The sequence below is a fragment of the Paucibacter sp. JuS9 genome (genome assembly GCF_044043925.2).
Lineage (GTDB): Bacteria > Pseudomonadota > Gammaproteobacteria > Burkholderiales > Burkholderiaceae_C > JAUASW01.
Genome location: NZ_CP194172.1, coordinates 1,980,678 through 2,036,479 on the forward strand (window position 1 = coordinate 1,980,678; position 55,802 = coordinate 2,036,479).

52 protein-coding genes and 2 tRNA genes (2 of these 54 cut by a window edge) are annotated in these 55,802 nt (G+C 65.2%); 27 read left to right on the plus strand and 27 right to left on the minus strand.

The genetic code is table 11. From position 1 onward, the window contains the following. Positions 1-1,710 carry the 5' portion of an arginine/lysine/ornithine decarboxylase gene (locus tag ABT392_RS08790; protein WP_334276544.1) on the minus strand. The gene continues 552 nt to the left of window position 1, outside the view, so the window shows 1,710 of its 2,262 coding nt (coding positions 1-1,710); the start codon lies at positions 1,708-1,710; its stop codon lies off the left edge, out of view. A 159-nt stretch (positions 1,711-1,869) separates the two neighbouring features. Between ABT392_RS08790 and ABT392_RS08795 the strand changes: the two genes are divergently transcribed. The 3 genes from ABT392_RS08795 (at position 1,870) to ABT392_RS08805 (ending at position 3,387) form a co-directional block, all read left to right on the plus strand. Beyond that, a complete protein-coding gene (locus ABT392_RS08795) occupies positions 1,870-2,292 on the plus strand; it encodes an NfeD family protein (protein ID WP_334276543.1) in 423 nt (140 codons plus the stop codon). 42 nt (positions 2,293-2,334) lie between these two features. After that, positions 2,335-3,252, plus strand: a complete 918-nt coding sequence (locus ABT392_RS08800) for an SPFH domain-containing protein (RefSeq protein ID WP_395385995.1) — start codon at positions 2,335-2,337, stop codon at positions 3,250-3,252. Positions 3,253-3,296: 44 nt separating this feature from the next. Continuing rightward, positions 3,297-3,387: transfer RNA gene (locus ABT392_RS08805), tRNA-Ser, on the plus strand. A 60-nt stretch (positions 3,388-3,447) separates the two neighbouring features. Here ABT392_RS08805 and ABT392_RS08810 read toward each other — a convergent pair. From ABT392_RS08810 to cysM, 3 genes are read right to left on the minus strand one after another with little or no spacing between them, the layout of a single operon-like run. After that, a complete protein-coding gene (locus ABT392_RS08810; RefSeq protein WP_334276539.1) occupies positions 3,448-3,675 on the minus strand; it encodes a sulfurtransferase TusA family protein in 228 nt (75 codons plus the stop codon). 31 nt (positions 3,676-3,706) lie between these two features. Further along, positions 3,707-4,252, minus strand: a complete 546-nt coding sequence (locus ABT392_RS08815; RefSeq protein WP_395385993.1) for an NUDIX domain-containing protein — start codon at positions 4,250-4,252, stop codon at positions 3,707-3,709. Then, on the minus strand, positions 4,249-5,169 hold the full coding sequence (gene cysM, locus ABT392_RS08820; RefSeq protein WP_395385991.1) for a cysteine synthase CysM: 921 nt from the start codon (positions 5,167-5,169) through the stop codon (positions 4,249-4,251). Before cysM ends, ABT392_RS08815 begins: the two co-directional genes overlap by 4 nt. A 74-nt stretch (positions 5,170-5,243) precedes the next feature. On the opposite strand from cysM, the gene ABT392_RS08825 reads away from it, so the two are divergent. Together ABT392_RS08825 and ABT392_RS08830 are read left to right on the plus strand one after the other, a co-directional pair. Then, positions 5,244-5,328, plus strand: a tRNA-Leu gene (locus ABT392_RS08825). 125 nt (positions 5,329-5,453) lie between these two features. Continuing rightward, positions 5,454-6,050, plus strand: coding sequence for a rhomboid family intramembrane serine protease (locus tag ABT392_RS08830; RefSeq protein ID WP_334276534.1), 597 nt, complete (start codon positions 5,454-5,456; stop codon positions 6,048-6,050). Positions 6,051-6,054: 4 nt separating this feature from the next. Here the strand turns inward: ABT392_RS08830 and ABT392_RS08835 are convergent, their stop codons facing one another. Next, a complete protein-coding gene (locus ABT392_RS08835; protein ID WP_334276533.1) occupies positions 6,055-6,945 on the minus strand; it encodes an SDR family oxidoreductase in 891 nt (296 codons plus the stop codon). Between the two features lie 93 nt (positions 6,946-7,038). Here ABT392_RS08835 and ABT392_RS08840 point away from each other — a divergent pair, with 93 nt between their 5' ends. From ABT392_RS08840 to ABT392_RS08850, 3 genes are all read left to right on the plus strand, one after another. Then, positions 7,039-8,079: a CDP-6-deoxy-delta-3,4-glucoseen reductase gene (locus tag ABT392_RS08840; RefSeq protein ID WP_395385990.1), complete on the plus strand. Its 1,041-nt coding sequence runs from the start codon at positions 7,039-7,041 to the stop codon at positions 8,077-8,079. Further along, positions 8,076-8,804, plus strand: a complete 729-nt coding sequence (locus tag ABT392_RS08845) for a 2OG-Fe dioxygenase family protein (RefSeq protein ID WP_464970954.1) — start codon at positions 8,076-8,078, stop codon at positions 8,802-8,804. Before ABT392_RS08840 ends, ABT392_RS08845 begins: the two co-directional genes overlap by 4 nt. Positions 8,805-8,970: 166 nt before the next feature. Next, positions 8,971-10,077, plus strand: coding sequence for a Leu/Phe/Val dehydrogenase (locus ABT392_RS08850; protein ID WP_334276530.1), 1,107 nt, complete (start codon positions 8,971-8,973; stop codon positions 10,075-10,077). Between the two features lie 63 nt (positions 10,078-10,140). Here ABT392_RS08850 and ABT392_RS08855 read toward each other — a convergent pair whose 3' ends face one another. The 9 genes from ABT392_RS08855 to ABT392_RS08895 form a co-directional block, all read right to left on the minus strand. Continuing rightward, the gene (locus tag ABT392_RS08855; RefSeq protein ID WP_334276529.1) at positions 10,141-10,872 is read right to left on the minus strand and encodes an ABC transporter ATP-binding protein; all 732 of its coding nucleotides are present in this window, start codon (positions 10,870-10,872) and stop codon (positions 10,141-10,143) included. 16 nt (positions 10,873-10,888) lie between these two features. Further along, positions 10,889-11,671 (minus strand): ABC transporter ATP-binding protein, encoded by a 783-nt coding sequence (locus ABT392_RS08860; protein ID WP_334276528.1) that lies wholly within the window; start codon positions 11,669-11,671, stop codon positions 10,889-10,891. Between the two features lie 9 nt (positions 11,672-11,680). Continuing rightward, on the minus strand, positions 11,681-12,763 hold the full coding sequence (locus ABT392_RS08865; protein WP_334276526.1) for a branched-chain amino acid ABC transporter permease: 1,083 nt from the start codon (positions 12,761-12,763) through the stop codon (positions 11,681-11,683). Positions 12,764-12,776: 13 nt separating this feature from the next. Beyond that, positions 12,777-13,706 carry a branched-chain amino acid ABC transporter permease gene (locus ABT392_RS08870; RefSeq protein WP_334276525.1) on the minus strand — a complete coding sequence of 310 codons (930 nt, stop codon included), beginning with the start codon at positions 13,704-13,706 and terminating at the stop codon, positions 12,777-12,779. A 234-nt stretch (positions 13,707-13,940) separates the two neighbouring features. Beyond that, positions 13,941-15,248: a replication-associated recombination protein A gene (locus ABT392_RS08875; protein ID WP_334276524.1), complete on the minus strand. Its 1,308-nt coding sequence runs from the start codon at positions 15,246-15,248 to the stop codon at positions 13,941-13,943. Between the two features lie 27 nt (positions 15,249-15,275). Continuing rightward, positions 15,276-16,958 carry a cation:proton antiporter domain-containing protein gene (locus ABT392_RS08880; RefSeq protein ID WP_334276523.1) on the minus strand — a complete coding sequence of 561 codons (1,683 nt, stop codon included), beginning with the start codon at positions 16,956-16,958 and terminating at the stop codon, positions 15,276-15,278. Positions 16,959-16,988: 30 nt separating this feature from the next. Then, a complete protein-coding gene (lolA, locus tag ABT392_RS08885) occupies positions 16,989-17,609 on the minus strand; it encodes an outer membrane lipoprotein periplasmic chaperone LolA (protein ID WP_334276522.1) in 621 nt (206 codons plus the stop codon). Then, positions 17,609-19,984, minus strand: a complete 2,376-nt coding sequence (locus tag ABT392_RS08890) for a DNA translocase FtsK (protein WP_395385989.1) — start codon at positions 19,982-19,984, stop codon at positions 17,609-17,611. The genes lolA and ABT392_RS08890 overlap by 1 nt, the downstream gene beginning before the upstream one ends. 60 nt (positions 19,985-20,044) lie before the next feature. Further along, on the minus strand, positions 20,045-20,713 hold the full coding sequence (locus tag ABT392_RS08895; RefSeq protein WP_282823098.1) for a Crp/Fnr family transcriptional regulator: 669 nt from the start codon (positions 20,711-20,713) through the stop codon (positions 20,045-20,047). A gap of 178 nt (positions 20,714-20,891) precedes the next feature. Here ABT392_RS08895 and trxB point away from each other — a divergent pair, with 178 nt between their 5' ends. The 3 genes from trxB (at position 20,892) to rpmG (ending at position 22,493) form a co-directional block, all read left to right on the plus strand. Beyond that, positions 20,892-21,851, plus strand: coding sequence for a thioredoxin-disulfide reductase (trxB, locus tag ABT392_RS08900; protein WP_334276521.1), 960 nt, complete (start codon positions 20,892-20,894; stop codon positions 21,849-21,851). Between the two features lie 208 nt (positions 21,852-22,059). Beyond that, positions 22,060-22,293 carry a 50S ribosomal protein L28 gene (gene rpmB, locus ABT392_RS08905; protein WP_268153841.1) on the plus strand — a complete coding sequence of 78 codons (234 nt, stop codon included), beginning with the start codon at positions 22,060-22,062 and terminating at the stop codon, positions 22,291-22,293. A 29-nt stretch (positions 22,294-22,322) separates the two neighbouring features. Next, positions 22,323-22,493, plus strand: coding sequence for a 50S ribosomal protein L33 (rpmG, locus tag ABT392_RS08910; RefSeq protein WP_282823100.1), 171 nt, complete (start codon positions 22,323-22,325; stop codon positions 22,491-22,493). Positions 22,494-22,569: 76 nt separating this feature from the next. On the opposite strand, the gene ABT392_RS08915 is transcribed toward rpmG, so the two are convergent. From ABT392_RS08915 to ABT392_RS08925, 3 genes are all read right to left on the minus strand, one after another. Then, positions 22,570-23,067, minus strand: a complete 498-nt coding sequence (locus tag ABT392_RS08915; protein WP_395385988.1) for a DUF3016 domain-containing protein — start codon at positions 23,065-23,067, stop codon at positions 22,570-22,572. A 104-nt stretch (positions 23,068-23,171) separates the two neighbouring features. Continuing rightward, entirely contained in the window at positions 23,172-24,392 is a 1,221-nt protein-coding gene (locus ABT392_RS08920; protein WP_334276519.1) for a DesA family fatty acid desaturase, read from the minus strand. 153 nt (positions 24,393-24,545) lie between these two features. Beyond that, the gene (locus tag ABT392_RS08925) at positions 24,546-25,805 is read right to left on the minus strand and encodes an RsmB/NOP family class I SAM-dependent RNA methyltransferase (RefSeq protein ID WP_395385987.1); all 1,260 of its coding nucleotides are present in this window, start codon (positions 25,803-25,805) and stop codon (positions 24,546-24,548) included. Positions 25,806-25,851: 46 nt separating this feature from the next. On the opposite strand from ABT392_RS08925, the gene ABT392_RS08930 reads away from it, so the two are divergent. Then, on the plus strand, positions 25,852-26,091 hold the full coding sequence (locus ABT392_RS08930; protein WP_395385986.1) for a DUF1653 domain-containing protein: 240 nt from the start codon (positions 25,852-25,854) through the stop codon (positions 26,089-26,091). Further along, a complete protein-coding gene (locus ABT392_RS08935) occupies positions 26,088-26,738 on the plus strand; it encodes a DUF1345 domain-containing protein (protein WP_395385985.1) in 651 nt (216 codons plus the stop codon). The genes ABT392_RS08930 and ABT392_RS08935 overlap by 4 nt, the downstream gene beginning before the upstream one ends. Positions 26,739-26,741: 3 nt before the next feature. On the opposite strand, the gene purN is transcribed toward ABT392_RS08935, so the two are convergent. Then, on the minus strand, positions 26,742-27,380 hold the full coding sequence (purN, locus tag ABT392_RS08940; RefSeq protein WP_395385984.1) for a phosphoribosylglycinamide formyltransferase: 639 nt from the start codon (positions 27,378-27,380) through the stop codon (positions 26,742-26,744). Positions 27,381-27,430: 50 nt separating this feature from the next. Between purN and trpS the strand changes: the two genes are divergently transcribed. Genes trpS through ABT392_RS08955 form a run of 3 tightly spaced genes read left to right on the plus strand, consistent with a single transcriptional unit; the run spans position 27,431 to position 30,252 of the window. Continuing rightward, positions 27,431-28,450 (plus strand): tryptophan--tRNA ligase, encoded by a 1,020-nt coding sequence (trpS, locus tag ABT392_RS08945; RefSeq protein ID WP_334276513.1) that lies wholly within the window; start codon positions 27,431-27,433, stop codon positions 28,448-28,450. Positions 28,451-28,465: 15 nt separating this feature from the next. Next, complete coding sequence (locus ABT392_RS08950) at positions 28,466-28,900, plus strand: DUF3717 domain-containing protein (protein WP_334276511.1); 435 nt, start codon at positions 28,466-28,468, stop codon at positions 28,898-28,900. After that, positions 28,897-30,252, plus strand: coding sequence for an MATE family efflux transporter (locus ABT392_RS08955; protein WP_334276510.1), 1,356 nt, complete (start codon positions 28,897-28,899; stop codon positions 30,250-30,252). Before ABT392_RS08950 ends, ABT392_RS08955 begins: the two co-directional genes overlap by 4 nt. A gap of 73 nt (positions 30,253-30,325) precedes the next feature. Here the strand turns inward: ABT392_RS08955 and ABT392_RS08960 are convergent, their stop codons facing one another. The 5 genes from ABT392_RS08960 to ettA form a co-directional block, all read right to left on the minus strand. Next, a complete protein-coding gene (locus ABT392_RS08960; protein WP_395385983.1) occupies positions 30,326-31,381 on the minus strand; it encodes an NF038122 family metalloprotease in 1,056 nt (351 codons plus the stop codon). 153 nt (positions 31,382-31,534) lie between these two features. Then, complete coding sequence (locus tag ABT392_RS08965) at positions 31,535-32,902, minus strand: ATP-binding protein (protein ID WP_334276507.1); 1,368 nt, start codon at positions 32,900-32,902, stop codon at positions 31,535-31,537. Positions 32,903-33,028: 126 nt separating this feature from the next. Beyond that, a complete protein-coding gene (locus tag ABT392_RS08970) occupies positions 33,029-33,736 on the minus strand; it encodes a response regulator transcription factor (RefSeq protein ID WP_334276506.1) in 708 nt (235 codons plus the stop codon). Positions 33,737-33,837: 101 nt separating this feature from the next. After that, positions 33,838-34,344, minus strand: coding sequence for a Spy/CpxP family protein refolding chaperone (locus ABT392_RS08975; RefSeq protein WP_334276505.1), 507 nt, complete (start codon positions 34,342-34,344; stop codon positions 33,838-33,840). A gap of 164 nt (positions 34,345-34,508) precedes the next feature. After that, the gene (ettA, locus tag ABT392_RS08980) at positions 34,509-36,173 is read right to left on the minus strand and encodes an energy-dependent translational throttle protein EttA (RefSeq protein ID WP_334276504.1); all 1,665 of its coding nucleotides are present in this window, start codon (positions 36,171-36,173) and stop codon (positions 34,509-34,511) included. A 175-nt stretch (positions 36,174-36,348) separates the two neighbouring features. Between ettA and ABT392_RS08985 the strand changes: the two genes are divergently transcribed. The 7 genes from ABT392_RS08985 to ABT392_RS09015 all read left to right on the plus strand — a co-directional run bounded on the left by ABT392_RS08985 (position 36,349) and on the right by ABT392_RS09015 (position 46,496). Next, positions 36,349-37,938 carry an ABC transporter substrate-binding protein gene (locus ABT392_RS08985; RefSeq protein ID WP_334276503.1) on the plus strand — a complete coding sequence of 530 codons (1,590 nt, stop codon included), beginning with the start codon at positions 36,349-36,351 and terminating at the stop codon, positions 37,936-37,938. Positions 37,939-38,097: 159 nt separating this feature from the next. Then, entirely contained in the window at positions 38,098-39,600 is a 1,503-nt protein-coding gene (locus ABT392_RS08990) for a DEAD/DEAH box helicase (protein WP_334276502.1), read from the plus strand. A 250-nt stretch (positions 39,601-39,850) separates the two neighbouring features. Further along, complete coding sequence (locus tag ABT392_RS08995) at positions 39,851-40,528, plus strand: NAD(P)H-binding protein (protein WP_464970955.1); 678 nt, start codon at positions 39,851-39,853, stop codon at positions 40,526-40,528. Further along, positions 40,525-41,886: an MBL fold metallo-hydrolase gene (locus ABT392_RS09000; protein ID WP_334276500.1), complete on the plus strand. Its 1,362-nt coding sequence runs from the start codon at positions 40,525-40,527 to the stop codon at positions 41,884-41,886. Before ABT392_RS08995 ends, ABT392_RS09000 begins: the two co-directional genes overlap by 4 nt. Next, on the plus strand, positions 41,883-42,716 hold the full coding sequence (locus tag ABT392_RS09005; protein ID WP_334276499.1) for a DUF4010 domain-containing protein: 834 nt from the start codon (positions 41,883-41,885) through the stop codon (positions 42,714-42,716). Before ABT392_RS09000 ends, ABT392_RS09005 begins: the two co-directional genes overlap by 4 nt. Continuing rightward, complete coding sequence (mnmC, locus tag ABT392_RS09010) at positions 42,713-44,611, plus strand: bifunctional tRNA (5-methylaminomethyl-2-thiouridine)(34)-methyltransferase MnmC2/FAD-dependent 5-carboxymethylaminomethyl-2-thiouridine(34) oxidoreductase MnmC1 (protein WP_395385981.1); 1,899 nt, start codon at positions 42,713-42,715, stop codon at positions 44,609-44,611. The genes ABT392_RS09005 and mnmC overlap by 4 nt, the downstream gene beginning before the upstream one ends. Positions 44,612-44,933: 322 nt before the next feature. Continuing rightward, entirely contained in the window at positions 44,934-46,496 is a 1,563-nt protein-coding gene (locus ABT392_RS09015) for a M4 family metallopeptidase (protein WP_464970956.1), read from the plus strand. 313 nt (positions 46,497-46,809) lie between these two features. Here ABT392_RS09015 and ABT392_RS09020 read toward each other — a convergent pair whose 3' ends face one another. From ABT392_RS09020 to ABT392_RS09035, 4 genes are all read right to left on the minus strand, one after another. Further along, positions 46,810-47,790: an IS110 family RNA-guided transposase gene (locus ABT392_RS09020; protein ID WP_395384223.1), complete on the minus strand. Its 981-nt coding sequence runs from the start codon at positions 47,788-47,790 to the stop codon at positions 46,810-46,812. Between the two features lie 435 nt (positions 47,791-48,225). Next, positions 48,226-48,753, minus strand: a complete 528-nt coding sequence (locus ABT392_RS09025) for a BRO-N domain-containing protein (RefSeq protein ID WP_395385978.1) — start codon at positions 48,751-48,753, stop codon at positions 48,226-48,228. A 3-nt stretch (positions 48,754-48,756) separates the two neighbouring features. Continuing rightward, positions 48,757-49,416: a ribose-5-phosphate isomerase RpiA gene (gene rpiA / locus ABT392_RS09030; RefSeq protein ID WP_334275525.1), complete on the minus strand. Its 660-nt coding sequence runs from the start codon at positions 49,414-49,416 to the stop codon at positions 48,757-48,759. A gap of 21 nt (positions 49,417-49,437) precedes the next feature. Next, positions 49,438-50,550, minus strand: a complete 1,113-nt coding sequence (locus ABT392_RS09035) for a 3-deoxy-7-phosphoheptulonate synthase (RefSeq protein WP_395385977.1) — start codon at positions 50,548-50,550, stop codon at positions 49,438-49,440. 65 nt (positions 50,551-50,615) lie between these two features. Between ABT392_RS09035 and ABT392_RS09040 the strand changes: the two genes are divergently transcribed. The 4 genes from ABT392_RS09040 to ABT392_RS09055 form a co-directional block, all read left to right on the plus strand. Then, positions 50,616-51,656, plus strand: a complete 1,041-nt coding sequence (locus ABT392_RS09040) for a quinone-dependent dihydroorotate dehydrogenase (RefSeq protein ID WP_395385976.1) — start codon at positions 50,616-50,618, stop codon at positions 51,654-51,656. Positions 51,657-51,764: 108 nt separating this feature from the next. Then, positions 51,765-54,647, plus strand: a complete 2,883-nt coding sequence (locus tag ABT392_RS09045) for a PKD domain-containing protein (protein ID WP_395385975.1) — start codon at positions 51,765-51,767, stop codon at positions 54,645-54,647. Between the two features lie 140 nt (positions 54,648-54,787). After that, entirely contained in the window at positions 54,788-55,471 is a 684-nt protein-coding gene (locus tag ABT392_RS09050) for a hypothetical protein (protein WP_334275529.1), read from the plus strand. Beyond that, positions 55,468-55,802 carry the beginning of a hypothetical protein gene (locus ABT392_RS09055; RefSeq protein ID WP_395385974.1) on the plus strand. The gene runs 2,182 nt beyond the window's last position, so 335 of the gene's 2,517 nt are visible here — the first part of the coding sequence; its start codon is at positions 55,468-55,470; the stop codon falls past the right edge of the window. Before ABT392_RS09050 ends, ABT392_RS09055 begins: the two co-directional genes overlap by 4 nt.

A 55,802-nucleotide genomic window follows, 5' to 3' on the forward strand; every position in this document is an offset into this window, starting at 1 on the left:
GCCCGTCTTCTCCACCACCACGCCATGCTCGGCCAGGAACTTGGTGACGATGCTGGCCGGGATGCCGGTCTTGGCGAACTTGCCGCTCATGTCCAGGCCGGGCGTGATGATGGTGGACTTGATCGGGTCCAACATATTGAAGCCCGAAGCCAGGTTGCCGAAGCCGTGCCACTTCTGGTTGGCCTTGAGCATCCAGTCTGCCGGCTTGCCGATGCCTTCGTCGGCCAGCTTGTCCGGACCCCAGACCTTGAACCACCAGTCCTTGTCGTAGTCGGCCTCGACCTTGCGCATGGCGCGGCGGAAGTCCAGCGCCTCGGAAATGCTCTCTTCCACCAGGGCCGGGCCGCCAGGCGCGTCCATCATCGCGGCAGCCACATCGCAGCTCGCAATGATCGAGTACTGCGGGCTGGTCGAGGTGTGCATCAGGTAAGCCTCGTTGAACAAATGCTTGTCCAGCTTGACGTTCTGTGCGTCCTGCACGAGCACCTGCGAAGCCTGGCTGATGCCGGCCAGCAGCTTGTGCGTGGATTGCGTGGCATACACCATCGCCTCTTTCGGGCGCGGGCGGTTCTTGCCCATCGAATGGTAGGAGCCGTAGAAGCCATGGAAGGCCGCATGCGGCAGCCAGGCCTCGTCGAAATGCAGCGTGTCGATCCAGCCGTCGAGCTTTGCCTTGATCGTCTCGGTGTTGTAGAGCACGCCGTCATAGGTGCTCTGCGTCAGCGTCATGATGCGCGGCTTGACCTTCTTGGCGTCCACACCCTTGAGCAGCGGGTTCTTGGCAATTTTCTTGCGGATCACCTCGGGCGAGAACTCGCTTTCGGGGATCGGGCCGATGATGCCGTAGTGGTTGCGCGTCGGTGTCATGAACACGGGCACGGCGCCGGTCATGATGATCGAGTGCAGGATGGACTTGTGGCAGTTGCGGTCCACCACCACCACATCGCCCGGTGCCACTGTGTGGTGCCAGACCATCTTGTTGGACGTCGACGTGCCGTTGGTGACGAAGAAGCAGTGGTCGGCGTTGAAGATGCGCGCTGCATTCTTCTCTGAAGCAGCAACCGGGCCGGTGTGGTCGAGCAGCTGGCCCAGCTCTTCAACCGCATTGCAGACGTCGGCGCGCAGCATGTTCTCGCCGAAGAACTGGTGGAACATCTGACCCACCGGGCTCTTCAGGAAGGCAACACCACCCGAGTGGCCCGGGCAGTGCCAGCTGTAGGAGCCGTCCTGCGCGTAATCCATCAGCGCCTTGAAGAACGGCGGCGCGAGGCCGTCGAGGTAGCTCTTGGCCTCCCGGATGATGTGGCGGGCCACAAACTCCGGCGTGTCCTCGAACATGTGGATGAAGCCATGCAGCTCGCGCAGCACATCGTTGGGCAAGTGCTGCGAGGTGCGTGTTTCGCCATAGACGTAGATCGGGATGTCCGCATTCTTGAAGCGGATTTCCTCGATGAACTTGCGCAGATTCAAGACGGCCGGATCAAGCTCGGGGCCGGGCGTGAACTCCTCGTCGTCGATCGAGAGGATGAAGGCGCCCGCGCGGCTCTGCTGCTGGGCAAATTGCGAAAGGTCGCCGTAGCTGGTGACGCCCAGCACCTCGAAGCCCTCTTTCTGAATGGCGTCAGCCAGGGCGCGGATGCCCAGACCCGAGGTGTTCTCGGAGCGGTAGTCCTCGTCGATGATGACGATGGGAAAACGAAAACGCAGCATGGCTTGGCCTCCAGAGGGCGCTGAGCAGAAAAACGAAAGGCGCGAAGTGTAGGGCCAAGCGCCCGCGACGCAAGACGCCACCCCTGTTTGTCGCACAAACAGAACGGGCTGGGCACTCCGGGGCCGGCGCTACACTCATTTGCAACAAATGGGGGAGCCATGAATCAAGCCATCGCCTGGTGGATCGTCGCCGGCCTGCTGGTCGCAGCCGAACTGGCAACGGGCACCTTCTATCTGCTGATGCTGGCCGTCGGCGCTGCTGCTGCCGCACTCGCAGCACACCTCGGGCTGAGCTTGCCGATCCAGATGGTGACTGGCGCCGTCATCGGCGGTGCCGCAGTCGCACTCTGGCACATGCGCCGCAGCAAGCAGGTTCGCTTGCCCGCCCATGCAGATCGCGACGTCAACCTGGACATTGGTCAAACCGTGCAGGTCCAGCACTGGGCCAAGGACGGCCGCACCACCGTCAAGTACCGTGGCGCCGATTGGCAGGCACGCTTCCAGGGTGAAGGTCAGCCACACAGCGGCCGCTTTGTCATCAGGGCTGTCGACGGCAACTGCCTGCTGCTCGACGCGGCCTGAATCCGCTCAAGATCCAAATCAACATCAAGCAAGGGGAGATGCATGGAAATCGTTGCGCTGGTGCTGCTGATCGTCGCAGCCGTCTTTGTCATCCAGTCGGTCAAGGTCGTGCCGCAGCAGCATGCCTGGGTGGTTGAACGCCTGGGCCGCTATCACGGCACACTCACGCCGGGATTGAACTTCCTGGTGCCCTTTGTCGATCGCCTGGCCTACAAGCACTCCCTGAAGGAAATCCCGCTCGACGTGCCGAGCCAGGTCTGCATCACCAAGGACAATACCCAGCTGACGGTGGATGGCATCCTCTACTTCCAGGTGACCGATGCGATGCGCGCCAGCTATGGCTCCAGCAACTACATCACTGCCATCACCCAGCTCGCCCAGACAACCCTGCGCTCGGTGATCGGCCGCATGGAACTCGACCGCACCTTCGAGGAGCGCGCCGTCATCAACACCTCCGTGGTGGAGGCCCTGGACGAGGCGGCATTGAACTGGGGCGTGAAGGTGCTGCGCTACGAGATCAAGGACCTGACCCCGCCGCCCGCCATCCTGCACTCCATGCAGGCACAAATCACCGCCGAGCGCGAAAAGCGCGCCCTGATCGCCGCCTCAGAAGGTCGCCGCCAGGAGCAAATCAACATCGCCACCGGCGAGCGCGAGGCGGCCATCGCCCGCTCCGAAGGCCAGAAGCAGGCCGAGATCAACAAGGCCCTGGGTGAAGCCGCGGCAATCACGGCTGTCGCAGATGCCACGGCGGACGCCATCCGCAAGATCGCCGCCTCCATCCAGCAGCCCGGCGGCGACCAGGCCGTGCAGCTGAAGGTGGCCGAGAAAGCGGTTGACGCCTACGCCCAGTTGGCCCAGAAGAACAACACGATGATCGTGCCCGGCAATATGAGTGAGGTCTCAGGCCTGATCGGCACTGCCATGGCCTTGATGAAAGCTCCCACTCTCAAGTCCTGAACTGCTCAGAACGCCCAAAAATCTAGGCTAGAATGGCGGGCTTCGGAGCGGTGGATGAGTGGTTTAAGTCGCACGCCTGGAAAGCGTGTGTGGGTTAATAGCCCACCGCGGGTTCGAATCCCGCCTGCTCCGCCAGAAATTGGGAAGGGCCCGTCAGTGATGACGGGCCCTTGTTCTTTTCCGGGTCGAGCAGATTCAGCGGCGCTTCAGCACATGAATGAACTCATCGGCTTGGTTGGCCTGCTCGACCAGCTCATTGCCGGTCTGGCGCGCAAACGCCTGGAAATCACGCATAGAGCCGGGGTCGGTGGCCACCACCTTCAGCAGCTGGCCACTCTCCATCTCTGCCAAGGCCTTCTTGGCCTTGAGGATGGGCAGCGGGCAGTTGAGGCCGCGGGTGTCGATTTCCTTGTGGATGTTCATGGACATATGCCTCAGTCGTTTGGCGTCGATTCTAGGGCTTGGGAAGTTCAAGCCATTGGGGCTCGATGCCGCGGGAGCGCAGCCACTGCGCCATCGCCTGTCCGGTACCGGCCGGCCAGCAGCGCACCTCGGCGGGCGGCAGCAGCTTGTACTCGGCCAGCTCGGGGGAGAGGCAGATCTCACCGCGCGCCGGCACATGGTAGGCAATGATGACCTGGTTCATGCGCTGGAAATCGTAGACGCCGATCAGCGCTGGCACTGATACGGCCTCAAGCCCGGTTTCTTCCAGCAGCTCGCGGCAGATGCCGGCTTCAGGCGTCTCGCCAGCCTCCATGAAGCCGGTGATCAAGCCAAAGAAGCGGCCCGGCCAGGCCGCATTGCGGGCCAGCAAGACCTGACCCTCACGGTCCAGGCATTCCACCACCGCGGCGAGCACAGGCGTCGGGTTGTTCCAGTGCGTATAGGCGCAGGCGGCACAGCGCAGCCGCTCCTTCGGGCCACTGTCCTCATCCTGAACCAGCCAGGCCAGCGGACCCGCGCACTGCGGGCAGAAGCGGTAGTTGCCGCCACCTGTCATGCGGGAAAGACGCCGGTGGAGAGGTAGCGATCGCCGCGGTCGCAGACGACGAAGACGATGGTGGCATCGCTCACCGTGCGTGCCAGCTGCAGCGCGGCCCAACAGGCACCAGCGGCCGAGATGCCCGCAAACAGGCCCTCTTCCCGCGCCAGGCGGCGCGCCATGTCTTCGGCATCGGCCTGGCTGACCAGGATCAGCTCGTCCACCGCGCTGGGGTCGTAGATCTTGGGCAGATAGGCCTCGGGCCACTTGCGGATGCCCGGAATGCGCGAGCCTTCCGATGGCTGGGCGCCAATGATGCGTACGGCTGCGTTCTGTTCCTTCAGGAATCGCGAGGTGCCAGTGATGGTGCCGGTGGTGCCCATGGCGCTGACAAAGTGGGTGATACGCCCGCCGGTATCGCGCCAGATCTCGGGGCCCGTGGTTTCGTAGTGGACACGCGGGTTGTCTACGTTGGCGAACTGGTCGAGCACTCGGCCCTTGCCATCGCGCTGCATCTGCTCGGCCAGGTCGCGGGCGTATTCCATGCCACCTGAGCGCGGCGTCAAGATCAGTTCGGCCCCGAAGGCCTTCATCGTCTGGGCCCGCTCGATCGACAGGTCCTCCGGCATTATCAAAACCATGCGATAGCCACGCACGGCCGCAGCCATGGCCAGCGCGATGCCGGTATTGCCGGAAGTGGCTTCAATCAGCGTGTCGCCCGGCTTGATTTCGCCACGTTCTTCGGCGCGCCGGATCATGCTGATGGCGGGCCGGTCCTTCACGGAGCCGGCCGGGTTGTTGCCCTCCAGCTTGGCCAGGATCACATTGCCGCGCGCGGCCTGATCGGCGCCGACAAGGCGCTGCAATCGGATCAGCGGCGTGTTGCCGATCACGTCTTCGAGGGTCTGGTAATGGGCTTGCTGCGGTCTTTCCATGGCGAGCATTGTGGCAGCCCCGGAGAAGCCCTGTGCACATGGCATAATCCATAGCTCAGCAGGTTTTGCCCCTGGCCCGGGTGGCGAAATCGGTAGACGCAGGGGACTCAAAATCCCCCGCCGCAAGGTGTGCCGGTTCGAGTCCGGCCCCGGGCACCAGGTCAAAATCAGCTGACGAAGTCTTGGCAGATCGCCCCGCATGTCGGGGCTTTTTTGCGTCCGTCCCATGGGCGCCTGCCGCATACACTGGGGCCTTCCGCCCACGTCGACACGCCAACAAGACCATGCCCCAACTGCCACCGCTGACCAAAGCCCTGATCCTGGCCTGCGTGGGCGTGTACTTTCTGTTCGAGCTTGTTCCGGGTGCCGGCTGGTTCGCGCTTTGGCCACTGCAGTCCGGCAACTTCATGCCCTGGCAGCCATTGAGCTACGCCTTCCTGCATGGCGGCTTCACCCATCTGCTGTTCAACATGCTGGGCCTGTGGATGTTTGGCTCGGAGCTGGAGCGCGTCTGGGGCCGCCGCCGCTATGCGCAGCTGCTGATCGCCGGCGCGTTGACGGCCGCGCTGGCACAGCTGGTGTTCTCGGCGCTGATGCATTCCAACGCGCCCACGGTCGGCGCGTCTGGCGCTCTGTTCGCGCTGCTGCTGTCCTTCGGCATGCTGTTCCCGAATCGCATCATCACGCCGCTGATCCCGCCGATTCCGATGAAGGCCAAGTACTTCGTCGCCATCTTCGGCACGCTGGAGTTGCTGCTGGGCACGCGCCTGCTGGACTTCGGCCCGACCAACGTTGCCCACTTCGCCCACCTGGGCGGCATGCTGGGCGCCTACCTGCTGATCCGGTATTGGCGTACGCGCGGCCCTCGCCGCCTGCGCTGAATCGCTAGACCAGGCCTTCGCGCACCGTCGGATAGCGCAGCTTCAGGCGCAGCTCGCGCTTCAGACGGACATTGGCGAGCCGTCGCGATTCACTCATGAACGAGAGGCGCACCGGGCTCATCTGTGCCGCAGCCTCGGCCCGGCTCAAGCGCGGCGGCCGCGCCAGGCCGCAGAGTTCGGCTGCCAGGTCGAAATAGTCGCCCATCAGGAGTTCGGTGTCATCGCAGACATGCACCGCCCGCTGAGGCAGCGCGTGAAAGAGTGCCGCCACGCAAGCTCGCGCCAGATCGTCGGCATGGATGTGATTGGTGTAGACATCATCTTCGCGCCGCAGCACCGGCGCACCACTGAGCAGGCGCTCGCGCGGATGGCCGCCTGGGCGATCAGGCGCATAGATGCCTGGCACACGCAGCAAGCTCACGCGCGTGCCGAAGCGACGCGCAAACAGACGGAGCTGCTGCTCGGCATCGACCCGACGCTGGCCCCGCTCGGTGGCCGGCGCCGTGGCTCGCGTCTCATCAAAGCGCGCGCCGCCGCAATCGCCGTAGACGCCCGTCGTGCTGACATAGATGAGGCTTCGCGGGGCCTTGCGCAGTGCAAGTGCCTGCAAGAGGTGACGGCTTCGTTCGTCGGTGGCGCCCACGGAGGCCGGTGGCGCCATGTGCAGCACATGTTCAGCCAGCCCCGCCAGCCGCGACAGAGTGGCTGGCTCGTCGAGATTGCCGAGCAATGGCAATGCACCTGCATCACGCAACGCCGCGAAGCGCTCTGCACTCGAGGTCAGGGCAAAAACCTGCCAGCGCGAAGCAAGGAGCTTCAACACCCGCATGCCGACGTCGCCACAGCCAACAATCAGCAAACGCGGCCGGCGCAGGGGTGACGAAGGCAGGGACATTGGCGGCTCAGGCAAAATGGCGCCCGAGTGTACGGCCCGCGGCTTCTTGCGCGGGCCGCGGTTTTTTTGTCCACGTTCGCACCCTTCCCGCCCATGAATCTGCAGGTCACCGTCCAGCCCAGCGGCCGCGTCTTTGAAGTCGACAGCGATGAAACCATGCTGGCCGCGGCCATCCGTGCCGGCGTGGGCTTGCCTTACGGCTGCCGCGACGGCGCCTGCGGCTCCTGCAAGAGCAAGCTGCTGGAAGGCAAGGTCGTGCATCGCGAGCATCAGCACAAGGCCTTGAGCGTCGAGGAAGAAGCCGCCGGCTTCGTTCTGACCTGCTGCGCCAAGCCGCAGACCGACTGCGTGCTGGAAGCGCGCACCGTGCCCGGTGCCGGCGAGTTCGCGGTGCTGAAGCTGCCCAGCCGCGTGATGAGCATCGAGAAGCCGGCCAGCGATGTTGCCGTGATCAAGCTGCAACTGCCGGCCACGCAGAACTTCCAGTTCCATGCCGGCCAGTACGTGGAGTTCATCCTGCGCGACGGCGCGCGCCGCAGCTACAGCATGGCCAATGCACCGCACAACCTGGGCACGCCAGCCGCCATCGAACTGCACATCCGCCACATGGCCGGCGGCAAGTTCACCGACCATGTGTTCGGCGCAATGAAGGAAAAAGACATCCTGCGCATGGAAGGCCCCTTCGGCAGCTTCTTCCTGCGCGAGGACAGCGACAAGGCCATCGTGCTGCTGGCCAGCGGCACCGGCTTCGCGCCGATCAAGGCCATCATCGAGCGCATCCAGCATCTGGGCCTGACGCGGCCGCTCAAGCTCTACTGGGGCTGCCGCAGCAAGGCCGATCTGTACCTGCACGACTGGGCGTTGAACGCTGCGGCCACGATGGGCACACTGGAATACATCCCCGTTCTGTCGGAGCCCAAGCCCGAAGACGCCTGGACCGGCCGCACCGGCTTCGTCCACCAGCAGGTGGTGGCCGACCTGCCCGACCTCTCGGGCCACCAGGTCTATGCCTGCGGCGCGCCCATCGTCGTGGAATCGGCGCACCGCGATTTCGTCGCGCAATGCTCGCTGCCGGATGATGAGTTCTACGCGGACTCGTTCACGTCCGAAGCCGACAAGCAAGGGGCTGAATGATGTTCCAGCCGCCCTATGTCAACGCAGAGAAGTTCCAGACTCAACTGCATGACCTCGGGCATGCAGTCATCGCGCCAGATCTCGTTCAGTCTTTCTTCGGTGTTCAGCCTGAGCAGCTCGCAAGGCTCAGCGGCTACTGGGACAAGCTCCCCCCCGACAACTTCCTGAAAGACGGCGGCCGCTACCGCTTCCGCCGCCACAGCTGCTTCGTCGTCGATGGCGATGAAGTCATTCAAAGCCCGCACCGCGCGCACTGGCAGCCGCTGGACTACAACGCCCTGCACGGCGGCATCGAGCGCCTGTTCGAGCCGATGGAGCAGGCGGCCACCGCCCTGCCCGCCTGGCAGCAATTGCTGCGCGGCCTGGCCTCCATTGCTTCAGGGCTCAAGGGCGAGAAACCCTGGTTCGTCGAAGCGCATCAGTTCCGCATCGACACCACCGACGGCATCGGCCGCCCGACGCCTGAAGGCGCGCATCGCGATGGCGTCGACCTCGTCGCCGTGTTCCTGATCAACCGCCATCATATCAAGGGCGGCGAGTCACGCGTCTTTGAAGCCGCCGGCCCGCAAGGCCAGCGTTTCACCATGACCCAGCCGTGGACGCTGCTCCTGCTGGACGATGAGCGTGTGATCCACGAAACCACGCCGATCCAGCCGGACGGAGGCCATGGCCACCGCGACACCCTGGTGGTGACGCTGCGAGCCGGTGGCTTTCAGGACCCCTGAAAGGCGGCACTCCGTGAAGGCATGCCAGCTTGGCATGGCTTGATGCACAGCTGGCGAAGGCTGTTGCTGCCCTGCGCACCTAAAATTCGTGGCGCTGCCACAAGCGGCATACCGCCCGGCCTCCCCGGCTGGCTCCACGAACGCATCACGAATGCCAAGCACGACCATGAACGCCGTCTCCGACCTCGCCCGCGCGCTCCAAACTGCGCCCACCGCCTCCCTGCCCTCTTCGCTGTTCGGCCTGCCCGACCAGGCTCCGCATGAGCGCGTGCTGCTGGCCGCCGATGAAGAGACCGGCCTCAAGGCCATCCTGGCCGTGCACAGCACCGCCCGTGGCCCGGCCTTCGGTGGCTGCCGCGTCTGGAGCTACGACAACGAACTGGCCGCGCTGAACGACGCGCTGCGCCTCTCGCAAGGCATGAGCCTGAAGAACGCGCTGGCCAATCTGCCCTTCGGCGGCGGCAAGGCCGTAATCCTGAAGCCCGCCGTCATCAAGGACCGTGCCGCGCTGTTCGCCGCTTTCGGCCGCGCCGTGCAGTCGCTGGAAGGCGCCTACATCACCGCTGAAGACGTGGGCACCACGACCGCCGACATGCTGGGCATGCAGGCCACCACCCAATTCGTCTCGGGCATTCCGCGCGCTGGCGCCTTCGGTGGTGACCCGAGCCCCAAGACCGCCTATGGCGTGTTCGTCTCCATCGAGCGAGGCGCGCGGCTGGTGCTGGGCCGTGAGTCGCTGGAAGGCGTGCGCGTCGCCCTGCAAGGCCTGGGTGCCGTGGGCTGGCATCTGGCCGAGTACCTGCACAAGGCCGGCGCCAAGCTCGTGGTGGCCGACGTGGACGCTGCCAAGGTGCAGCGCGCTCAAGAGCAACTAGGCGCGCAAGCCGTGGGCATCAATGAAATCCTGTCGGCCGACGTAGACGTGCTGGCGCCTTGCGCCCTGGGCGCCTCGCTGAACATCCAGTCAATTCCGACGCTGAAGGCCAAGCTGATCGCTGGCGCTGCCAACAACCAGCTGGCCACCGCCGCTGACGGCGATGCGCTGCAAGCCCGCGGCATCACCTACCTGCCCGACTACCTCGTGAATGCCGGCGGCATCATCAGCGTGGCCCGCGAGTACCGCGGCGAAGGCGAAGAGAACGCCGTGATGGCCGAAGTCGCCCTGATCGCCAACCGCGTGGCCGAGCTGCTGGAACGCGTGAAGAGCGAAGGTTCGACGCCGGGCCGCGTGGCGGACGCCTGGGCCCGCTCACTGCTGGTCAAGCCCGCCTGAAGCTATTCAGTCGGCGACAAAAAGGCGGCCTGCGGGCCGCCTTTCTTTTTGTGCCGAGGCGACTTATTCGCCCAGATATGCAGCCCGCACCTTGGGGTCGTTGAGCAGCTCTTCGCCAGCACCGCTCATCGTCACCTCGCCCGACTCCATCACATAGCCGCGGTTGGCCAGCTGCAGCGCACGGCTCGCGTTCTGTTCGACGAGCAGCACGGTCACGCCCTGCTGGTGAATGTCGTTCACCACCTCGAAGATCTTGTCGACCATGATGGGCGAGAGGCCCATCGAGGGTTCGTCCAGCAGCAGGAGCTTGGGGCGTGCCATCAGAGCGCGGCCCATGGCCAGCATCTGCTGCTCGCCGCCCGACATGGTGCCGGCCAGTTGCTTGCGGCGCTCCTTCAGGCGCGGGAACAAGGCGAACACCTTCTCGATGTCGGCCTCGATTTCTTTCTTGTCATTGCGGATGTAGGCGCCCATCTGCAGGTTCTCGGTGATGGTCATGCGCGTGAAGGTGCCACGACCCTCGGGCACCATCACCAGCCCCTGCTTGACCAGGTCCCAGGCGCCTTGGCCCTTGATCACGCGCCCCATGTAGCGAACTTCGCCTGCGTTGCTGGGCTGCAGGCCGGTGATCGCCTTCAAGGTGGTGGACTTGCCGGCGCCGTTGGCACCGATCAGGCTGACCAGCTCGCCCTGCCGCACCTCGAAATCCACGCCCTTGACAGCCTGGATGCCGCCATAGGCCACCTTGAGCCCACTCACCGCGAGCAGGATGTTGCCTTCGTCAATTGCTGCCATCTTGTTCTTCTTCTCGTCAGTGGGCCGCATGGGCACCCAGATAGGCCTCGATGACCTTCTCGTTGCGCTGCACTTCGGCGGGCGTACCTTCGGCGATCTGCTTGCCATAGTCCAGCACCGTGACGCGATCGCACAGCCCCATCACCAGCTTCACGTCGTGCTCGATCAGGAGGATGGTGCGGCCGTCGTTGCGGATGCGGTCGATCAGCTCGCGCAGCACGACCTTCTCGGTGGCGTTCATGCCAGCAGCCGGTTCGTCGAGCGCAATCAGTTGCGGATCAGTGGCCAGCGCGCGGGCGATTTCCAGGCGGCGCTGATCGCCATAACTCAGCGTACGGGCCTTGAATTCGGCCATGTGGCCGATGCCCACATAGTCCAGCAGTTCCTGTGCGCGCTTGGCAATCGCCGCTTCCTCGGCCTTGAAGCCAGATGTGCGGAAGATGGCGCCGAAGATGCCCGATTGGCTTCGCACGTGGCGGCCCACCATCACGTTCTCGAGTGCCGACATCTCGGCAAAGAGGCGGATGTTCTGGAAGGTGCGGGCAATGCCGGCCTTGGCCACCTGATGCACGGCCTGCGGCTTGTAGGCCTGGCCGCCCAGCTCGAACGAGCCGGCGTCCGGCGTGTACAGGCCGGTCAGCACATTGAAGAACGTCGTCTTGCCGGCGCCGTTCGGGCCGATCAGGCCATAGACCTGGCCGCGGCCGATCTTCAGCGCCACGCCGGACAAGGCCTGCAGGCCGCCGAAGCGCTTGGAGACGCCGCTCACGTTCAGAACGAAATCAGTAGTCGTTGTCATTTCAGCGCCTCAATTCGCAGCCTTGGGCGCGGCCTTGCCGTGCTCGGGCGCAGGCCACAGGCCTCGCGGACGCAGCAGCATCACGCCGATCATGGCCAGTGCAATCAGGAGCTGGCGCAGGATGGCGGCATCAAGCCGGCCATCGCTCATCTCCTGCAAGGGGCCGGCCACATAGCGCAGCACTTCCGGCAGGGCCGCCAGCAGCAGCGCACCCAGCACCACGCCCGGGATGTGACCGATGCCGCCCAGCACGACCATGGCGACGATCATCACCGACTCCTGCAGGCTGAAGGACTCGGGCGAGACAAAGCCCTGGAAGGCCGCGAACATCGAGCCGGCCACGCCGCCGAAAGTCGCCCCCATGCCGAAGGCCAGCAGCTTCATGTTGCGGGTGTTGATGCCCATGGCCTTGGCCGCGATTTCGTCTTCGCGGATCGCCATCCAGGCGCGGCCGATGCGCGAGGTCTCGAGCCGGTAGCAGATCAGGATGCTGGCCAGCACCAGGGCCAGGAACAGGTAGTAGTACTGCGTGATCGGCGGCACCGTGAAGCCCATCAGCTCCAGCGGCTTGCTGAGGTCGTAGCCCCAGAAATGGATGCCGTCGATCTCACCGATGCCGCGCGGGCCGTTGGTGACGTTGTCCAGGTTGTTCATGAACACCCGGATGATTTCGCCGAAGCCCAGGGTCACGATGGCGAGGTAGTCGCCGCGCAACTTCAGCGTCGGGGCGCCGAGCAGCACGCCGGCCAGCGCCGCCAGCGCCGCGCCCGCCGGTATCAGCAGCCACAGCGGCATGTGCACGCCATTGGGGAAGGCGGCGGCAAAGGCTTCAAAGTTCTGGCTCAACTGCGGGCTCGCCAGCAGGCCGAACATATAGGCACCGAGCGCATAGAAGGCCACGTAGCCAAGGTCCAGCAGGCCCGCATAGCCGACCACGATATTGAGGCCCAGGGCCAGCATCACGTACAGCAGGGCGAGGTCGATGATGCGCATCGGGCCGTTGCCCAGGCCCAGCGAGGCGCAGATGCCCGGCATCAGCAGCAGGGCCACGGCCACCACCGCATAGAGCACAAACTTGTTCTTGGTTTGCATGATCGTCAGCTCCTCAGGCCCGGTCCGCCACGCGCTCGCCCAGCAAGCCCGAAGGTCGCAGCGTCAGCACGAGGATCAGCGCCATGAAGGCAAAGATGTCGACATAGTTGCTGCCCAGCACGTCGCCGGTGATGTCGCCCAGGTAGTTGCCGCCGATGGCCTCCAGCAGGCCCAGCAGCAGTCCGCCAAGCATCGCCCCGGCCAGGTTGCCGATGCCGCCCAGCACCGCGGCCGTGAAGGCCTTCAGGCCGGGCGTGAAGCCCATCATGTGGGTGACCGAGCCATCCTTTGCAGCCAGCATCAGGCCGGCCACGGCAGCCAGCGCGGCGCCGATGACAAAGGTGGTCGAGATGATGAAGTCGGGCTTGACGCCCATCAGCGAGGCCACGCGCGGGTTCTCGGCCGTGGCGCGCATGGCGCGGCCCAGCTTGGTGCTGTTGACCAGCCACAGGAGCGCCGCCAGGATCGCCACGGTCAGCCCGAGGATCACGCATTGCGTCAGCGTGATCACGGCCGTGGAACCCGCGACCTGGTAATGCACATCGGGCAGCAATTGCGGGAAAGCCTTGGGATTGGGCTTCCAGATGATCATGGCCACCGTCTGCAGGAGCAGCGACATGCCCATGGCCGTGATCAGCGGCGCCAGGCGCGGCGCATTGCGCAGCGGCCGGTAGGCAATCTTCTCGATCACGAAGTTCAGGATGGTGCAGATGACTATGGCGCAGCACAGCGCCACGCCCATCATGGCCCAGCCGGGCATGCCGGTCTCGCTCAAGGCGCCGACCACACTCCAGCTCACCAGGGCGCCCACCATCAGGATTTCGCCATGGGCGAAATTGATCAGGTTGATGATGCCGTACACCATGGTGTAGCCCAGGGCCACCAAGGCATACATGCTGCCCAGCACCAGGCCGTTGACGACCTGCTGGATCAAGGTATCCATCGAACTCTCCCAATGGAGCCGCCCTTGTGGGGTAGCTCCCAGATTCTCACAAGCTTGCCCTGCGGGCCTAACTAAAACAAAGGCCCGCGTCTTGTGTATGGCGCGGGCCCAGCTCAGCCTTCAATCTTGCAGGCGAGCGGGATTGTAGGAGGCCAACAGACCCATCCCGTTCGTCAAAACCTGGTGATAACCCGCAGTCAAGGCCATGCCGGGGCGCTCCGCGCCGGCTGATCTTCAGTTGCCCTCGCCGGCCTCTTCATCGAGCTTGCGCAAAAAGGCAAGCTTCTCGCCGATCTTGACCTCCAGGCCACGCGGCACCGGCTGGTACCAGCGCGGCTCGCCAACGCCGTCCGGCAGATAGGTTTCGCCAGCCGCATAGGCATGCGGCTCGTCGTGCGCATAGCGGTATTCATGGCCGTAGCCCAGCTCCTTCATGAGCTTGGTCGGCGCGTTGCGCAGATGTACCGGCACCTCGCGGCTCTTGTCCTGCTTCACGAAGGCACGCGCTGCGTTGTAGGCGTTGTAACCGGCATTGCTCTTGGCCGCCACGGCCAGGTAGATGACGGCCTGGCCCAAGGCCAATTCGCCTTCCGGGCTGCCCAGGCGCTCGAAAGTCAGGGCCGCGTCGTTGGCGATCTGCATCGCCCTCGGGTCTGCCAGGCCGATGTCTTCCCAGGCCATGCGCACGATGCGCCGGGCCAGGTACCTGGGGTCGGCACCACCATCGAGCATCCGCGTCAGCCAGTAAAGGGCGCCATCCGGATTCGAGCCACGCACCGACTTGTGCAGGGCCGAAATCTGGTCGTAGAAGTTGTCACCGCCCTTGTCGAAACGGCGAGCATTGAGGCTCAACGCATTGCTGATGAACTCGGCATTGATCTCCGTGATGCCTGCGGCCCCGGCTGCCGTATTGCATTGCTCCAGCAGGTTGAGGAAGCGACGGGCATCGCCGTCTGCGTAGCCGATGATGGTGTTGACCGCCTGCTCATCGAAGTGCAGTTGGCCCAGCAACTTGTCCTGCGCCCGCTGGAGGAGCTGCCGCAGCTCTTCGTCCGTCAGCGACTTGAGCACATAGACCTGCGCTCGTGACAGCAGTGCCGAATTGACCTCGAAGCTCGGGTTTTCGGTGGTGGCGCCGATGAAGGTGAAGAGCCCCGACTCCACATGAGGCAGCAGCGCATCCTGCTGCGACTTGTTGAAGCGATGGATCTCGTCCACGAACAGGATGGTGTGCTTGCCCTGCGAAAGGAAATGCTGGGCCTTTTCCATCGCTTCGCGGATGTCCTTGACGCCCGAGAACACGGCCGAGAGCGCGATGAACTCGCACTCGAAAGCTGTCGCGGTGAGGCGCGCCAGCGTGGTCTTGCCCACGCCCGGCGGCCCCCAGAAGATCATCGAATGCGGCTTGCCCGACTTGAATGCCAGCCGCAGCGGCCTGCCTGCGCCCAGCAGATGGGACTGGCCGACGACTTCGTCCAGTGTCCTGGGCCGCAGGGCCTCGGCCAGCGGCGCTGCGGGTTCTTGGGAAAACAGGTCACGCATTGCCGCTACCTCGGTGGCTTCGAGCCATCACTGCTTGCCCAGTTGCGCCAGCGCGCGCTGGCCAAGGCTCTCTGCCAGCGCCTGTTCCGGCTGCAGCACCTCGCCGACATTGCTCTCGCGCAGGAGATTGGCCTCGTCTTCGCTGCGCGCGCACAGCAGCACCTTGATCGAAGGGTTGAGCTGGCGGGCGGTGTCGCACATGCGGCTGGCCTGCATGCTGTCGCCTGCAGTCACCACCAGCATCGCGGCACGCGCGATATGGGCCTGGATCAGGACGGCCGACTCGCTGGCATCGCCAACGACCGCGGGGAAGCCTTGCTCACGCAAGACCTCGACACGCTCGCGCTGGAGCTCGGCCACGACGACCGCCAAGCCCTTGGCGCGCAGCATCTGCGCCAAGGGTGCACCCACGCGACCGTGGCCGACCAGCACAACCTGCCCTTGCAGCAGCGCCGGGTCGACACTCGTGGGCAGCTCAGCCAGCGGGTCGTCGCGCTGTTCAAGCTTTCGGGCCAGCGCCGAGCGGCGAAGGATCCAGGCTTGCGCAGGAGCAATGGCCGAAAACAGCACCGAGTTCAACGCAATCGAGATCAAGGCACCGGCGAGCACCAGGCTTTGAACTTGCGCATCCACAAGCCCCAGACTGCGCCCGAGGCCGATCAGGATGAAGGAGAACTCGCCGATCTGCGCCAGGCTCGCGCCAACGGTGAGCGCCGTGTTGAGCGGGTAGCGCAGCATCAGCACCAGCGCCAGCGCCGCCAGCGTCTTGCCCACGATGATGACGCCGGAGACCAGCAGCACCTTGACTGGCTCTTCCAGCAGCACCCGTGGGTCGAACAGCATGCCGACCGACACAAAGAACAGCACCGCGAAGGCGTCTCGCAGCGGCAGCGATTCATCGGCCGCGCGGTGGCTGTATTCCGACTCGCGCAGCATCATGCCGGCGAAGAAGGCGCCCAGCGCGAACGACACATCGAAAAGCATGGCCGCGGCAAATGCCACGCCCACCGCTGCCGAGATCACGCACAAGGTGAACAGCTCACGCGAGCCGCTGCGTGCCACCGCAAACAGCAGCTTGGGCAGAGCGCGACGGCCGAAGATCAGCATCAGCGCGATGAAGCCGCCGACCTTTGACAGCGTGATGAGCACCGTCATCGCCAGGCCACTGCCCAGCGCTTCTCCACTCAGGAGTCCGGCCATCGGCGGCAGGAGCACCAAGACGAGCACCATCACCAGGTCTTCAACGACCAGCCAGCCCACCGCGATGCGGCCATTGGCCGTCTCGAGCAGGCCTCGGTCCTCCAGCGCGCGCAGGAGCACCACGGTGCTGGCAACGGAGAGCGCCAGCCCGAACACCAGCGCTGTGCCAAAGCCCCAACCCCAAACCCAGGCAAGACCTGCCCCCAAGGCAGTTGCCACAGCAATCTGCACAATCGCGCCCGGCACGGCAATGCGCTTCACCGAGAGCAGGTCGCCCATGGAGAAATGCAGGCCAACGCCAAACATCAGGAGCATCACCCCGATCTCGGACAGCTGGCTGGCCAGGGCCATGTCGGCCACAAAGCCGGGCGTGGCCGGCCCTATCAGCACGCCAGCGAGCAGATAGCCAACCAGGGGCGGCAATCGCAGCTTCAGGGCGGCGAATCCGAAGATCAGGGCCAGGCCGAAACCGGCGGCCAGGGTGGCTATCAGGCTGACGTCATGGGGCATCGTCGCCAGGGCTCCTTGCGGGTGGATGCGTCATTGTTCGATCAGGTCGGCACCGGCGGGCAGCTTGAAGCGGAACTGCTCGGCCGGGATGCTCGGGTTGGCAACGACGCCGGCAAATTCAAGCAGCGACTTCTGGCCAAAAGCATCGACGATCTCGATGGCCGCCAGCTCGCCGCTCTTGAAGGCAATGCGCAGGTTCTGGATGCTGCCCTCAGCCTGGCGCGGCGTTGCCAGCACCCAGTCAAGCCCCTTGTCGCTGGCCTGGGCCTTGAGAATGAAATCGCGTGCGACATTGCCGCCTGCGAGCAGGGCTGCCGGCGTGGCGCCCAGCGCCTGGTCGATCTTGCGGCTGCTGGCCTGGTTCAGGTCGGGGTCGAAGATCCAGACCTTCTGGCCATCGGCCACGATGGTCTGCTCGAAAGGTTTCAGGTAGACGAAGCGGAACTGGTTGGGCCGCTGGAACTCGAAGCTGCCGGAAGACTTCTTGGTGCGCTTGCCGTCTGGCGAAGTGACTGTCTGCGTGAAACTGGCACGGCCGCTCTTCACATCCTTCAGGAAGCTGTTGAGCACATCGACCGAATCGGCTTGCGCTGCGGCGGCGAGCAAGGACAGCGCCGCAAGGGCCAAGATTTTTCTGAGCAGCTTCTTCATCATTCCTCGCGCCGCGGCACGATCAGGTCGCGGCTGCCATTTGTGTTCATGGAACCGACCAGGCCCGACTTCTCCATCTGTTCCAGGAGGCGCGCCGCGCGGTTGTAGCCGATGCGCAGATGGCGCTGGACCAGCGAGATCGAGGCGCGCTTGTGCTGCAGCACGATGGCCACAGCCTGGTCGTACATCGGGTCGGCCTCGCCGTCAGACTGGCCTGGCGCCGGCGCTTCACCGCCCTCGCCGCCTTCCAGCACGCCGCCTTCGAGGATGCCTTCGATGTAGTTCGGCTCGCCGCCCTGCGCCTTCAGGTATTCGACGACGCGATGCACCTCGTCGTCGCTGACAAAGGCGCCATGCACGCGGATCGGCAGGCCCGTGCCCGACGCCATGTAGAGCATGTCACCCATACCCAGCAGCGCTTCGGCGCCCATCTGGTCGAGGATGGTGCGGCTGTCGATCTTGGAGCTGACCTGGAAGGACAGGCGCGTCGGGATGTTGGCCTTGATCAGGCCGGTGATCACGTCCACCGACGGGCGCTGCGTGGCCAGGATCAGGTGGATGCCGGCCGCACGGGCCTTCTGCGCGAGGCGGGCGATCAGCTCTTCGATCTTCTTGCCGACCACCATCATCAGGTCGGCCAGTTCGTCGATCACGACCACGATGTGCGGCAGGCGCTCCAGCGGTTCCGGCTCCTCGGGCGTGAGGCTGAAGGGGTTGCCAATCTTGTCGCCGCGCTCCGTGGCCTCGTCGATCTTCTTGTTGTAGCCGGCCAGGTTGCGCACGCCCATCTTGGACATCAGCTTGTAGCGCCGCTCCATTTCGCCAACGCACCAGTTGAGCGCGTTGGCGGCCTGCTTCATGTCGGTCACGACCGGCGCCAGCAGATGCGGGATGCCTTCGTAGACGCTCATTTCAAGCATCTTGGGGTCGATCATGATCAGCCGCACGTCGCGCGCCTCGGCCTTGTAGAGCAACGACAGGATCATCGCGTTGATGCCGACCGACTTGCCGGAGCCGGTGGTACCGGCGACCAGGCAGTGCGGCATCTTGGCGAGGTCGGCCACCATGGGCGCGCCGATGATGTCCTTGCCCAGGGCCATGGTGAGCAAGGAGGACGCATCGGCATAGACCTGCGAGCCGAGGATCTCGGACAGGCGGATGGTCTGGCGCCGCGCATTGGGCAGCTCCAGCGCCATGAAGTTCTTGCCAGGAATGGTCTCGACCACGCGGATGCTCACGAGACTCAGGGAACGCGCCAGGTCCTTGGCCAGGTTGACGATCTGCGAGCCCTTGACGCCGGTGGCTGGTTCGATTTCGTAACGGGTGATCACCGGGCCTGGCGAGGCTGCCACCACGCGCACCTCGACGCCGAAGTCGCGCAGCTTTTTCTCGATCATGCGCGAGGTCATCTCCAGCGACTCGGGCGTCACCGACTCCACGCGCAGCGGCGCCGCATCGAGCAGATCGACCTGGGGCAGCTTGGTGTCGGCCGGGTCGCTGAACAGCGTCTTCTGGCGCTCTTTGGCCACACGGGTGGACTTGGGCACTTCGATGACCGGCGCCTCGATGACGATGGGCACGTGCTCAGCGATCACTTCGCGCTCGCGCTCCACCTCAACCACCTGCTTGCGCTCCAGCACCGCCTGCTCGCCGACCTTCTGGTCTTCGGCCATCTCGCGGCGCTCCTGGCGGCGTTCGCGCAGGCCCTCGATCCAGGTGCCGAGCTGCTCGGCCAGGTTCAGCCAGGAGAACTTCAGGGCCAGTGAGGCACCGACCAGCAGCAATGCGATCCAGACCACGCCGGAGCCGGCAAAGCCCAGCGCCTTCATGCTCCAGGGGCCCAAGACGTAGCCCCAGACGCCGCCGGCATGGCCGGGCAGGCGCGGCTCCCAACCGTAGAGGCGGGTCCATTCCAGCGCACAGCTGGCAGAGATCAGGAGCACCAGGCCCAATGCAAACAGGCCGACACCCCGCATCGGATGTTCGGGGGCAGGTGTTGCCTCCTGCGCGCGCAGCACCCGGGCCAGCGAGCCCAGCCACAGCCGCAAGGCGGCCAGCATCAGCCACCAGGCCGAATAGCCGAAGCAAAAGAACAGGAGGTCGGAGAACCAGGCGCCGAGCGCGCCGACGCGGTTGGCGAACAGCTCGCGGCTGCCTGAAATCGAGAAAGCGGCGTCCGCGCGGTCATGGCTGACCAGGGCCAGCAGGGCCAGACACCAAAGGATGGCGCCAGCGATCAGCCACAGCGGCGTGCGCATCGGGTGCGCCGCCGGCGCGGGTGCTGGCGCAGGCTTTTTTCCTTGGCGTTTGTAAACCTTGTCAGCGGCCGGCGCAGCGTCGCCGCCACCCAGCAACGAACCTAATGGGAAGCTCATGCCGCCATTGTGGCGCATGAATCAGGGCCTCCCTCCCGGGAGGCCTCCGATGCGCCGCCATCAATCGTGCTGCAGGCGTTCCTTGATGACGACGGAGCCGTTCTCCAGCGTCTCGATCACGCCCTTGTCTTCCAGGTCCTTCATGACGCGGCTGACCATCTCGCGCGAGGCGCCGACGACCTTGGCCATGTCCTGGCGAGAAACCTTGCCGCGGATGATCTTGATGCCCTTCTCCTCCTCGGCCATGTCCAGCAGCGTGCGAGCGACGCGGCCGTACACGTCGAGCAGCGCAAGCGACTCGATCTGGCGGTCGGCGTTGCGCAGGCGGGCCACCAGGCCACGCAGGATGGCGTAGGACAGGCTGCTGCTCTCAGGCAGGCAGCGCGAAAACTCCATGCGGCCCAGCACCAGCATGTCGGTCTGCACTTCGGCACGGACGGTGGCCGAATGTGGCTCGTTGTCGATCAGGCTCATTTCGCCCACGTAGTCGCCGGGCTGAAGCACAGCCAGGATGACCTCGCGACCACGGCTGTCTGCCGTCAGCACGCGGGCGCGGCCATTCAAGAGAATGAACAGCGCATTGGATTTGGTGCCTTGCTCGACAATGACCTCGCCGCGCTTGAAGCGGCGCTTGACCACGCTGTCGGCAATCGACTGGGCCTGATCGGTGGTCAGCAGAGAGAACAGGGGCACCCTGCGGATCAGGTCCAGGTTCGACAGCATCGCCATATGAAAAGCCTCCGGGTTGGATGATTGAGCGATGACCTTGCTCAGGTTCGGGCAAGGGTCGCAGCCTAAAATGGGCGCATTGTGCCAACTGGTTCACGCATTCACATAGGGTTTAGGCCGTATAAGCGCCGGCCGACACCACTTGTGTGCGTTGCGAGCAACCCTATCTAGACATTCCATGACCCAGACCAACCAACATCACAAGCTGCTGATCCTCGGTTCCGGCCCCGCCGGCTACACGGCTGCGATCTATGCTGCGCGCGCCAACCTGCAGCCCACGCTGATCACCGGCATCGCGCAAGGGGGTCAATTGATGACGACCACCGAGGTCGACAACTGGCCGGCCGATGTGATGGGCGTGCAGGGTCCGGAGCTGATGCAACGCTTCCAGGAGCATGCCGAGCGCTTCAACACGCAGATGGTGTTCGACCACATCAACGAGGTCGATTTCTCCAAGCGCCCGTTCACACTGAAGGGTGACAGCGGCACTTACAGCTGCGATGCCCTCATCATCGCCACCGGCGCCTCGGCCAAGTACCTTGGCCTGCCGTCTGAAGAATCATTCATGGGCCGTGGCGTCAGCGGTTGTGCGACCTGCGACGGCTTCTTCTATCGTGGCCAGGAAGTCTGCGTGGTCGGCGGCGGCAACACGGCTGTCGAAGAAGCGCTGTACCTGAGCAATATCGCCAGCAAGGTGCACGTGATCCACCGCCGCGACAAGTTCCGCGCCGAGCCCATCCTCGTCGACAAGATGATGGCCAAGGTCGCCGAGGGCAAGATGGTGATGCACACCTTCAACACCCTGGAGGAAGTGCTGGGCGACCAAAGCGGCGTCACCGGCGTGCGCATCAAGAGCACGAATGACGGCTCGACCACCGAGCTCAAGCTGCAAGGTTGCTTCATCGCCATCGGCCACCAGCCCAACACCGACATCTTCAAGGGCCAGCTGGAGATGAAGGACGGCTATATCGTCACCAAGAGCGGCCTGAACGGCTTCGCGACGATGACCAGCGTGCCAGGCGTGTTCGCCGCCGGCGACGTGCAGGACCATGTCTACCGCCAGGCCATCACCAGCGCCGGCACCGGCTGCATGGCCGCGCTTGACGCGCAGCGCTACCTGGAAAACGCAGGCAGTTGATCGCGCCCGGTCCGCCCTTTGGGTATTCCCGCATTTGTGTGGCACAATCGCGGGCTTGCCTGCTGGATGGATCGCCCTCGCCCAGCAACGCTGCTTGCAGACCGCAAGTAGCGGCTGAACGGGTTTAGCAGGCATAGAGCGATCATGTGGTCGCAACGTCGAACGACGATGCGACTGGGTAGAAAGACATCAAACCGGAGAAGCGTCAATGGCACGCGTCTGTCAAGTCACGGGCAAGAAGCCCATGGTCGGAAACAATGTTTCCCATGCCAACAACAAAACCAAGCGTCGGTTCCTGCCGAACCTGCAATATCGCCGCTTCTTCGTGGAGAGCGAAAACCGTTGGGTGCGTCTGCGCATCAGCAACGCCGCTCTGCGTTTGATCGACAAGGTCGGTATCGACCAAGTCGTTGCCGATCTGCGCGCCAAGGGCGAGCTGTAATCGTCCACTAGGAAACAAGGAGAACTACCATGGCATCCAAAGGCGGACGCGACAAGATCAAGCTGGAATCCACAGCCGGCACCGGTCATTTCTACACCACGAACAAGAACAAGAAGACGACGCCCGAAAAGCTCGAATTCATGAAGTTCGACCCCAAGGCCCGCAAGCACGTCCTGTACAAGGAAACCAAGCTGAAGTAATTCAGCCTGGCGCTTCAAGCCTGAAGAAAAAACCCGCCGATGGCGGGTTTTTCTTTGGGCGCTTGGAAAACGGCAATCAGCGAGCAGCCGTCACCGTCTTGCCGAACTCGTCCTTGAACCAGTTGTCCAGCATGCGCTTTTCGAAACGAAGCTGGTCGCCCGGCGAATAGCGATTGAAGCGCTCCATGTAGCTCATGTCCGCCACATGCGACTTGCCTTCCTTGACCACCTTGCCGCCCTCGCTGAGCTTGTAAGTCAGGTCCATGGTCGGGATCGTGACCTGGCGCATCACCCGCAGATTGTCCATGCGCCGGCCAACGGGCTCTTCTTCACCGGCCAGATTGATGTCAGTCACTTCGATCACCAGGTCCTGCGAACCGCTCACAAACTTGGAGGCCTGGGCCACCAGGTGCCCTTCGATCAGCTTGAGCGTTTCATCGGGACGACCGCTCCAGCGGCCGATGTCGGCAAAGCCCTCCGACTTGACGAACTTGACGGTCACGGCCGCCTGGGCGCTTGCGGCGACCAGCAGGCCGGCAAGCAGCAATGGCTTGAGAATCAGCTTGACGTTCATGGGGCCCTCCTTGGCTTCATGCAGACAGCCAAAGTATAGGCAGCCGCCATGAAAAAGGCGCCGACTCGCGGCGCCTTTTACTTGCGTTAACGCTCCGGAAAAACTCAGGCCCGGGCGGCGCGCAAGCTCATCGAGAAGGCACGCAGTTCGGCGATGCCGCTTTCTTCGGCCTTGCGGCACCAGGCCTGCAGATCCGCCACCAGCTGCTCGGCCGAGACATTGGTGCGCGTCCACATCTGGCGCAGCTCTTCACGCATCGACACCAGCTTGTCCAGCACCGGGCTGGCAGCACGGGCACCGTCGATATCAGCCATGAAATCGGCCGGAATGAAATCGGTGTCGCGGTGCAGCCAGCGCTTGGCCAGCTTGAACTGGGCCCACTTGGCGCTGTGCTGCTCACCTTGCGCCTTCAGCTTGGCCAGCTCGCCAGCGCAAGCTGCCTTGAGGCCACGGCCATAGGCGGCCATCACCTCATAGCGATTGGCGATCAAGGCCTCCAGCGTCTGCTTGTCCGCCGGCTTGATCTCGCCGAGCTGCAGCTTGGGCGCGGTCTTGCGAACCTTGGCCCAGCCGATCATTTCCATGGCGCGGATGTAGCCCCAGCCGATGTCGAACTCGAAAGGCTTGACCGAGAACTTGGCCGACACCGGATAGGTGTGGTGGTTGTTGTGCAGCTCTTCACCGCCGATCAGGATGCCCCAGGGCGAGACATTGCGCGATGCATCGGGCGCCTCGAAATTGCGATAGCCCCAGTAGTGCCCGATGCCGTTGATCACGCCGGTCGCCCAGACCGGGATCCAGGCCATCTGGATCGCCCAGATGGTGGCGCCGATGGCACCAAACAGCGTCAGGTTGATGATCAGCATCAGACCCACACCCTGCCAGGAGAAGCGGGTGTACAGATTGCGCTCGATCCAGTCGTCAGGCGTGCCTGTGCCGTACTTGGCCATGGTCTCCATGTTCTTGGATTCGGCCCGGTACAACTCGACACCGGTCAACAACAGAGCCTTCAGGCCGCGGGTCTGCGGGCTGTGCGGGTCTTCCTCGGTTTCGCACTTGGCGTGATGCTTGCGGTGGATGGCGACGAATTCCTTGGTCACCATGCCCGTGGTCAGCCACAGCCAGAAACGGAAGAAGTGCGAAGGGATGGGGCCCAGCTCCAGCGCACGGTGCGACTGCGCACGGTGCAGAAAGATGGTCACGCCCAGAATCGTGAAATGGGTCAGGACCAGGGTATAGCCAACGATCTGCCAAACGCTGGCATCCAGCAGGCCGTAGCCCAGCCATTGCACGAGGGCGTCGCGAACAATCAACAACTCATTCATTCAGTCCAAACCTTTACCCAACGACGGGCGAAATATGTAGCGCGGATTGTAGGCGAGGTGCTCTAAATCGCCGAGCATGCGAACCTGCGGATCTCTTGAGAGAGATCAAGTCAAAACAATTGCCGGCCGCCAGCGTGAACAGTCGGCAACTCTTCAGCGCTTGGTCCAGACCGCAGCGAAGAAACCATCGGTCTGGTGCACATGCGGCCAGAGCCGCAGATAGCCCTCGCTGCACAGCTTTTCGGCGTCGGCAACCTGGGCTTTGGCCAGCAGTTCAGCGGCCGGCTGGAAGACGAAGTCCGGGTGCGATTCGGTGAAGGCACGCGCAATGCCTTCGTTTTCCTCGTCCAGCAGGCTACAGGTTGCGTAGACCAGCCGGCCGCCGGGCTTGAGCAGGCGGGCTGCGCTGTCCAGGATGGCGGTCTGCTTGGCTTGCAGCTCGGCAATTGCCTGCGGCGACTGGCGCCATTTCAGGTCCGGGTTGCGGCGCAGCGTGCCAAGGCCCGAGCAAGGCGCGTCGACCAGCACGCGGTCAATCTTGCCCGACAGGCGCTTGATGCGCTCATCGCGCTCATGGGAAATCTGCGCCGGGTAGACGTTGGACAAGCCACTGCGCGCCAGACGGGGCTTCAGGTTGTCGAGCCGGTGACCCGAGACGTCAAAGGCATAGAGCCGGCCGGTGTTGCGCATCGCAGCGCCAATGGCCAGGGTCTTGCCGCCGGCGCCGGCGCAGAAGTCCACCACCATCTCGCTGCGCTTCGCATCCAGCAGGAGCGCCAGCAGTTGACTGCCTTCGTCCTGCACCTCGACGCCGCCGTTGATGAAGATCTCCAGCTTGCTCAGAGCCGGCTTGCCTTCGGCCCGCAGGCCCCAGGGGGAGAAAGGCGTGGTGGTGGTGACGATGCCGTTCTTCGTCAATTGCTCCTGGGCTTCCTCGCGCTTGAGCTTCAAGGCATTGACGCGCAGGTCCAGCGGCGCCGCCTGATTCATGCTCTGGACGAGGCCGTCGAAACCCTCCTGACCCAGCCGCTTGAGCAGCGGCTCGGCCAGCCAGTCGGGCAGGTTGTGGCGCAGCTTGGGCGCGAGCGCGCTGCGGTCGATGGTGGCCATCTGGTCGAGCCAGCGCTGCTCCGGCTCGCTCAGGGCGCCACGCAGAAAGACTTCGCTGCCCTGCCAGGCCAGGAGCGCCAGGCGGCGCTCCATCGGGCCACTGCCGGACTGGGCCAGGTGCTGCAGCAGCAGGCGCTGGCGCAGCACGGTGTAGACCGTCTCGGCGAGCGTGTGGCGCTCGCGCTGGCCCAGGGTCTTGTTCTTGCGGAAATAGGCCGAGACGACCATGTCGGCCGGCGCGTCGAGTTTGAGGACGCCGCGCAGGAGCTCGCAGCACATGTCGAGAAGGGCATTAGGATGCATGGCCCGATTATCCCTGCCCGGCCCTTGTCGGTCGCGACCTGCCTGAATGAGCGACGATCTTTCACCCCTGCCCGACACGCCCACCGGCCTCTATCGCCACTACAAGGGCGGTGAATACGAGGTCATCGGCGTGGCACGGCACAGTGAAACGCTGGAGCCGTTGGTGGTCTACAAGCCGCTGTACAACGCCAGCGGGCTGTGGGTGCGGCCGCATTCGATGTTCTTCGGCACGCTGGAGATCGACGGCATCGAAGCGCTGCGCTTCACCCGAATCGGGTCTGCATGAGCCTGTTTCATCAGCTGCGCCTGCGCCCTCGCCTCCTGAGCGCCATCGGCGCCGGGCTGGCGCTGGTCTTGCTGTTGCCGGCGCCCTTGCCCACCATCACCCGTCTGCTGCTGGGCTGGACCAGCGGCGTCTGGCTCTACCTGCTGCTGGTCTTCCTCTTGATGCACCGGGCCGATGCCCATCACTTGAAGCAGCGCGCGCTGGCACAGGCGGACGGCGTGGTGGCCGTGCTGCTGCTGGCCGTCATTGGCGCACTGGCCAGCCTGGCGGCGATCGCGCTGGAGTTGTCGCAGTTCCGCCATGGCGTGTCGGTCGTCGATGGCTGGCCCTACCTGTTGCTTGCCGTTGCTACCGTGTCCGGTTCCTGGCTCCTTCTGCCGGCCGAGTTCGCGCTGGCCTATGCCAGCCTCTATCACCGCGGTGCCGCGCCCCACGGGCTTGAATTCCCGGGCAACGACAAGATGCCGGACTTCAGCGACTTTCTCTATTTCTCGGTCACGCTGGCAGCGACCTCGCAAACTTCGGACGTGGCCGTCAGCGCCCGCCCGATGCGACGCCTGGTGCTGGTCCAGGCCGTGCTTTCCTTTGTCTTCAACACCGGCGTGCTGGCCCTGACGATCAACATCCTGGCCAGTCTGATCAGCTGAAGGTCAGCTGAAGGACTGCGCTTCGCCGGCCAACTGGCGCACGACGCCGTTCTCGATGGCCAACTGGCCCTCGACGAACCAGCGCACCGCGCTCGGATACATGCGGTGCTCAAGCTTCAGCACGCGCGCCGACAAGCTTGCTTCATCATCCCCTGGCTGCACCGGCACCACGGCCTGCGCCACGATGGCGCCATGGTCCAGCTCGGCGGTGACGAAGTGCACCGTGGCACCGGAAAACTTGCAGCCCATCTCGATGGCTCGTTTGTGCGTGTGCAGGCCGGTGAAGGCCGGCAGGAGCGAGGGATGGATGTTGAGCATGCGCTCCGCATAGTGCACGGTGAAGCCCGGCGTGAGGATACGCATGAAGCCTGCCAGCACGACCAGATCCGGCGCGAAGCCGTCGATCACCCGCTGCAGCTCGGCGTCGAAGGCCTCGCGGCCCGGCTGGCCAGGGCCGAATGCCTTGTGGTCCACCACGGCCGTGGCAATGCCATGCGACTGGGCGAAGGCCAGGCCTGCCGCATCGGGCCGGTTGCTGATGACGGCCGCGATCTCGGCAGGCCACTGCTCGGCAGCCCGTGCGCGCACGATGGCCTCCATGTTTGACCCTCGGCCCGAGATCAGAATGACTATGCGTTTCATCGGCCGGCAGTGTAGCTGCCTACAATGCCGCTCCCCCTCCAAAGCCAGCCATGAGTGCTTCAGCAAACACCCCCAGCCAGACCCGGGAGCGCGTGCTCTCCGGCATGCGTCCGACCGGTGCCCTGCACCTCGGCCACTACCACGGCGCCTTGAAGAACTGGCTGCGGCTGCAGAGCACGCATGACTGCTTCTTCTTCGTGGCCGACTGGCACGCCCTGACCACGCACTACCAGCAGCGTGAAGACATCGAGCGCAATGTCTACGACATGGTGGTGGACTGGCTGGCCGCCGGTATCGATCCTGAGCAGGCCACGCTCTTCATCCAGAGCCGCATGCCCGAGCATGCCGAGCTGTTCACGCTGCTCGCGATGAGCACGCCCTCCTCCTGGCTGGAGCGCATCCCGAGCTACAAGGACCAGGTTGAAAGGAACCGTGAGCTTGCGACCTATGGCTTCCTCGGCTACCCGCTCTTGCAGGCGGCTGACATTCTGATCTACAAGGCCGCCGGTGTGCCGGTCGGTGAAGACCAGACTTCGCATGTGGAGGTCACGCGAGAAGTGGCGCGCCGCTTCAACCGCATCTACAGCCCCGACGCGCCCATCCTGCCCGAGCCGCAAGCGCTGCTCACCGAGACTTCGCGCCTCACCGGCCTTGACGGCCAGAAGATGAGCAAGAGCGCCGGCAACGCGATTGCAATGCGCGACACGCCGGAGGTGGTCGAGAGCAAGATCAACACCATGCCGACGGACCCGCAGCGCGTGCGTCGAGGCGACCCGGGCGATCCGGCGCACTGCCCGGTCTGGCCCTTGCACCAGGTCTATTCGGACGGCGACACGCGCGCCTGGGTGCAGCAAGCTTGCAAGACGGCCGGCATCGGCTGCCTGGATTGCAAGCGCCCCTTGATCGAAGCCATCCAGAAGGAACAGGCCCCCTGGCGCGAGCGTGCGCAGGAGCTGCTGGCCGATCCAAAAAAGGTGCACTGGATCGTCGAAGTCGGCACCGAGCGGGCCCGTGCCGTCGCCCGCAAGACACTGCGCGAGGTGCGCGGCGCCATCGGCCTGGCCTACTGAATACGACCTCAAGCCATGGCCGTCCTGCATCTCACCGACATCGAAGCCGCCATCAACTGGTGGCGTGAGCGCCGTCCGAGCAGCGACGGCGTGCAGGCCTGCAGCGAAGTGCGCGCGCTGGCCGAGGTCTATGGCGAGATGAGCTACTTCCATCAACGTTGCCGCGACGAAGAGGCCATGCCACCAGCCGCAATGGCGGCCTGGCTCACCTGGTACGAGAGTACGCCCGATGCGCCCTGCATCGCCATCTGCTCGACCAGCCAGGGCGACGAACTGTGCAAGGGCTGTGGCCGCACATTCGACGAGGTGCAGAACTGGCCGGTACTCACACCGGTGGAGAAACGCGAGACCTGGCAGCGCATCACGCAGGAGGCCACTGCCTGGCGCTTCAACCGCTATGCCGAGCGTGCGCTCGAAGGCCCGGGTTCGCCCGGCGGGGTCACGTCTTGACCGGCCTGCGCCACAGCCTGGCCCGCATCCTGCCGCTGGCGTGGCCGGTCTTCATTGGGCAGGCCGCGGTGCTGGCCTTTTCGACGGTCGACACGGTGCTGGTCGCTCGCTACTCGGCCAACGACCTGGCCGCGCTGGCAATTGGCGCGGCGGTCTACACCACGGTCTTCGTCGGCCTGATGGGCGTGGTGCTGGCGGTGATGCCCTTGGCCGGCCAACATTTCGGTGCGGGGCGGCTGCGCGAGGCCGGCGACGAGCTGCACCAGACGGTCTGGGCCGCGCTGGGGCTCTCGATCCTGGGCCTGCTCATCATGCTGGTGCCCGATCCCTTCCTGTGGATTGCCCAGGTGACGCCCGAGGTCGAGGCCAAAGTGCGCTCGTACTTGCAGGCCCTGTCGCCGGGGCTGCCCGCCGCCCTGCTGTTCACGGCTTACCGTGGCTTCAATACGGCCGTCTCACGACCCAAGATGGTGATGGTGCTGCAGCTGATCGGTCTGGTCCTGAAGGTGCCCTTGACGGCCGCTCTGATCCACGGCGCTGCCGGCTTGCCCGCCCTGGGCGTGGCGGGCTGCGGCATAGCCACCACAGCGGTGTTGTGGGCGCAGGTGTTCGTCGCACTCTGGCTCTTGCGGCGTGATCGGTTCTACGCCCAGTTCGGCCTGCTGGACGACCACGGCCTGCATCGCCCGCGCTGGGCCGCCCAGAAGGAGTTGCTCAAGCTGGGCGTGCCCATGGGCAGCTCGATCCTGATCGAGGTCAGCGGCTTCACCTTCATGGCCATCTTCATCGCTCGGCTCGGCGCAACAGCCGTTGCTGGCCATCAGCTGGCGATGAACCTGGTCTCGCTGATGTTCATGGTGCCGCTGGCGATGGCCAACGCCTCAGCCACCCTGGTGGCGCAGCGCGTGGGCGCTCGCGACCCGCAGGACGCGAAGCGCCTGGGCTGGCACGGGCTCATCACCGCCGTGGCGATCTCGACCTTCAACGGAGGGTTGATCTACCTGTGCCGCGAATCGGTGCTGGGGCTCTACACCAGCAACGAATTGGTGATTGCGGCTGCAATGCCGCTGCTGGTCTGGGTCTGGGTGTTCCATGCGGCCGATGCCGCGCAAACCGTGGCCGCCTTCGTCTTGCGCTCGCACCGCATCGCCACCGCACCCATGGTCGTCTACGCGCTGGCGATCTGGGGCGTGGGCATCGGCGGTGGCTACTGGCTCGCATTCGGCACCGCGCTGCCGAGCCTCAGCGGCGCTCAAGGCTTCTGGGCTGCAGCCACCATCGGCCTCGTGCTGGCGGCGAGTGGCATGACGACCGTGCTCGCTTGGGTGCACAAGCAGGAAGCATCAGCCTGAGCTGCAAGAAATAAGCCGCTTGATTGCTCAAGCGGCTCTTGCTGAAAGCAGACGCTCTCAAACAACCAAGCAATCAGGCGCGACGTTGCCCGCGACGCGAGCCCAGCAGCGCCAGCAAGCCCAGACCCGACAGCAGCAGGGTGGACGGGATAGGCACCGCAGCGGCCCGGTCCCAGCCAATGGCATCGAGGGCCATCAGGTCGTTCTCGGAAATCGACAAGAACTCGCCACGTGCAGCGGTCGGATCCAGGATGCCAATGCCCTGGTTGTCCTTCCAATGGCTGGCCTGGCGGCCGTCACCGCGTGTCACGCCGTTCGAGAACAAGGCGCCTTCTGTCAAGCCACGGTCGACGCTGAAGTACTTGTCACGATTGTCGGCAGTCCAATCGCTGACATTGGCCGCACGACTCTCATCCGACCAGCGGAACAGGTCCAAAGGCGACACATAGGTGAACGCATTCGAACCGAATGCTCCAGTCGAATTGGCGTCCATGGTGTCGACCCCACTGACAAACCCGAGCGCGTGCCCGATTTCGTGAACGGCGATGCCGACGAAGTCATAGGCAGCGGCCGTGATGCCATCGCTACCATCGTGGTCCCACGAGAAGCCGGTGCTGAACTGGATGAAGGCATCGCAATCAGTGCAGCCGCCCGAAACGCCACCAACCCCGAAGGTGTAGCCCAGTGCGCGTGCATTGGCAGCGGTGAGGCGAATCTGTGAGTTGTTGGCCGAGCCGTTGGCGTCAACAAATGGCGTTGCCGAGCCGGCACCGTTCGGGTTGTCTGAGGTCCGGTTCATCAGGAGGCCAAAGCTGGGGCCAGCCGTCAGGTTGGCAACTGCCGTGTCATCCAGTGCACTGGTGGCATCCAGCGCCAACTGTGCCGCCACACTGCTGTAGCTTCCGACCAACCGACGCGAACCCGCCTGCGCCAGGACGCCTGCATCGAGTGCACCGGTACCCACGGTCAGCTTGACGGTCACCGGATCAGAGAACTTGGCCGACCACATCGACGCAGCCGTGATAAAGGACTGCTGCTCCTGCAATGAGGTGCCGGCAATGAAGCTCAGTTGAAAGTCAAGTGCAAGGGCCGAAGTAGTACTTGCACACAAGGCGGTGGCCGCCAGCACGGTCCTGAGGAATTTCACGACGTCGCTCCAGAGATTGGTGAAGCGGGCGGAAGGCCTGCCTCGAAGAATCTGCAGTGTCCCCGCCACAAGCCAGTTTGAGGTCGTCAGTCGCGCAGCGCCCCCCGCGCTCGAGGGGGTATGGAAAACCCCAGGTCAACCCGGCCGAGAAGGGAGAACAAGCACGAAGCAGCTGCCGCCGCCCTCTCGTGCTTCGCAACGCACCGAGCCTTGGTGCCGCTGGGCAATCTGTTTGACCAGGCTGAGCCCCAGGCCTACACCGCCCGCCTGCTCGGCATGACCAGGCATGCGGAAGAAGGGCTCAAAGATGCGCTCGCGCATGTCGGCAGGCACGCCGGGGCCGCGATCGCATACACGCAACTGCACCTCGCGCAGATCGCGCTGCATCTGCAACTGCACTTCGCCGCCGCCATAGCGGCGCGCGTTCTCAAGCAGGTTGCGCAAGGCGCGGCGCAACAGTCGTTCCTCGCCCATCACGCGAACATCGGACATGCCATTGCCGACGTTCAGCTCCACGCCTAGCTGGGCCGCCTCTTCGGCCGCGACGCCCAGCAGGTCGACCGGATCCAGCTGCGGCGCGCCCGTGCCGCCCTCGAGGCGGCTGGCCAGCAGCACCTCCTCAACCAACGCATCGAGCTCACCGATATTGGTTTCGATCTCGCTGCGCAAACGCACTCGCTGAGCTGGCGAGGCTTCCTCGAACATCGAGAAAGCCATCTTCAGCCGCGCCAATGGCGAGCGCAACTCGTGGCTGGCATTGGCCAGCAGGCTTTGATGCGACCGCAGCAGCGTCTCGATCTGGCCGGCGGCCCGGTTGAAGCTGGCCGCCAGTCGGGCCACTTCGTCCTTGCCTTCGTCATCGACGCGGTGGCTGAGATTGCCCTCGCCAAAGCGCTCCACGCCGCGCTGCAGGCTTTCGAGTCGACGGGTCAGCCGGCGCACCACCGGGTAGGCTCCAACTGCGACTCCGAAGAAAAGAAGCACCAGCAGCAGCGCCAGTGCTTCACCGCCAAGGCGATGACTGAGCATGTTGAAGTTGAGCGGCGCGTCGTCCCGGCGAGGCGGCGGCTGGCGAGCGCCAGCTCCCTGCTGTGGTCCGCCGCCGGCAGCGGCACCCGGCGGGCGAAACTGTCGCATGATCACCAGGCTGCGGCCGTCTTCAAGATCGACAGCCAGGCGCCGCGCGCCGGGCTCATCCTCACGACGCAGGAATGAATCCGAAGCCGCGATTCGCTTGCCTTGTGCATCTTCGAGTGCAATGGCCATTCGCAGTCGCTGGCCCCATTCGCGCAGCGAAGCGGCCTGCTCCTCGCGCGGCGTGCTGGCGGCCGGCAATGCGCGATGAATCAGCAACGCTATCGCCGTGAGCCGCTCGCTGGCGGCAGCGTCGGCCGTTCCGCGCTCCTGTTCGATCTGATGCTGGAACAGCCAGGCCGAGCCGAAGGCGAATGCCGCAAGCACGACCACCACCGTCAGGTAAATCCGTAGGTAAAGCGCCTTCATACGATTGAACTTGCAACAGCGACGGGCCGCTCCCGAGCTGGAGCGCGACAGTCGTGATTGGGGCACCCACCAAACACGACGGGGTCCCCTCGGGGGGCCGCTTGGGTACTCACAGGCGAGGGGCTCTTATGCATCAGCGTCTTGTTTGCGGGCAAACACGTAGCCGGCCCCGCGCACCGTCAAGACACGGCGCGGTGCCTTCGGGTCATCTTCAATCAAGGCGCGGATGCGCGAGATATGCACGTCAATCGAACGATCAAAGGCATCGAGCGGATGGCCCTTCAGCGCATCCATGATCTGGTCTCGCGAGAGCACGCGGCCCGGGCTTTGCGCCAGCACGACCAGGAGATCGAACTGGTGACTGGTCAGATCGCAAGGCTTGCCGTCCAGGCGGGCCAGGCGCGCAGCCATGTCGATCTCGAGACGGCCGAAGCGCATCACCTCATCGTCGGACGCGCCCGGTTCGGCGCGGCGCAACAAGGCCTTGATGCGCGCCTGCAGCTCGCGTGGCTCGAATGGCTTGGGGAGGTAGTCGTCCGCACCCAGCTCCAGGCCAAGGATGCGGTCCATCGGCTCGCCCCGGGCCGACAGCATCAGCACCGGCAGGCGTTTCAGGCGCTGGCTCGCGCGCAGTTCACGGCAGAAGTCCAGTCCGTCGCCGTCGGGCAGCATCAGGTCCAGCACCAGCAGGTCGGGCATGGCGTCCTGCAAGGCCGCGCGGCCGGCAGCCAGCGAGCCCGCCACTGCCACCTCGAATCCGGCAAGGCTCAGGTAGTCGCCGACCATGGAAGTCAGACGGGCATCGTCATCGATCAGCAGCAGCTTGGTACTCATGGTCGCAGACAGGGCGCCGGCGCGGGACGGCTGGCGCTCCGTGCTGGCACCCCACGAGGGGCTGGTTTTGAAAGCTTCGAGCATAGCCCGTCCTTGCCGGCTTATTGCTTGGGCTTGGCGGCGCGCTCCTGCTGCGCATGCTTCATGTGCTCAGCCATGCGCGCCTGGCGCTTCTTCATCTTTTCGGCGAACTTGGCGCGCTGCTCAGGCGTCAGCACGCGGGCGGCGTCGACCATGGCTTGCGTCATGCGCTTGCTGGCGGCGTCATGCTGGGCCTGGGTTTGCTGGCGCAGCGTCTCGAAGGCGGCGGCGTCGATGGTCGGAGCGGCAAACAGCGCCAGGCCACGCTCGTGAAGCGCACGGCCGGCTTCATGCTGGGCCTTCAGATCGGCGGCAGCCGCCTTCATGATGGCCTGGATCTGGGTGCGCTGGGCTTCGGTGGCGTCGACCGCTTCCAGCACATGCTCCATGCGACCGAACGGCATCATGCCGCCAGGACCGCCGGGGCCGCCACGTCCATGGTGGCCCATCGGTTGCGCCTGGCTTGCAAAGGCAGCCAAGCCCAGCAGTCCGGCCAGGGCGAATCGCTTCAGGTTCATCGTGCTCATCACAGGTCTCCACAAGGGGTTGGTGTGTGAGCATGGTCGCCAGCGCGCGTATCCGTGACATGCCCTAGGGGTAAAGATGTGTGAACACCTTCGGCCCAGAGGCAAGCATGAGAAGCGTCCGTGCGGGGCCAGTTGCGAAACGGGCCCTTGCGGGCCCGTGATCATCAGCGGATCGGCTTGAAGCGCATGCGCTTGGGGCGTGCGCCTTCTTCGCCCAGGCGCCTCTTCTTGTCGGCCTCGTATTCATGGAAGTTGCCGTCGAAGAAGAACCACTGCGAATCGCCTTCGCAGGCGAGGATGTGGGTGCAGATGCGGTCCAGGAACCAGCGGTCATGGGAGATGACCATGGCCGAGCCGGCGAATTCCAGGAGCGCTTCCTCCAGCGCGCGCAGGGTTTCGACGTCCAGGTCATTCGAGGGTTCGTCAAGCATCAGGACGTTGCCGCCCTGCGCCAGCGTCTTGGCCAGGTGCAGACGGCCACGTTCACCGCCGGAGAGTTGGCCGACCATCTTCTGCTGGTCATTGCCCTTGAAGTTGAAGCGGCCGAGGTAGGCGCGGCTGGGCATCACGAACTTGCCGACGGTGATGTTGTCCAGTCCGCCGGAGACGTCCTGCCACACGGTCTTGTCGGACTCCAGGCTCGCGCGGCTCTGGTCGACGAAGGCCATCTTGGCGGTCTTGCCGATCTTGACGTTGCCGCTGTCCGGTTGCTCCACGCCTTGCAGCATGCGGAACAGCGTCGACTTGCCGGCACCGTTGGGGCCGATGATGCCGACGATGGCGCCCGCCGGCACCTTGAATGACAGGTTGTCGATAAGCAGGCGGTCGCCGAAGCTCTTGCTGACGTTCTCGAACTCGATCACTTCATTGCCCAGGCGCTCAGCCACTGGGATGAAGATTTCGTTCGTCACGTTGCGCTGCTGATATTCGACGTCGCTCAGTTCCTCGAAGCGGGCCAGACGCGCCTTGCTCTTGGCCTGGCGGCCCTTGGCGTTGGAGCGAACCCACTTGAGTTCTTCCTTCATTGCCTTCATGCGGGCGTCTTCGCTCTTCTGCTCCGACTCCAGGCGCTTTTCCTTCTGGTCCAGCCACTCGGAGTAGTTGCCCTTCCAGGGGATGCCATGGCCGCGGTCGAGTTCGAGAATCCACTCGGCGGCGTTGTCCAGGAAGTAGCGATCGTGGGTGATGGCCACCACGGTGCCGGGGAAGCGCTGCAGGAACTGCTCCAGCCACTCCACCGACTCGGCGTCCAAGTGGTTGGTCGGTTCGTCGAGCAGCAGCATGTCGGGCTTGGACAGCAGCAGGCGGCACAGCGCAACGCGGCGCTTTTCACCACCGGAGAGCACGCCGATCTGGGCATCCCAGGGCGGCAGGTTCAGCGCGTCGGCGGCCAGTTCGAGCTGCAGGTCGGTGTTTTCCGAACCGGCGGCAGCAATGATGGCTTCCAGCTCGCCCTGCTCGGCGGCCAGGGCGTCGAAGTCGGCGTTCTCGTCGGCATAGGCGGCATAGACCTCGTCGAGGCGCTTCTTGGCGGCCAGCACGCCGCCAATGCCCTCTTCAACGGCTTCGCGCACCGTCTGCTCCGGGTTCAGGCGCGGCTCCTGCTCCAGGTAGCCGATCTTGATGCCGGGCATCGGGATGGCTTCACCTTCGTATTCCTTGTCGACGCCGGCCATGATCTTCAGGATGGTCGACTTGCCCGAACCGTTCACGCCCAGCACGCCGATCTTGGCGCCGGGGAAGAAGGACAGCGAGATGTCCTTGAGGATGTGACGCTTGGGGGGAACCGTCTTGTTGACACGGTTCATCGAGAAGACATATTGCGCCATGGGGCTTCCTGGAATTGCTGGGGGATTTGATGCTGCAGGCGAGGCCTGCGCGCGCGGTGCCGGTGGCAAAGCGCTGAACGGCGCATTGTCGCATCCCGGAGCAGTCAGCCTTGCTACCGATGCGAGCCCTCCGGCCTGCAAAGGTCATGAGGGGAAACCTACACTGCGGCCAAGCATGAAAAACAAGACCGCCCTTCCCTTCACCTTTGCCTTCACCGTTCTGCTCGCGCTCTTTGCTTCAGCGGGTGCCCAGACGCTGCGCTGGGCCGCCCAGGGCGATGTACAGACGCTCGACCCGCATTCGCAGAACGAGATCCTGACCAATATGGTCAATGGCCAGATCTATGAAACCCTGGTCAAGCGCGACCGCCAGCTGAAAGTAGCGCCCGGCCTGGCTACCGAGTGGAAGCAGGTCTCGCCGCTGCTGTGGCGCCTGAAGCTGCGCCAGGGCGTCAAGTTCCACGACGGCACGCCGTTCACGGCCGACGATGTGATCTTCTCGATCCAGCGCGCCATGGACCCAAACTCGCTGATCCGCGTCTACGCGGCGCCGGTGGGCAAGCCGCGCAAGCTCGATGCCTCGACGGTGGAGTTCCAGCTCGACAAGCCCAACCCACTCTTCCTCGACCACCTCGTGCAACTGTGGATGATGAGCAAGCCCTGGGCCGAGAAACACAAGGTGCTGCGGCCCTTGAACTTCAAGGAGCGCGAGGAGAGCTACACGGCCATGCATGCCAACGGCACCGGCCCCTATCAGCTCGCCGAACGCCAGCCGGGCATGAAAACCGCGCTCAAGCGAAACCCGGCCTGGTGGGACAGGCACGCCGGCAATGTGCAGGAAGCGCATCTGATACCGATTGCCAACGACGCCACGCGCAACGCGGCGCTGATCTCTGGCGAGATCGACCTGGTGCTGGACCCGGCGCCAAGAGACCTGGCCAAGCTGCGCCAGTCGCCCCATATCAAGCTGCTCGAAGGTCTGGAAAACCGACTGATCTTCATCGGCATGGACCAGCATCGCGACCGCCTGCTCTACGGCAAGGTGCCCGGCAACAAGAACCCGTTCAAGGACCTGCGAGTGCGGCGAGCGCTCTATCAAGCCATCGACATCGAAGCGATCAAGGTCAAGCTGATGAATGGCCAGAGCGCCCCCACCGGCAGCCTCACGCCCTCGCCCCTTGGCAGTTTCAATGACCCGCAACTCGAAGCCCGTCTGCCGCTTGATCTGCCAGGCGCACAGAAGCTGATGGCCGAGGCTGGCTATCCGGAAGGTTTCGAAGTCACACTCGACTGCCCCAACAACCGCTACGTGAACGACGAGGAAATCTGCCTGGCCCTTGCCGCCATGTGGAAGAAGATCAAGGTCACCGTGCGGGTCAACGCGCAGCCGCGCGTCACCCTTTTCCCCAAGCTCGAGAAGGGCGACACCAGCTTGTTCCTCTACGGCTGGGGTGGCGCCATCACCGATGCAGAGACCATGCTGACCCCGGTGCTGCGCTCGCCGGCCGAGCAAGGGGTGGGCTACGCCAATTTCGGCGGCTGGAAGGTCGAGAAAGCCGACTCGCTGGCCGCCGCGTCCAGCATCGAAGCCGATCCCGTCAAGCGCGAGCAGCTGCTGCGCGCCGCCTTGCGTGAATACCGTGACTCATTGCCCATCCTGCCCTTGCATCGCCAGACCGCCCCCTGGGCGATGCGCAGCAAGGTCAGCGCCCAACATCGTGCCGACAACTGGCTTGAGCTGAATTGGGTCACGGTTTCTCCATGAAGCGCCCGCTATAATGCCGGCCAACGCTGCACAACACAGTCTTTGTGCGGCGTTTCATTTTTTTGAGCCAACGCACACGCCTCGCAGGGCCCTAAGACTGGCACAGCCGCAACAGCTGTGTGGCCATGCTCAACCGGCACCGTGCTCACCAAGCAGTCAATGACCTTCGAATCCCTGGGCCTTGCAGCACCGCTGCTGAAGGCCATTGCCGACGCCGGCTACACCTCCCCGACCCCAATCCAAGCCCAAGCAATTCCCGCCGTCCTTCAAGGCGGCGACCTGCTTGCAGGTGCCCAGACCGGCACCGGCAAGACCGCCGGCTTCACCTTGCCGATGCTGCATCGCCTGAGCACCGGCGAGCCCGCCACCAACAAGCGCGGCAAGCCCGCGATCCGCGCCCTCGTACTGACCCCGACCCGCGAACTTGCGGCCCAGGTCGAGGAGAGCGTCAAGACCTATGGCAAGTACCTGCCGCTGAAGAGCATGGTCATGTTCGGCGGCGTCGGCATGCAGCCGCAGATCAACCGCCTGCGAGACGGCGTCGACATCCTCGTCGCCACACCTGGCCGCCTGCTCGACCACGCGCAGCAAGGCACGCTGGACCTCTCGCAAGTACAGATCCTGGTGCTCGACGAAGCCGACCGCATGCTCGACATGGGCTTCGTGCACGACATCAAGAAGGTGCTGGCACTGCTGCCTGCCAAGAAGCAGAGCCTGCTGTTCTCGGCCACCTTCAGCGACGAGATCAAGAACCTGGCTGACCGCTTGCTGAACCAGCCGGCACTGATCGAGGTGGCTCGCCGCAACCAGACCAATGACGCCATTGCGCAGAAGGTCCACCCGGTCGGCCGCGAGCGCAAGAAGGAATTGCTGGCCCATCTGATCAAGTCGGGCGACTGGCAGCAGGTGCTGGTCTTCACCCGCATGAAGCATGGCGCCAATCGGCTGACCGACTTCCTGAATGACCAGGGCATTTCCGCCATGGCCATCCACGGCAACAAGAGCCAGGGTGCCCGCACCAAGGCGCTGGCCGACTTCAAGAGCGGCGATCTGACCTGCCTGGTCGCGACCGACATTGCCGCCCGCGGCATCGACATCGACCAACTGCCACACGTCGTCAACTTCGAGCTGCCCAACGTGCCCGAAGACTATGTGCACCGCATCGGCCGTACCGGTCGCGCTGGCGCGCAAGGCGAGGCTGTCAGCCTGGTCTGCGTGGACGAGAACATCTTCCTGCGCGACATCGAGAAGCTGATCAAGCGCGAGATCCCCAAGGAAATCGTGGCCGGATTTGCACCCGATCCGAGCGAGCGCGCCGAGCCCATCGTGCTGGGTCGCATGACCATCGGCGTCGGCGGCACCACGCGTGGTGGCCGTCCCGGCGGCGGCGGCGGCGGTGGCGGTGGCCGTGGCGGTCGTCCTGGTGGCGGCGGTGGTCGTCCCGGTGCTGGCGGTGGTGGCCGTCCGGCTCATCCCGGTCAGGCACCGGCACGTCAGGGCCAAGGGCAAGGCCAGGGCCGCCCGCAAGGCGGTGGCGGCCAGTCGCAGCAGGCGCAACAGCCGCGCCGTCCGGCGCCTCAGGGCCAGCAGCCGCGCCGCGAAGGCGGTGGCGGTGGTGGTGGTCGCCCGCAGGGCGCACGCCTGACCTCGCCGAAGCGCTGAGTCTTCAACGCATCACCAGCAAGGCCCCTGGCTTTCCGCTTGGGGCCTTTTTCATTTGGGACTTCAGGCGACGCGCCACCTGAACCGCAGGGCCGCAGGCCGATTGACGTCAGCGGCACGCAGGAGCGCAATGCCATGGTCCTGACCTGGGACATCGTGCTGGCCTTCGGCTGACCCACCCGGCCAGGGTAAGAAGGGTACGGCCCGCGCCACACGGCGGAGAGATGGCTTCGCCCTAAGATCCGGCCCCATGACACATCTATCGCACCGCGTCTGGCTGGCTGGCGCAGGGGGCCTCGTCGGCCGAGCACTGCTGGACGAATTGCTGAGCCAGCCCTTGTACGTTGAAGCGCTGATGCGGCGCGAAAGGCAAGACCTGCCCCCCAGTGACCGGCTGAGCCAGCACTGCGTCGATTTCAGCGCGCGCGATCTTGCAGCGCGGCTGCCTGCGCCTGATGCCGTCTTCATCTGCCTGGGCACGACCATCAAGCAGGCCGGCTCGCAGCAAGCCTTCAAGACCGTTGACCTGGATGCCGTGCTGAACACCGCGCGTGCAGCACGCCAGGCCGGCGCCAGGCGTTGCGGCGTGGTGTCGGCCCTGGGTGCCAGCCCAGGTTCAAGCGTCTTCTACAACCGCATCAAAGGCGAGATGGAAAGCGGCCTGCGCGAGCTGGGCTTCGAGCGCCTGGTGATCGCGCGCCCTTCCCTTTTGCTCGGCGACCGAGCGGCCCTGGGCCAGCCCGAACGCGCCGGCGAACGCTGGGCCAGCCGGCTCAGCGGCCCGTTCTCCGGCCTCATTCCCAAGCGCTGGCGGCCAATCGAGGCCCGGACCGTGGCCCGCGCACTCAGACTTGCGATGGCTCAGCCCGGCCCGGCCCTGTCCGTGCTGGAATCCGGCGAACTTCTGGACCTGGGATCTACGACATGAAACTGACCTTCCTCGGCGCTGCCGACAGCGTCACCGGCTCGCGTCACCTGCTCGACACCGGCGACAAGCGCCTGCTGCTCGATTGCGGCCTGTTCCAGGGCTACAAGATGCTGCGCGAGCGCAACTGGGCTCCCATGGGCGTGGCGCCCGTGTCCATCGACGCGGTGCTGCTCTCGCACGCGCACCTGGACCACAGCGGCTACATACCGGCCTTGGTGCGCCAGGGCTTCCACGGCCAGATCTTCTCGACCGGGGCTACTCGCGAGCTCTGCGAGGTGCTGCTGGCCGACAGCGCCCACCTGCAGGAAGAAGACGCTCGCCGCGCCAACCGCATCGGCAGCTCGCGCCATGAGAAGGCCTTGCCGCTCTACACGATCAAGGACGCGCAGCGCGCGCTGGCCCATTTCGTGGGACTGCCGCGCGACGGCCGGCTCAAGCTGGGCGGCAGCGAAATCCGTTTCACGCCGGCGGGTCATCTGCTGGGCGCCAGTTCGATCAGCATCAAGAGCGGCGGCAAGACCCTGGTGTTCTCCGGCGATCTGGGCCGCAGCAATGACCTGCTGATGCCCCCACCGCAGCCGCTGGAGGAGGCCGATGTGCTGCTGATCGAATCGACCTATGGCAACCGCCTGCATCCGGCGCAAGACCTCGAGCAGGCGCTGGCGCAAGTGGTGCGCCGCACCTTGCAGCGCGGCGGCAGCCTCTTGCTGCCCAGCTTTGCCATCGGCCGTGCACAGGTGCTGCTGCTGGTCATCCAGCGCCTGCGCGCGCAAGGTGAGATTCCGGCCGATCTGCCCATCTATCTGGACAGCCCGATGGCCCGCGAAGCCACCGAGATCACGCTCAAGAATGGCCGCCTGCTGCGCATCAGCGCGGCCGAACTGCGCCGCCTGACCGACGGCGTCCATCTGGTGGCCAAGGCGCCCGAGTCGATGAAGCTGGCAGCCGAGGTCGCACGGCGCAGCGCCATCGTCATCTCGGCCAGTGGCATGGCCACGGGCGGACGGGTGCTGAACTACCTGCGCACGCTGGCGCCATCGGCCCGGCATCACATCTGCTTCCCCGGCTTCCAGGTCGGCGGCACGCGCGGGGCGAAGCTGATTGCGGGCGCCCGCGAGATCAAGATGCAGGGCGAGTTCGTGCCGGTGAATGCCGAGATCAGCCACTTGGAGGGCTTCTCGGGTCACGCCGATGCCGATGGCCTGATGGCCTGGATGCGTGGCTTCAGGAAGCCGCCCAGCCAGGTCTTCGTCGTGCATGGCGAACCCGAGGCCAGCGATGCCTTGCGCAGCAGGATCCAGGACGAGCTGGGTTGGCCGGTGCGCGTGCCGCAGCACGGGGAGACCGTGAACCTGTGAAACGCGAGCTTCTGTTTCCGCTGCTGATCCTGGCAGGCGGCCTACTGGTCGCCGCCCTGCTTCCCACCGAACCCTTGCCCTGGCTTGCCGGCATGAGCCCGCGCGCCTTGCTCGGGCTCTTGCTGCTGATACTGACACTGCAGACGCTGGGACAGGTGGCGCTGGAGCGCCTCGGTCCTCAGCTTGGCTTGGCAGTGGCCGGGCTGATCTCGGGCCTGGTGTCCAGCACCGCCACGATTGCCTCGATGGGCCGCCACGCCCGGCGCGAGCCCGAGCTTGCCCAGGCCTGCGCAGCAGGCGCGGTGATGTCCACCGCCGCCACGTGGTTGCAGGCCTTTCTGATGCTCATGCTGCTGGCGCCCGCCGCCGCTTTCGCCTTCGCTCCTGCGGCCCTGGCCGGGCTGCTTGTGGCAGGCACCGTGGGCGCCTGGCTGGCACGGCGAAGCGGCAAGCGCGCTCGCGTCAACCCGCGCGCCAAGCGGGCACCGCTGCAGCTGCGCGAAACGCTGCTGGTCGCGGGCCTGCTCCTGCTGGTCGCAACCCTGGTCAATGCGGCCCAACAGCGCTTTGGCTCACAGGGCCTGTTTGGCGCGGTGGCGCTCGCTGGGCTGGGTGATGCGCATGCACCGGTCGCCACACTCGCGGCGCTGGAAGCCTCGGGCCAGATCGGGCTGCAGCAGCTTCAGCAAGGCGTGATCCTCGCGATCGCCTGCAACAGCCTGAGTCGCAGCCTCATTGCCTGCATCGGTGGTGGCTGGGCGTTTGCCCGCTGGGTGCTGATGGCGCTCGCCGGCTCCGCCTGCGCGGCAGGCCTCGTGCTGCTGGCATGAAGACCGTTCCCATCGTCCCGGCCCGGGTCGACTTCTCTACGCCAGAGACGCCACAGGCGCCGGACTATGGCGACGTCTACCACAGCAAGTCCGGGGCGTTCGATCAGGCCCGCCACACCTTTCTGGGCGGCAATGGTCTGCCAGGCCGGTGGCAGGGCAGCCGCCGCTTCGTGATCCTGGAAACCGGCTTCGGCCTGGGCAACAACTTCATTGCCACCTGGGCGGCCTGGCTGGCCGACCCGCAGCGCAGCGAGCGCCTGGTCTTCATCAGCATCGAGAAGCACCCGCTGCGCCGCGAGGACCTGAGTCGCGCCCACCAAGGTTCCAGCGAGCCCCGGCTGGCCGAGCAGCTGCTGGCGCAATGGCCGCCCTTGACGCCCAACCTGCATCGGCTGGTGTTCGAGCATGGCCGCGTGGAGCTGCTGCTGGCGCTGGGTGATGTGAGACCTTGGCTCTCAGAACTGGTGGCCGAGGTCGACGCCATCTATCTCGACGGCTTTGCGCTGGCCGGCAACCCTGAGATGTGGGACCCCTACACCTTGAAGCTCCTGGGCCGCCTGGCCAGGCCGGACAGCACGCTGGCCAGCTGGTGCAGTGCCGGCCCTGTGCGGCAGGCGCTGCGCGCAGCCAGCTTCGAGGTCAAGAAAAGGCCGGGCCTGCCGCCGAAATGGCATATGACGACAGCACGCTTCGCGCCGCGCTACGAGCAGCAAAGGCCGGCTGGCCGCGCGCCGCTGGCGCCACATGCCCGCGAGGCCTTGATCGTCGGCGCCGGCCTGGCAGGCGCGGCCTGCACGCATGCGCTGCGAGCTCAGGGCATTGCATGCACCGTGCTCGACGCGCACGCCGGACCGGCACAGGAAGCTTCGGGAAATCCGGCCGGCCTGTTCCACGGCACGCTCAATCCTGACGATGGCCTGCACGCCCGCTTCAACCGCGCAGCGGCACTGGCCACCTCTGCCTTGCTGGAGAGTTTGCCGATTGCCGGCATGCAGCGCGGCCTGCTGCGCCTGGAGCTGGAGCGCGATCTCGCTCGCATGCAGGCGCAGATTGCGCGCCTGGGCCTGCCTCCTGACTATGTGCAGGCCCTCTCCAGCGAAGAAGCCGCCCGGCGCTGCGGCTTGCCGCTCAAGCAGCCAGCCTGGTTCTACCCGCACGGCGGCGCGCTGCCGCCGCAGGCTCTGGTGCGCGCCTTGCTCGCCGACACCCCGGTGCGGACCCATTGCACGGTGGCGCGCGTCGCCCTTGACGAACAACGGGGCTGGCAGGCATTCGATGCGGACGGCCGCCTGCTTGGCGAGGCGCCAGCCCTGGTGTTGGCCGGCGGTCATGCGGCCCTGCCCCTGCTGCAAGACCTGGCCCCCGGCCTGCCGCTCAGCCGGCAGCGCGGCCAGTTGAGCCATCTGCCCGAGGCCTCGCCGCTGCCTCAGCTGCCCGTGGCGGGTGCCGGCTATGCGCTGGCCGATGGCAGGGGCGGCGTCTTCTGTGGCGCGACCACGCAGGACGAGGACCCGGACCCCGCATTGCGCCAGGCCGATCAGGATCAGAACCTTGCGCAGTGGGCTGCCCTGGCTGGCCTTGCCGAGAGGCCACGAACTGCCCTGGCTGGTCGCGTCGGCTGGCGGCTGCTCGCACCGGACCGTCTGCCCTTGGTCGGCGGCCTGCCTGTGCCCGACTACCAGGGTCGTGACGACCAGCCTCGCTTCCTGCCGCGCCTGCCCGGCCTGGTCTTGTGCACCGCACTTGGATCACGTGGCATCACCTGGGCGGCCCTGTGCGGCCAGGTCGCTGCCGCGCTGCTCACCGGTGCGCCGCTGCCTCTGGAAGCCGGCTTGCTCGACGCCATCGACCCGGCCCGCTTCCGGGTCCGACAGATGCGCAAGACCCTGTCCTGACAAGGCCTGTCGCACGCGCGTGCATCGAAGAGCCCACAGCGGCAGCCGAAGGCCTGCGCGAGCAGTCGGGCCGCCTGCCTGGCGCCACCGGCATCTTCAGGATGCGCTGAACTGGTATGTATCCATGTGTTTTTGTTATTCATCGATAACCAGGATCCAGAAGCTTTTGCAAGCGGGAGCTGCACCGACAGGGTTGGGCTGGATGGCAGGACGTCGTCGCGCGAGCGATAGTCGCACCGTGCCAAAAGTCATAGCTTGAACAAGCCACCCTATCGGGCGGCGCGGCACAAGCATGGAAACCCACCATACGGAGACAGTCCCCATGAAAGCACGTCGTTCGCCTGCGCTCTCCAGCGTCGCCCTGGCCCTCCTCACCCTCGCCCTTGCGCCCCTCAGCGCCCACGCCGACAAGGCCAATGCCGAAGGCAGGGCCCTGGGCCACATCAAGAATTTCCCGGGCTACAGCCTGGACGACAGCGACCAGGCCTACAGCCTGCGCGACATCGTGGTCGATGCCGATGGCAGCGAGCATGTGCGCTTCGACCGCAAGTACAAGGGCCTGCGCGTGATCGGCGGCGACATGATCGTGCGCTCGGACCGCAACGGCACCCTGGTCGAGATGCGCCGCACACTGACGCGCGCACCCAAGGCAGAGCTCAAGCCCGCCATCAAGCAAGGCCAGGCCCTGCAGGCTGCCAAGGCAGCCCTGGGTGGTGATGCCAAAGGCCAGTCGCCCGAACTGGTGATCTATGCCCGTGGCGACATGCCGGTGCTGGCCTGGGACGTGCTGGTCGTTGGCGAAGACGCCGACGGCACGCCGTTCGAGAAGCATGCCATCGTGTCGGCCGACAACGGCAATCTGCTCGACAACTGGAACGACATCCACACGGCCGCGGCCAATGGCACGGGCAAGAGCCTGTACAGCGGCAACGTGGTGCTGACGACGAATTCGGTGACGGGGGGCTACGAGCTGCGCGACCCAAGCCGCGGCAGCACCTACACGATCAACATGAAGAACAAGAGCCAGGGCGGCACGATCTTCACCGACACCGACAACATCTGGGGCAACAACCTGACCAGCGATACCGCCTCGGCCGCCGTCGACGCCCAGTACGGCACCGCGCTGACCTGGGACTACTACAAGATCGTCCACGGTCGCAACGGCATCGCCAACGATGGCAAGGGCGCCTACAACCGGGTTCACTACAACCGCAGCTACGCCAACGCCTACTGGTCGGACTCGTGCTTCTGCATGACCTACGGCGACGGCGACGGCCGCAGCCTGCGAGCCCTGGTCTCCATCGACGTGGCCGGCCATGAGATGACCCACGGCGTGACCAGCCGCAGTGCCAATCTGACCTACTCGGGTGAATCCGGTGGCCTGAACGAAGCAACTTCGGACATCTTCGGCACCATGGTCGAGTTCTACGCGAACAACGCCAACGATGCCGGCGACTACCTGATCGGCGAGAAGGTGATGATCAGCAAGGCCTTCCTGCGCAACATGATGAAGCCCAGTGCCGACGGCGCCTCGGCCGACTGCTGGTACTCGGGCCTGGGCAGCCTGGACGTTCACTACAGCTCGGGCCCGGCCAACCACTGGTTCTACCTGCTGGCCGAAGGCACGAACAGCAGCCTGGGCGCCAGCCCGACCTGCGTGGCCGGCAACACCCGCGTGGCCACCGGCAGCGGCTCGCTGAGCGGCATCGGCCGCGACGCTGCCGCCAAGATCTGGTACCGCGCGCTGACGGTCAAGATGACCTCGAGCACCAACTACGCGGGTGCCCGCGCCGCCGCCATCTCGGCCGCCAACGACCTCTATGGCGCCGGCTCCACGCAGTCCAACGCGGTCGCAGCCGCCTGGTCGGCCGTCGGCGTCAACTGATACTCCACGCCTGAATGAATTGGGGCGCCCGCGGGCGCCCCTTTTTTTGTTCTTCGTCGATCTTCTGGGAAGACGCCAACCGGCACGTAGCAGCCGTTTGCCAGAAGGCCGTTTGCGCTGCCAAGGCCATCGGGTGAGGGACTCCGCTCCTGTCCCCCGGATCGGGCTCCGCCCGCTCCTCCTCCTTTACCTCGCTGCGCCCCTCACCCGACGCCCTTGGCCGGACCTTCGAATGCCACCAGGCGCAGGCCACGCTGCTGCGGATCAGGACGGCAGTGGGTGTCCCGCAGCGAAGTAAAGACACCGTCTTGAGTCAAGCAGCCAGTGCTGTCCCGTGGGCGGGGTCAAAGGGCTTCTTGGACTTCAGAACGCCGTAGGCGATGGCCAGGAGCTTGTGCATGCAGGCCACGACAACCACCAAACCCGGCTTGTTCTGCGCCTTCAAGCGAGCCCAGAAAGCGGCGATGGGCGGGTTGTACTTGGCAGCCACCATCGCCGGGTAGAACAGCGCCTGGCGTAGCTCTTTGTGCCCCGTGGGATGCGTCCCCCTGCTGCGATTCAGCGAGCTGCCTGATTGCCGGATCATCGGCGACAGGCTTGCATAGGCCACCAGCGCTTTGGCTGAGCTGAAGCGCTCGGGTCTTCCGATGTAGGCCAGTAGCTGCGGGATGGTCTTCTCACCCAGTCCCGGGATCGTCTGCAACAGTTCCTTGCGTCCGCGCAGGTCTGGGTCATCGTCGATGCTCGACTTGATCTGTGCTGTGACTTCCTCGATGGCACCCACCAGACTGTCCACCATGGCCTGGATCGACGGCCGCACCGAGTCATGCGCAACATCCAGCCGATTGAGCTCGGCCTGGCGCATGTCCTGCAGTGTCTGCAGACGCAGCACCAGCGCTTGCAGCCTGCGCAGCCCCAGCGTCGGCGCCTCCCAAAGTTCCAGCTCATGCTTGTGTGCAAAGCGGGCAAGCGCCTTGGCATCCGCGTTGTCGGTCTTGTTGCGTATGCCTTCGGATTCGATGAAGCGCTTGACCCTCAGCGGGTTCACCACGGAGACAGCCACCCCGCTGTCATGCAGGAACACGGCCAGCGCCTCGTGATAGCTGCCCGTTGCTTCCATGCACGCGTGAGCCTCGCTCTTGCCGCCCTGAACGTGAGACTCGATCCAGTCCATCAGTTGGGAAAACCCCGCCGCATCGTTGGCAAAGACCTTCGAGCGGAACTTCCCCTGCGCATCAAGCAAAGCGACATCGAACTTCCTCTTGCTGATATCCACACCTAGCTTCGTTCTCATGACGTTCCTTCGCAAAGCGCTTATCCGACTTGCGCACCCTGATATGCGGGGTCGCCACCGGAGAGGCTCCGGCAGCGCCCCAAGACACCGTTCGAGCTGTCGCGTCGAATCCGCCGGGGGCACCAGTCTTTACCTCTGGCTCAAAGGCCATAGGGGGAGCGCGGCATCACCCTGACGGGCTTCGCTAAAGCGGAACGAAGCAGCGTGATTCTGATATCAGGGGGAGGCGCCGGCTGCAAGCCGGCGACGGAGGACTGAGCCCGGACACAGACAGTCCTGAGGACTGTCTGTGCCTGGCGAAGGATCAGGCCTCTGGCCTGAGCATGAGCGGAGGGATGCCCGCTGGCGGCCTGATCTTCGACCAACGCAGACACCAGAACACGAACGGCCGGAACGTGCCGTCAAGAGGCATCCACAAATTCTTCCGGCCGTCGCTCAGCGGCGTTGCCTCGCCGGGTGGAAGACGGTGCGCTGCACCCAGGTCCGCAGGCTGATGGCGCGGTCGCTGCTGCGCTCGGCCAGGTACTTCAGCAAGAGCTCGTCCTGCACATAGAGCTGGCGCTCGTACTCGCGCACGCCGTCCTCGTTGAGGCGTCGCAGCACCAGTTCGTTGGGTGGCTCGCCGAGCGCACGGCCCAGGTCTCCAAGGCAGAGCCAGCGCTCCCGATGCTCCTCCTGGACACGGATGTGCACGCCCTTGAACTCGTAGTGCAGGCCCTCGCGTTCATGCCAGCGCGCCCAGCGCAGCCAGCGCCCCATGTCGCCGAACAGGCCGATCAGCTCGGGCGCCAGGAAGATGCCCCACAGCGTGGCCGTGAGCACCAGCGCAGCAGCCCAGTTCTGAAGCCAGTGCTGCATCAGCAGGGTGCCGAGCACGCAGGCGCCCAGCTTGATCCAGCGCGCAGTCGTCATGTGCCAGCGCTCATGGCGCTGCGCGTCATAAACCGGCTTGCCGCGCCGCATGGCTCAGAAGCTCAGTGTCTTCACACCGGTGGACGTTCCCAGCAGGCAGACGCTCGCGCGATTGCGGGCGAACACGCCCACGGTGACCACGCCGGGCCACTGGTTCACCTCGGCCTCGAAGGCTTTCGGGTCCTTGATCTGCAGGCCGCGCACGTCGAGGATCTGGCAGCTGTTGTCGGTGATGACGCCGGCGCGCAGGGTGGCCGTGGCGCCCATGGCTGCAAAGCGGCGAGCGATCTGCGCTGCAGCCATCGGGATCACTTCCACCGGCAAGGGGAACTGGCCCAGCACCGGCACCAGCTTGGATTCGTCGGCAATGCAGACAAAGCGCTCGGCCAGGTCGGCAACGATCTTCTCGCGTGTCAGCGCAGCGCCGCCACCCTTGACCATGTGGCCGCCATGATCGATTTCGTCAGCGCCATCGATGTAGACCGGCAGGCTCTCGACCTCGCCGGCTTCCAGCACCTGGATGCCCAGCGCCTTCATGCGCTCGGTGGAGCGGACCGAGCTGGAGACGGCACCCTTGATCTGCAGGCCGCTGGCGGCCAGGGCGTCGATGAACTTGTCCACCGTCGAGCCGGTGCCGACACCGACGATGCCGCCGGCCGGAACAAATTGCAGGGCGGCCTGGCCGACCAGGGTCTTGAGTTCGTCTTGGGTCATGTCGATGAAGAAGGAGTAGGTTCAGGAATTCTGGCGGCGGTGCTTCACGGCTTCGGCCAGGGTGCGCAGCAACGGCTCGGTCTGGCCCCAGCCCAGGCAGGCATCGGTGATCGAGACGCCGGGCTTCAGGTCGCTCTTGGTCTGGCCCGGGGCCAGGTCTTGCCGGCCCGGCTGCAGATGCGATTCGATCATCACGCCGGTGATGCGCTTGTCGCCAGCCGAGATCTGGGCCGCCACGTCATTGCCGACGTCGATCTGGCGCTCGTACTTCTTGCTCGAGTTGGCGTGCGAGAAGTCGATCATCACCTGCTCGCGAAGGTTCGAGCCGCGCAGCGCATCGCAGGCCGCCGCGACCGAAGCCGCGTCATAGTTTGGCGCCTTTCCGCCGCGCAGGATGATGTGGCAGTCGGCATTGCCGCGGGTCTCGAAGATCGCAGCCGCGCCCATCTTGGTCATGCCCATGAAGGCATGGCTGGCGCTGGCGGCGAGCACCGCATCACTGGCCACCTTGATGCCGCCATCGGTGCCGTTCTTGAATCCGACCGGGCAGCTGAGGCCGGAGGCGAGCTGACGGTGACTCTGGCTCTCGGTCGTGCGGGCGCCGATGGCGCCCCAGGCGATCAGGTCGGCGATGTATTGGGGCGAGAGCAGGTCCAGGAACTCGGTGCCGGCCGGCAGGCCCAGCGCGGTGACATCCAGCAGCAATTGACGGGCCAGACGCAGGCCTTCGTTCATGTGGAAGCTGCCGTCCAGGCGCGGGTCGTTGATATAGCCCTTCCAACCCACCGTGGTGCGCGGCTTCTCGAAGTAGACGCGCATCACGATCAGGAGTTCCTTGCGCAGCTCCTGCTCGGCGGTCTTGAGCAGGCGGGCATAGTCCATCGCCTGGTCGTGATCATGGATCGAGCAGGGGCCGACGACGACCAGCAGCCGGTCGTCCCGCCCGTGCAGCACGTCGCCAATTTCACGGCGCGCGCGCTCGACCAGCGCCTGCGAGGCCTCGGGCAGCGGCAGCTCGTCGAACAGCAGGGCCGGCGAGATCAGCGGGCGGACCGCGCCGATGCGGGTGTCGTCGGTGCGGGTGCTGTCGCGGGTGGCGTCGAGGTCGTGGCGGCTGGCTTCGGGAGTGGTCATGATGCGGTCCTGCGTGAGCCGGACATTATGGTCCGCCAGATGTTGCGATGCGACAATCCCGGCCCATGTCCCTCGTTCCCTACGCCCTCACCCGCCCCTTTCTGTTCGGCCTGGACCCGGAGCACGCCCATGAGTTGACGCTCGGCGCCATCGCCCGGCTGCAGAACACACCCGCCCAGTGCATCTGGTCGCAAGCGCGCATTGCCGACCCGGTGACGGTGGCCGGGCTCAAGTTCCCCAACCGCATCGGCCTTGCCGCCGGCCTGGACAAGAACGGCCGCTGCATCGACGGGCTGGGCGCCATGGGCTTTGGCTTCATCGAGGTGGGCACGGTCACGCCCAAGGGTCAGCCGGGCAACGAAAAGCCGCGCATGTTCCGCCTGCCGCAAGCCGATGCCCTGATCAATCGCCTGGGCTTCAACAACGAGGGCCTGGCGGCTTTTCTCGCCAATGTGCAGCGTGCCCGCAGCTTCCGTGCCGCGGGCGGCCTGGTGGGCCTCAACATCGGCAAGAACGCCGCCACGCCGATCGAGAACGCGGTGGACGATTACCTGATCGGCCTTGAGGGGGTGTTCCCGCATGCCGACTACATCACCGTCAACATCTCCAGCCCCAACACGAAGAACCTGCGTGCGCTGCAGAGCGACGAGGCACTCGACGCCCTGCTTTCGCAGCTGCAAGCCAGGAAGCAGCAGCTGCAGAAGGCCAGTGGTCGCCGGGTGCCGATGTTCGTGAAGATCGCGCCCGACCTCGAAGAAGACCAGGTCGCCGTGATCGCGCAAACGCTGCAGAAGAACGGCATCGACGGCGTGATCGCGACCAACACCACGATCTCCCGCGATGCAGTGCAAGGGCTGGCGCATGCCGGCGAGATGGGCGGCCTCTCCGGCAGGCCGGTGTTTGAGGCCAGCAACCGCGTGATCCGCCTCCTGCGCGCCGCGCTGGGCAAGGACTTTCCCATCATCGGCGTCGGCGGCGTGCTGTCTGGCGACGATGCCCGCGCCAAGATCCAGGCTGGTGCCGACCTGGTGCAGGTCTACACAGGGCTGATCTACAAGGGTCCGGCCCTGGTGCGCGAATGCGCAGAGGCCTTGGCCAGGGTCTAGGGCAGCGAACTCGGCGGCCAGCCGTGCCGCAAGTCCCGGGCTAGCCCCAGGGCGCACAGCCGCGTTGGGCTGGCATAGTCCGCGCCAAGAATAATCGGGGAGGGATCCATGAAATCGCGCGCCTTGACGCGCGCCTTCGGGCGTGCACGTTTGCTACTTGCTACCGGCTTGCTGACCGGCCTGGTCGCCTGTGGCGGCGGCGGTGGAGGTGCTGCGGGCACCGCCCCTGCCACAGGTGGGAACAGCAACCCACCGACAAGCACGTCGCCGGCACCGGCCAACCGGGCACCTTTGGCCAGCGCCAGCGGCGGCAGCAATGTGCAGGAGGGAGACACGGTTCGGCTGGACGCCAGCCAGAGCAGCGACCCCGATGGCGACACGCTGCGTTATCGCTGGAGTTTCCAGGAGCGCCCTGAAGGCAGTGCGGCGACCCTCGATGGCGCAGAGAGCAAGCAGCCCAGCTTTGTCGCCGACAAGGGTGGCAAGTACCGCATCGCGCTGGTGGTCAGCGACGGCACGCTTGAGAGCAGCACTACGCTCGAGCTGAAGGCCAACCGGCAGCCCAAGGCCGCGATCAAGGGGCCGCTCGGCGTGCTTTCCGGGCAGACCTTCGCGCTCGACGGCAGCGCCAGCAGCGACCCGGACGGCGATTCGCTGAGCTACACCTGGACACTCAGCCAGAAGCCGGATGGCAGCAAAGCCTCGCTCGATGCCAGCACCGGCGCCCGGGTCAGCCTCACGCCCGACATCATGGGCAACTACTGCTTCTACCTGCAGGTGAGCGACCTCAACAGCGGCGGCCGCCTGTCCTTGCCCGCCTCGCACTGCGTTCGGCTCGAGGAACGTCCGCTGGCCAAGATCACCGCACCGGCGAGCGCGAGTTCCAGCACCGAGGTGCAGCTGAACGGCTTTTTCAGCGTCGCGGAATGGGGCGGCATTGGCGGCTACACCTGGCGCGTGGTGTCCGCGCCGGCACGCAGCGAGGCCAGGATGATCCTTCCCACGTCGATGCGTGCAAGGCTGTGGGTTGACCTGCCTGGTGCGTACACAGTCGAGCTGGTCGTCAAGGACATGCAAGGCATCTACAGCCTCCCGGTCACGACCACGATACAGGTGACGGCCAGCTCGCAGCGTCCCACCACACCGGTCATCACCCTGCCGGTCGAACCCATCCTGGCGACTCAAGAGGTGAGCTTGCGGGTATCTGCGCTGGACCCTGGCAACGGCACGGTCAGCTATGCCTGGCGTTTCGCGGACGGGACCACCGGCACCGGTGCAACGCTGAGCCGTCGCTTCGCCACGCCAGGCCAGTATGCAGTGACCGTCACGGCGACCAATGGCCTGGGCTTGAGCAGCACAGTCACAACCGTGGTCCGCGTGGCCGAAGCCTTGACCGGCGGCCCGCAGCCGGCCTGCATGGGCAGCAGGTGCGGCGCCAGCAGTGCGACCCGCTATTCCGGAAGCGGAGTGGGCATCTGGACGATCAACAACACCAGCTCGCACGATCAGGTGCTGGACCTGGACATAGACAACGTTGGGCCCGGGCAGAGCGTGGTGCTCCTCTTCGCGAACGCTGGCGAGCAGGACTCGATTCCCCTGCCCGCCTACGGCGTCGCGCCCGCGCCAGGGGCCACCAACGCGCCTCAGCGCACTCCGGCGCAAGCTGCCCTGCCGGCACGCACCGCGATCGAATCGGTTCTGGTCCATCGCTACCACGAGAGCACCGCGAAGACCTATCTGGCGTCCCGGCAGGCCCGAGCCATACCCGCAGAAACCCGCCGGCGCGCGAGCAGCAGCAGTAGCACCGGTGGCAAGCCTCGGCCTGCGCCACCCCTGCACAGCACACGTGAATGGACGGGCGCGCTGGGAGAGAAAGTGCCCTATCAGACCCAGGTCGAGGCCAGTTGCCAGCTGGCGAATGGCCGCAACATCGTCTTCTGGATCGACTCGGCCGGCCTGCTGGCCGGGCAGATCAAGCTCAGCCAGATCGATTCCATGCGAGAGTTCGCCTGCGGCAGCGACGGTGCCTTCGCTCGGCTGACCGCCATCGCGGGCGACTTCTGGGGCCCGCATCAAGACAGCACGCTGATCAGCGACGACACCCTGCAGGATGTCAACGTCGTCATCGGCTACCCCAAGGAGCCAATCGGCGCTGGCGGCTACTACTGGATAGATGCCATGCGAACCAAGTCCACCAATCCCAACTCCAACGAGGCGGTGGCGCTGTTCCTCAACATGCGCGACTTCGCGAACAGCACCCGCCACTACCTGCATTCGGTGCTCATACATGAGGCTACGCACGCCATCAATGGCTACCAGCGCCTGGCCCGTCGCGGCGTCTGGCATGAATCCTGGCTCGAGGAAACGAGCGCCATGATGGGTGAAGACCTGGTGGCCTCGGCGCTGTTGAAAGATGAGCAGGGCCAGCCTTACAGCAATGTGATTTCCATGCTCAGGTTCTTTGCAGCGGACCTGTCCAGCAAGAGCTACACCCGCTACCTCTCGGCCCTGGATGGGGGCAATGAGAAGTACATCGTGGGTGGCAGTTTCGGTGCTTTTCTGAACCGCCGCCATGGCCTGCAGCTGTTCCAGTACCTGATCAATCAATGCTCGGACAGCTCGGCCGGCCAGTCCAGCTACCAATGCGTGGATGCAGCCATCCGGGCCTCGGGTGGCAATGGCTTTGTCGATGAGTTTGTGCGCCTGTATGTGAGCGGGAAAACGCCGTTGAGCGCTGGCGAGGCGCCGGCTGGCTACGGCTGGCCCCTGGCTCAGTCGGACAAGATCGTGTTGCCAGAGTTCGACGCAGCCAAGCCGTACTTCACCAATGCGGGCCAGGAGAATCCCGAATACGTGCCATCGCCCTTGGAGAAATTTGAGCGCACGACCGCGATCCGCATCGCCGACAACGCGCCCAACGGGGCCACGCGCTATCGCCGCATGGGCATCATGCTGCCGCCTGGCATGAGCCTGGCCGTCGTCATCCACTGAGCCCCCGGGCCATTCCCTAAGGGTTCCGCCTCCCCCTGCCTCAAGGCCCCCCGCGGCGGGGGGCGCGAGGGGGGCGGGCTCTCCCTATCGTCCCGTCCGTGGCTGGCCGCTCCGGGCCGGACCGATATGGAGATCCCGCAATGAGCCTCGACACCCAGTCCGCAGCCAACGCCTGCGGCGCTGCGCCGCCCAACCGGCGGACCCTTCTCAAATCGCTGGCCGGTGCCGCCGCTGCCATGGCCGGCGCCGGGCTCATCGCCCCGGCCCAAGCCACACAGCTCAAGCCGCACAACCTGACCAAGCTGATCAACGATGCCGACACCATCATCGCCGGCAAGGTGATCCGCGTGACCGACGGCATGCAGGGCAATGTGCCCTACACCGAGGTGACGATCAGCGTGGCCAGCTCGGCCAAGAAGAAGATCGCCACGCGCTCGGAGTACAAGTTCCGACAGTTCGGTCTGGCCAAGGCCCGCAAGATGCCGGACGGCCGCTTCTTCCTCGGCATGGCCCCGGAGGGCATGGCCAGGTGGACGAAGGACGAGCAGGTATTCGCCTTCCTCTACAAGCCAGCCGCCCGCACCGGCCTGCGCACCACGGTGGGCATGGGCATGGGCAAGTTCAACGTGATGGGCGGCCGCTCGGCCAACGCCTTCAACAACCGCGGCCTGTTCGACAACGTGCGCTTCAGCGGTGTGACCCTGAGCCCGCTGGAAACCGAAATGCTCGGCAAGTCAGGCGGTGACGTCGATGCCAACGTGCTGATGGGCCTGGTCAACAAGGCCGTCGCCGGTCAATGGATCCAGAAGGGGATGATGAAGTGAACCTCAAGACATTGCACAAGGCGCTGGGCGCCCTCGCCCTGCTGGCCGTGGGCCTGGCGCAAGCCGCCGGCCCGCTGTACACCACCGACAAGCCGGGCAAGCCGACGCCGCTGCGCTGGAACACCAGCAAGCCGGTGCCGATCTACACCGACCTCGGCGTCTATGCCTATGACGTCGATGGCGTCACACCCTTCATCACCAACGAGCGCGCCAGGGAGATGGTGGCTTTCGCGGTGAAGCAGTGGAGCGACGTGAAGACCTCTACCTGGAAGGGCTACGTCGCCGGCGACTTCACCAAGGTGCCCAGCATCGGCGCGAACGTCGACGCGAC

Bases quoted from the DNA above. Each gene is read 5' to 3' on its own strand.
- ABT392_RS09015 (WP_464970956.1), top strand. From the start codon at position 44,934: ATGAAAGCACGTCGTTCGCCTGCGCTCTCCAGCGTCGCCCTGGCCCTC.
- lolA (WP_334276522.1), bottom strand. From the start codon at position 17,609: ATGAAGAAGCTGCTCAGAAAAATCTTGGCCCTTGCGGCGCTGTCCTTG.
- ABT392_RS08995 (WP_464970955.1), top strand. From the start codon at position 39,851: ATGACACATCTATCGCACCGCGTCTGGCTGGCTGGCGCAGGGGGCCTC.
- ABT392_RS09025 (WP_395385978.1), bottom strand. From the start codon at position 48,753: ATGCGGCGCGGCAAGCCGGTTTATGACGCGCAGCGCCATGAGCGCTGG.
- rpmB (WP_268153841.1), top strand. From the start codon at position 22,060: ATGGCACGCGTCTGTCAAGTCACGGGCAAGAAGCCCATGGTCGGAAAC.
- ABT392_RS08850 (WP_334276530.1), top strand. From the start codon at position 8,971: ATGAACGCCGTCTCCGACCTCGCCCGCGCGCTCCAAACTGCGCCCACC.
- ABT392_RS08930 (WP_395385986.1), top strand. From the start codon at position 25,852: ATGAGCGACGATCTTTCACCCCTGCCCGACACGCCCACCGGCCTCTAT.
- ABT392_RS09035 (WP_395385977.1), bottom strand. From the start codon at position 50,550: ATGACCACTCCCGAAGCCAGCCGCCACGACCTCGACGCCACCCGCGAC.
- ABT392_RS08865 (WP_334276526.1), bottom strand. From the start codon at position 12,763: ATGCAAACCAAGAACAAGTTTGTGCTCTATGCGGTGGTGGCCGTGGCC.
- ettA (WP_334276504.1), bottom strand. From the start codon at position 36,173: ATGGCGCAATATGTCTTCTCGATGAACCGTGTCAACAAGACGGTTCCC.
- ABT392_RS08810 (WP_334276539.1), bottom strand. From the start codon at position 3,675: ATGAACATCCACAAGGAAATCGACACCCGCGGCCTCAACTGCCCGCTG.
- rpmG (WP_282823100.1), top strand. From the start codon at position 22,323: ATGGCATCCAAAGGCGGACGCGACAAGATCAAGCTGGAATCCACAGCC.
- ABT392_RS08915 (WP_395385988.1), bottom strand. From the start codon at position 23,067: ATGAACGTCAAGCTGATTCTCAAGCCATTGCTGCTTGCCGGCCTGCTG.
- ABT392_RS08835 (WP_334276533.1), bottom strand. From the start codon at position 6,945: ATGTCCCTGCCTTCGTCACCCCTGCGCCGGCCGCGTTTGCTGATTGTT.
- ABT392_RS08985 (WP_334276503.1), top strand. From the start codon at position 36,349: ATGAAAAACAAGACCGCCCTTCCCTTCACCTTTGCCTTCACCGTTCTG.
- ABT392_RS08800 (WP_395385995.1), top strand. From the start codon at position 2,335: ATGGAAATCGTTGCGCTGGTGCTGCTGATCGTCGCAGCCGTCTTTGTC.
- ABT392_RS08970 (WP_334276506.1), bottom strand. From the start codon at position 33,736: ATGAGTACCAAGCTGCTGCTGATCGATGACGATGCCCGTCTGACTTCC.
- purN (WP_395385984.1), bottom strand. From the start codon at position 27,380: ATGAAACGCATAGTCATTCTGATCTCGGGCCGAGGGTCAAACATGGAG.
- ABT392_RS08860 (WP_334276528.1), bottom strand. From the start codon at position 11,671: ATGACAACGACTACTGATTTCGTTCTGAACGTGAGCGGCGTCTCCAAG.
- trpS (WP_334276513.1), top strand. From the start codon at position 27,431: ATGAGTGCTTCAGCAAACACCCCCAGCCAGACCCGGGAGCGCGTGCTC.
- ABT392_RS08870 (WP_334276525.1), bottom strand. From the start codon at position 13,706: ATGGATACCTTGATCCAGCAGGTCGTCAACGGCCTGGTGCTGGGCAGC.
- ABT392_RS08895 (WP_282823098.1), bottom strand. From the start codon at position 20,713: ATGGCGATGCTGTCGAACCTGGACCTGATCCGCAGGGTGCCCCTGTTC.
- ABT392_RS09020 (WP_395384223.1), bottom strand. From the start codon at position 47,790: ATGAGAACGAAGCTAGGTGTGGATATCAGCAAGAGGAAGTTCGATGTC.
- rpiA (WP_334275525.1), bottom strand. From the start codon at position 49,416: ATGACCCAAGACGAACTCAAGACCCTGGTCGGCCAGGCCGCCCTGCAA.
- ABT392_RS08795 (WP_334276543.1), top strand. From the start codon at position 1,870: ATGAATCAAGCCATCGCCTGGTGGATCGTCGCCGGCCTGCTGGTCGCA.
- ABT392_RS08875 (WP_334276524.1), bottom strand. From the start codon at position 15,248: ATGCGTGACCTGTTTTCCCAAGAACCCGCAGCGCCGCTGGCCGAGGCC.
- ABT392_RS08815 (WP_395385993.1), bottom strand. From the start codon at position 4,252: ATGACAGGTGGCGGCAACTACCGCTTCTGCCCGCAGTGCGCGGGTCCG.
- ABT392_RS08920 (WP_334276519.1), bottom strand. From the start codon at position 24,392: ATGAATGAGTTGTTGATTGTTCGCGACGCCCTCGTGCAATGGCTGGGC.
- ABT392_RS08890 (WP_395385989.1), bottom strand. From the start codon at position 19,984: ATGAGCTTCCCATTAGGTTCGTTGCTGGGTGGCGGCGACGCTGCGCCG.
- ABT392_RS08845 (WP_464970954.1), top strand. From the start codon at position 8,076: ATGATGTTCCAGCCGCCCTATGTCAACGCAGAGAAGTTCCAGACTCAA.
- mnmC (WP_395385981.1), top strand. From the start codon at position 42,713: ATGAAGACCGTTCCCATCGTCCCGGCCCGGGTCGACTTCTCTACGCCA.
- ABT392_RS08830 (WP_334276534.1), top strand. From the start codon at position 5,454: ATGCCCCAACTGCCACCGCTGACCAAAGCCCTGATCCTGGCCTGCGTG.
- ABT392_RS08965 (WP_334276507.1), bottom strand. From the start codon at position 32,902: ATGAAGGCGCTTTACCTACGGATTTACCTGACGGTGGTGGTCGTGCTT.
- ABT392_RS09050 (WP_334275529.1), top strand. From the start codon at position 54,788: ATGAGCCTCGACACCCAGTCCGCAGCCAACGCCTGCGGCGCTGCGCCG.
- ABT392_RS08935 (WP_395385985.1), top strand. From the start codon at position 26,088: ATGAGCCTGTTTCATCAGCTGCGCCTGCGCCCTCGCCTCCTGAGCGCC.
- ABT392_RS09000 (WP_334276500.1), top strand. From the start codon at position 40,525: ATGAAACTGACCTTCCTCGGCGCTGCCGACAGCGTCACCGGCTCGCGT.
- ABT392_RS08855 (WP_334276529.1), bottom strand. From the start codon at position 10,872: ATGGCAGCAATTGACGAAGGCAACATCCTGCTCGCGGTGAGTGGGCTC.
- ABT392_RS09040 (WP_395385976.1), top strand. From the start codon at position 50,616: ATGTCCCTCGTTCCCTACGCCCTCACCCGCCCCTTTCTGTTCGGCCTG.
- cysM (WP_395385991.1), bottom strand. From the start codon at position 5,169: ATGGAAAGACCGCAGCAAGCCCATTACCAGACCCTCGAAGACGTGATC.
- ABT392_RS08925 (WP_395385987.1), bottom strand. From the start codon at position 25,805: ATGCATCCTAATGCCCTTCTCGACATGTGCTGCGAGCTCCTGCGCGGC.
- trxB (WP_334276521.1), top strand. From the start codon at position 20,892: ATGACCCAGACCAACCAACATCACAAGCTGCTGATCCTCGGTTCCGGC.
- ABT392_RS08880 (WP_334276523.1), bottom strand. From the start codon at position 16,958: ATGCCCCATGACGTCAGCCTGATAGCCACCCTGGCCGCCGGTTTCGGC.
- ABT392_RS08950 (WP_334276511.1), top strand. From the start codon at position 28,466: ATGGCCGTCCTGCATCTCACCGACATCGAAGCCGCCATCAACTGGTGG.
- ABT392_RS08975 (WP_334276505.1), bottom strand. From the start codon at position 34,344: ATGAGCACGATGAACCTGAAGCGATTCGCCCTGGCCGGACTGCTGGGC.
- ABT392_RS09045 (WP_395385975.1), top strand. From the start codon at position 51,765: ATGAAATCGCGCGCCTTGACGCGCGCCTTCGGGCGTGCACGTTTGCTA.
- ABT392_RS08840 (WP_395385990.1), top strand. From the start codon at position 7,039: ATGAATCTGCAGGTCACCGTCCAGCCCAGCGGCCGCGTCTTTGAAGTC.
- ABT392_RS08990 (WP_334276502.1), top strand. From the start codon at position 38,098: ATGACCTTCGAATCCCTGGGCCTTGCAGCACCGCTGCTGAAGGCCATT.